Origin of the sequence: Pseudomonas palleroniana (genome assembly GCF_003031675.1) — a bacterium.
Taxonomy (GTDB): Bacteria; Pseudomonadota; Gammaproteobacteria; order Pseudomonadales; family Pseudomonadaceae; genus Aquipseudomonas; species Aquipseudomonas palleroniana.
In genome coordinates, this window is record NZ_PYWX01000034.1 from 115,344 (window position 1) to 173,014 (window position 57,671).

50 protein-coding genes, 2 tRNA genes and 2 pseudogenes (2 of these 54 cut by a window edge) are annotated in these 57,671 nt (G+C 60.7%); 16 read left to right on the forward strand and 38 right to left on the reverse strand.

Going from position 1 to position 57,671, the window contains the following annotated elements:
• Positions 1–573 carry the final stretch of an Hsp70 family protein gene (locus tag C9383_RS12860; protein ID WP_060755060.1) on the forward strand. Its footprint begins 696 nt before the window's first position, so only the last 573 of its 1,269 coding nucleotides appear in the window; its start codon lies off the left edge, out of view; it ends in the stop codon at positions 571–573.
• Between the two features lie 140 nt (positions 574–713).
• Here C9383_RS12860 and C9383_RS12865 read toward each other — a convergent pair whose 3' ends face one another.
• From C9383_RS12865 to C9383_RS12875, 3 genes are all read right to left on the reverse strand, one after another.
• Positions 714–1,727 carry an AI-2E family transporter gene (locus tag C9383_RS12865; RefSeq protein ID WP_090367095.1) on the reverse strand — a complete coding sequence of 338 codons (1,014 nt, stop codon included), beginning with the start codon at positions 1,725–1,727 and terminating at the stop codon, positions 714–716.
• A 110-nt stretch (positions 1,728–1,837) separates the two neighbouring features.
• Positions 1,838–2,137 carry a PsiF family protein gene (locus C9383_RS12870; RefSeq protein WP_060755062.1) on the reverse strand — a complete coding sequence of 100 codons (300 nt, stop codon included), beginning with the start codon at positions 2,135–2,137 and terminating at the stop codon, positions 1,838–1,840.
• Positions 2,138–2,208: 71 nt separating this feature from the next.
• Positions 2,209–2,997, reverse strand: coding sequence for an AraC family transcriptional regulator (locus tag C9383_RS12875; protein WP_090367096.1), 789 nt, complete (start codon positions 2,995–2,997; stop codon positions 2,209–2,211).
• 97 nt (positions 2,998–3,094) lie between these two features.
• Between C9383_RS12875 and C9383_RS12880 the strand changes: the two genes are divergently transcribed.
• A complete protein-coding gene (locus C9383_RS12880; protein WP_060755064.1) occupies positions 3,095–3,970 on the forward strand; it encodes a DMT family transporter in 876 nt (291 codons plus the stop codon).
• A 12-nt stretch (positions 3,971–3,982) separates the two neighbouring features.
• Here C9383_RS12880 and C9383_RS12885 read toward each other — a convergent pair whose 3' ends face one another.
• The gene (locus C9383_RS12885; protein ID WP_090367097.1) at positions 3,983–4,873 is read right to left on the reverse strand and encodes an esterase/lipase family protein; all 891 of its coding nucleotides are present in this window, start codon (positions 4,871–4,873) and stop codon (positions 3,983–3,985) included.
• Positions 4,874–5,044: 171 nt separating this feature from the next.
• Here C9383_RS12885 and C9383_RS12890 point away from each other — a divergent pair, with 171 nt between their 5' ends.
• On the forward strand, positions 5,045–5,575 hold the full coding sequence (locus tag C9383_RS12890) for a ferritin-like domain-containing protein (protein WP_060755068.1): 531 nt from the start codon (positions 5,045–5,047) through the stop codon (positions 5,573–5,575).
• 185 nt (positions 5,576–5,760) lie between these two features.
• On the opposite strand, the gene C9383_RS12895 is transcribed toward C9383_RS12890, so the two are convergent.
• Positions 5,761–7,830: an AsmA family protein gene (locus C9383_RS12895; protein ID WP_090367099.1), complete on the reverse strand. Its 2,070-nt coding sequence runs from the start codon at positions 7,828–7,830 to the stop codon at positions 5,761–5,763.
• Positions 7,831–8,186: 356 nt separating this feature from the next.
• On the opposite strand from C9383_RS12895, the gene C9383_RS12900 reads away from it, so the two are divergent.
• Together C9383_RS12900 and C9383_RS12905 are read left to right on the forward strand one after the other, a co-directional pair.
• A complete protein-coding gene (locus tag C9383_RS12900) occupies positions 8,187–8,558 on the forward strand; it encodes a hypothetical protein (RefSeq protein WP_060755070.1) in 372 nt (123 codons plus the stop codon).
• A gap of 152 nt (positions 8,559–8,710) precedes the next feature.
• Positions 8,711–9,343, forward strand: coding sequence for a TetR family transcriptional regulator (locus C9383_RS12905; protein WP_090367101.1), 633 nt, complete (start codon positions 8,711–8,713; stop codon positions 9,341–9,343).
• Positions 9,344–9,348: 5 nt separating this feature from the next.
• On the opposite strand, the gene C9383_RS12910 is transcribed toward C9383_RS12905, so the two are convergent.
• Positions 9,349–9,846, reverse strand: coding sequence for a C40 family peptidase (locus C9383_RS12910; RefSeq protein ID WP_090367103.1), 498 nt, complete (start codon positions 9,844–9,846; stop codon positions 9,349–9,351).
• Between the two features lie 277 nt (positions 9,847–10,123).
• On the opposite strand from C9383_RS12910, the gene ureE reads away from it, so the two are divergent.
• The 5 genes from ureE (at position 10,124) to C9383_RS12935 (ending at position 13,808) form a co-directional block, all read left to right on the forward strand.
• A complete protein-coding gene (gene ureE / locus C9383_RS12915) occupies positions 10,124–10,624 on the forward strand; it encodes an urease accessory protein UreE (protein ID WP_060755073.1) in 501 nt (166 codons plus the stop codon).
• Positions 10,621–11,295 carry an urease accessory protein UreF gene (locus C9383_RS12920; protein WP_090367105.1) on the forward strand — a complete coding sequence of 225 codons (675 nt, stop codon included), beginning with the start codon at positions 10,621–10,623 and terminating at the stop codon, positions 11,293–11,295. Before ureE ends, C9383_RS12920 begins: the two co-directional genes overlap by 4 nt.
• Before the next feature lie 24 nt (positions 11,296–11,319).
• Positions 11,320–11,934: an urease accessory protein UreG gene (gene ureG / locus C9383_RS12925; protein WP_003188109.1), complete on the forward strand. Its 615-nt coding sequence runs from the start codon at positions 11,320–11,322 to the stop codon at positions 11,932–11,934.
• A gap of 22 nt (positions 11,935–11,956) precedes the next feature.
• Positions 11,957–12,529, forward strand: coding sequence for a HupE/UreJ family protein (locus tag C9383_RS12930; protein WP_090367108.1), 573 nt, complete (start codon positions 11,957–11,959; stop codon positions 12,527–12,529).
• Positions 12,530–12,689: 160 nt separating this feature from the next.
• Positions 12,690–13,808, forward strand: a complete 1,119-nt coding sequence (locus tag C9383_RS12935; RefSeq protein WP_090367110.1) for an AGE family epimerase/isomerase — start codon at positions 12,690–12,692, stop codon at positions 13,806–13,808.
• Here the strand turns inward: C9383_RS12935 and C9383_RS12940 are convergent.
• From C9383_RS12940 to amaB, 9 genes are all read right to left on the reverse strand, one after another.
• The gene (locus C9383_RS12940; RefSeq protein WP_060755077.1) at positions 13,780–14,685 is read right to left on the reverse strand and encodes a cation diffusion facilitator family transporter; all 906 of its coding nucleotides are present in this window, start codon (positions 14,683–14,685) and stop codon (positions 13,780–13,782) included. The genes C9383_RS12935 and C9383_RS12940 overlap by 29 nt on opposite strands.
• Before the next feature lie 197 nt (positions 14,686–14,882).
• Positions 14,883–15,647, reverse strand: coding sequence for an SDR family oxidoreductase (locus C9383_RS12945; RefSeq protein WP_090367112.1), 765 nt, complete (start codon positions 15,645–15,647; stop codon positions 14,883–14,885).
• 783 nt (positions 15,648–16,430) lie between these two features.
• Positions 16,431–17,147, reverse strand: coding sequence for an ABC transporter ATP-binding protein (locus tag C9383_RS12955; protein ID WP_060755079.1), 717 nt, complete (start codon positions 17,145–17,147; stop codon positions 16,431–16,433).
• Positions 17,144–18,019 (reverse strand): ABC transporter ATP-binding protein, encoded by an 876-nt coding sequence (locus C9383_RS12960; protein ID WP_060755080.1) that lies wholly within the window; start codon positions 18,017–18,019, stop codon positions 17,144–17,146. Before C9383_RS12960 ends, C9383_RS12955 begins: the two co-directional genes overlap by 4 nt.
• Entirely contained in the window at positions 18,016–19,293 is a 1,278-nt protein-coding gene (livM, locus tag C9383_RS12965; protein WP_090367114.1) for a high-affinity branched-chain amino acid ABC transporter permease LivM, read from the reverse strand. Before livM ends, C9383_RS12960 begins: the two co-directional genes overlap by 4 nt.
• A gap of 2 nt (positions 19,294–19,295) precedes the next feature.
• Positions 19,296–20,210: an ABC transporter permease subunit gene (locus C9383_RS12970; protein WP_010213575.1), complete on the reverse strand. Its 915-nt coding sequence runs from the start codon at positions 20,208–20,210 to the stop codon at positions 19,296–19,298.
• A 201-nt stretch (positions 20,211–20,411) separates the two neighbouring features.
• Positions 20,412–21,545: a branched-chain amino acid ABC transporter substrate-binding protein gene (locus C9383_RS12975; RefSeq protein ID WP_060755213.1), complete on the reverse strand. Its 1,134-nt coding sequence runs from the start codon at positions 21,543–21,545 to the stop codon at positions 20,412–20,414.
• A gap of 374 nt (positions 21,546–21,919) precedes the next feature.
• The gene (gene amaA / locus C9383_RS12980) at positions 21,920–23,203 is read right to left on the reverse strand and encodes an L-pipecolate oxidase (RefSeq protein WP_090367116.1); all 1,284 of its coding nucleotides are present in this window, start codon (positions 23,201–23,203) and stop codon (positions 21,920–21,922) included.
• 172 nt (positions 23,204–23,375) lie between these two features.
• Positions 23,376–24,866 carry an L-piperidine-6-carboxylate dehydrogenase gene (gene amaB, locus C9383_RS12985; protein WP_090367118.1) on the reverse strand — a complete coding sequence of 497 codons (1,491 nt, stop codon included), beginning with the start codon at positions 24,864–24,866 and terminating at the stop codon, positions 23,376–23,378.
• A 154-nt stretch (positions 24,867–25,020) separates the two neighbouring features.
• On the opposite strand from amaB, the gene C9383_RS12990 reads away from it, so the two are divergent.
• The 3 genes from C9383_RS12990 (at position 25,021) to nadE (ending at position 28,165) form a co-directional block, all read left to right on the forward strand.
• On the forward strand, positions 25,021–25,911 hold the full coding sequence (locus C9383_RS12990) for a LysR family transcriptional regulator (protein WP_060755084.1): 891 nt from the start codon (positions 25,021–25,023) through the stop codon (positions 25,909–25,911).
• 208 nt (positions 25,912–26,119) lie between these two features.
• Positions 26,120–27,334 carry a nicotinate phosphoribosyltransferase gene (gene pncB, locus C9383_RS12995; RefSeq protein WP_060755085.1) on the forward strand — a complete coding sequence of 405 codons (1,215 nt, stop codon included), beginning with the start codon at positions 26,120–26,122 and terminating at the stop codon, positions 27,332–27,334.
• A gap of 3 nt (positions 27,335–27,337) precedes the next feature.
• The gene (nadE, locus tag C9383_RS13000) at positions 27,338–28,165 is read left to right on the forward strand and encodes an NAD(+) synthase (RefSeq protein WP_090367120.1); all 828 of its coding nucleotides are present in this window, start codon (positions 27,338–27,340) and stop codon (positions 28,163–28,165) included.
• Between the two features lie 121 nt (positions 28,166–28,286).
• Here nadE and azu read toward each other — a convergent pair whose 3' ends face one another.
• Positions 28,287–28,733, reverse strand: coding sequence for an azurin (azu, locus tag C9383_RS13005; RefSeq protein WP_060755087.1), 447 nt, complete (start codon positions 28,731–28,733; stop codon positions 28,287–28,289).
• Between the two features lie 332 nt (positions 28,734–29,065).
• On the opposite strand from azu, the gene C9383_RS13010 reads away from it, so the two are divergent.
• A complete protein-coding gene (locus C9383_RS13010) occupies positions 29,066–29,248 on the forward strand; it encodes a hypothetical protein (protein WP_090367122.1) in 183 nt (60 codons plus the stop codon).
• Between the two features lie 46 nt (positions 29,249–29,294).
• On the opposite strand, the gene C9383_RS13015 is transcribed toward C9383_RS13010, so the two are convergent.
• The 13 genes from C9383_RS13015 to rnr all read right to left on the reverse strand — a co-directional run bounded on the left by C9383_RS13015 (position 29,295) and on the right by rnr (position 47,608).
• Positions 29,295–30,185 carry a transglutaminase family protein gene (locus tag C9383_RS13015; protein WP_060755089.1) on the reverse strand — a complete coding sequence of 297 codons (891 nt, stop codon included), beginning with the start codon at positions 30,183–30,185 and terminating at the stop codon, positions 29,295–29,297.
• Entirely contained in the window at positions 30,185–32,671 is a 2,487-nt protein-coding gene (locus tag C9383_RS13020) for a circularly permuted type 2 ATP-grasp protein (protein WP_090367124.1), read from the reverse strand. Before C9383_RS13020 ends, C9383_RS13015 begins: the two co-directional genes overlap by 1 nt.
• 177 nt (positions 32,672–32,848) lie before the next feature.
• Positions 32,849–36,139, reverse strand: coding sequence for a transglutaminase family protein (locus tag C9383_RS13025; protein ID WP_090367126.1), 3,291 nt, complete (start codon positions 36,137–36,139; stop codon positions 32,849–32,851).
• Between the two features lie 187 nt (positions 36,140–36,326).
• Positions 36,327–36,776, reverse strand: a complete 450-nt coding sequence (locus C9383_RS13030) for a hypothetical protein (protein ID WP_090367128.1) — start codon at positions 36,774–36,776, stop codon at positions 36,327–36,329.
• On the reverse strand, positions 36,773–37,705 hold the full coding sequence (gene ssp4, locus C9383_RS13035; RefSeq protein WP_060755093.1) for an Ssp4 family T6SS effector: 933 nt from the start codon (positions 37,703–37,705) through the stop codon (positions 36,773–36,775). Before ssp4 ends, C9383_RS13030 begins: the two co-directional genes overlap by 4 nt.
• A 211-nt stretch (positions 37,706–37,916) precedes the next feature.
• Complete coding sequence (locus C9383_RS13040) at positions 37,917–40,220, reverse strand: YgiQ family radical SAM protein (RefSeq protein ID WP_060755094.1); 2,304 nt, start codon at positions 40,218–40,220, stop codon at positions 37,917–37,919.
• 110 nt (positions 40,221–40,330) lie between these two features.
• The gene (gene dnaB, locus C9383_RS13045) at positions 40,331–41,728 is read right to left on the reverse strand and encodes a replicative DNA helicase (RefSeq protein ID WP_060755095.1); all 1,398 of its coding nucleotides are present in this window, start codon (positions 41,726–41,728) and stop codon (positions 40,331–40,333) included.
• A 110-nt stretch (positions 41,729–41,838) separates the two neighbouring features.
• Positions 41,839–42,285 carry a 50S ribosomal protein L9 gene (gene rplI, locus C9383_RS13050; protein ID WP_003171376.1) on the reverse strand — a complete coding sequence of 149 codons (447 nt, stop codon included), beginning with the start codon at positions 42,283–42,285 and terminating at the stop codon, positions 41,839–41,841.
• 18 nt (positions 42,286–42,303) lie between these two features.
• Positions 42,304–43,197 (reverse strand): YybS family protein, encoded by an 894-nt coding sequence (locus tag C9383_RS13055; protein WP_060755096.1) that lies wholly within the window; start codon positions 43,195–43,197, stop codon positions 42,304–42,306.
• A gap of 36 nt (positions 43,198–43,233) precedes the next feature.
• Complete coding sequence (gene rpsR / locus C9383_RS13060) at positions 43,234–43,464, reverse strand: 30S ribosomal protein S18 (RefSeq protein WP_002551829.1); 231 nt, start codon at positions 43,462–43,464, stop codon at positions 43,234–43,236.
• Between the two features lie 28 nt (positions 43,465–43,492).
• A complete protein-coding gene (gene rpsF / locus C9383_RS13065; RefSeq protein WP_003236224.1) occupies positions 43,493–43,915 on the reverse strand; it encodes a 30S ribosomal protein S6 in 423 nt (140 codons plus the stop codon).
• A gap of 310 nt (positions 43,916–44,225) precedes the next feature.
• On the reverse strand, positions 44,226–44,981 hold the full coding sequence (rlmB, locus tag C9383_RS13070) for a 23S rRNA (guanosine(2251)-2'-O)-methyltransferase RlmB (RefSeq protein ID WP_090367130.1): 756 nt from the start codon (positions 44,979–44,981) through the stop codon (positions 44,226–44,228).
• Entirely contained in the window at positions 44,978–47,608 is a 2,631-nt protein-coding gene (gene rnr, locus C9383_RS13075; protein WP_090367132.1) for a ribonuclease R, read from the reverse strand. The genes rlmB and rnr overlap by 4 nt, the downstream gene beginning before the upstream one ends.
• Before the next feature lie 224 nt (positions 47,609–47,832).
• On the opposite strand from rnr, the gene C9383_RS13080 reads away from it, so the two are divergent.
• Positions 47,833–47,919: transfer RNA gene (locus C9383_RS13080), tRNA-Leu, on the forward strand.
• Positions 47,920–48,096: 177 nt separating this feature from the next.
• Positions 48,097–48,183 (forward strand) — tRNA-Leu (locus C9383_RS13085).
• 124 nt (positions 48,184–48,307) lie between these two features.
• Here C9383_RS13085 and C9383_RS28665 read toward each other — a convergent pair.
• The 9 genes and pseudogenes from C9383_RS28665 to miaA form a co-directional block, all read right to left on the reverse strand.
• Positions 48,308–48,823, reverse strand: a pseudogene (locus tag C9383_RS28665) (methyl-accepting chemotaxis protein); the annotation flags it as partial.
• 342 nt (positions 48,824–49,165) lie between these two features.
• A pseudogene (locus C9383_RS28670) lies at positions 49,166–50,269 on the reverse strand (HAMP domain-containing protein); the annotation flags it as partial.
• A gap of 112 nt (positions 50,270–50,381) precedes the next feature.
• Complete coding sequence (locus C9383_RS13095; protein ID WP_060755100.1) at positions 50,382–51,671, reverse strand: adenylosuccinate synthase; 1,290 nt, start codon at positions 51,669–51,671, stop codon at positions 50,382–50,384.
• Between the two features lie 54 nt (positions 51,672–51,725).
• Entirely contained in the window at positions 51,726–52,913 is a 1,188-nt protein-coding gene (locus C9383_RS13100) for an ATP phosphoribosyltransferase regulatory subunit (RefSeq protein ID WP_060755101.1), read from the reverse strand.
• A 293-nt stretch (positions 52,914–53,206) separates the two neighbouring features.
• Entirely contained in the window at positions 53,207–54,073 is an 867-nt protein-coding gene (gene hflC / locus C9383_RS13105; RefSeq protein ID WP_060755102.1) for a protease modulator HflC, read from the reverse strand.
• The gene (hflK, locus tag C9383_RS13110; protein ID WP_090367136.1) at positions 54,073–55,248 is read right to left on the reverse strand and encodes an FtsH protease activity modulator HflK; all 1,176 of its coding nucleotides are present in this window, start codon (positions 55,246–55,248) and stop codon (positions 54,073–54,075) included. The genes hflC and hflK overlap by 1 nt, the downstream gene beginning before the upstream one ends.
• A 96-nt stretch (positions 55,249–55,344) precedes the next feature.
• Positions 55,345–56,646: a ribosome rescue GTPase HflX gene (gene hflX, locus C9383_RS13115; RefSeq protein ID WP_090367139.1), complete on the reverse strand. Its 1,302-nt coding sequence runs from the start codon at positions 56,644–56,646 to the stop codon at positions 55,345–55,347.
• Between the two features lie 12 nt (positions 56,647–56,658).
• Positions 56,659–56,919, reverse strand: coding sequence for an RNA chaperone Hfq (gene hfq / locus C9383_RS13120; protein ID WP_003171355.1), 261 nt, complete (start codon positions 56,917–56,919; stop codon positions 56,659–56,661).
• Positions 56,920–57,013: 94 nt separating this feature from the next.
• On the reverse strand, positions 57,014–57,671 hold the 3' portion of the coding sequence (gene miaA, locus C9383_RS13125) for a tRNA (adenosine(37)-N6)-dimethylallyltransferase MiaA (protein WP_090367141.1). The gene runs 314 nt beyond the window's last position; only the last 658 of its 972 coding nucleotides appear in the window; its start codon lies beyond the right edge, outside the window — the gene reads right to left on this strand; it ends in the stop codon at positions 57,014–57,016.

A 57,671-nucleotide genomic window follows, 5' to 3' on the forward strand; every position in this document is an offset into this window, starting at 1 on the left:
GCCGGCATGATGCCGTTGTTCGGCTATGGCAGCCGCATGAAAAGCGGCGCCTATATGCCCACCAGCCATCACATGAACCTGGCGACCTGGCACACCATCAACTCGGTGTACTCGCAAAAATCCCAGCTGGCGCTGGGCAGCATGCGCTACGACATCGAAGACACCGGCGGCATCGACCGGCTGTTCAAGCTGATCGAACAGCGTGCCGGCCACTGGTTGGCGATGGAAGTGGAAGAGACCAAGATCCAGCTGACCCACGAAGAAAACCGCCATGTGCCACTGGACCGTATCGAAAAAGGCCTGAGCGTCGACCTCAGCCGTGCCTTGTTCGAGTCGTCCATCGACAGCCTGCTGGAGCGGGTGCGCGGTAGCGTGACGCAGTTGCTCAACGACGCCTGCGTAGGCGTCGAACAGGTGGACACGGTGTTCTTTACCGGCGGTTCCAGCGGTATTCCGGCACTGCGCCAGAGCATCTCGGCGATGCTGCCGAAGGCGCGGCATGTGGAAGGGAATATCTTCGGCAGTATCGGCAGTGGGCTGGCGATTGAAGCCAGCAAGCGGTACGGCTACTGAGTTTCAGCTGGAAGACCGTGGCGCCCTCATCGGGAACAAGCCCCCTCCCACACTTGAATGTGTACACTCGTCAAAGTGTGGGAGGGGCGGTGCGACGATTCGACTTGCTCCCGATGGGGCCGGCCCAGACAGCAAAAGCCTTAAACCATCCCCCCGAGCTTCAGCTCACTCTTGAGATACGCATAGTAAATCGGCCCCGCTACAACGCCCGGCAAGCCGAACGCCGCCTCGAATACCAACATCGCCAACAGCAGCTCCCATGATTTGGCGCTGATCTGCCCGCCCACAATGCGCGCGTTGAGAAAGTACTCGACCTTGTGGATCACGATCAGATACCCCAACGCCGCGACCGCCACCCAAATCGACAGCGACAACGCCACGATCGTGATCAGGGTGTTGGACAGCAGGTTGCCGATCACCGGCAGCAGGCCCAGCAGGAAGGTCAGCACGATCAGGGTCTTGGTCAACGGCAGGTGGATGCCGCACAAAGGCAGCACCACGGCCAGGAACACGGCGGTGAAGGCGGTGTTGAGCGCGGCGATCTTGATCTGGGCGAAGACGATGTTGCGAAACGCCTGGACCAGCAGGTGCAGACGGTCGAACAGCGCGGCGGCCAGGGGTTTGCGTTTGGTCAGGTCGGGCACGCGCTGCAAGGCGATGATCGCACCGAGCACCATACCGATCAGCAGGGTGACGAACATGTGGGCGGCATCTTTGCCCACCAGTTGCAGTTCGCTCAGGTGTTTGCTCAGCCAGTCGCCGATGGCCACGCGGAACTCGGCGGCGCTGGCGGGCAAGTAGGCATCGAGGAACGGCGGCAACTGGCCGCGTGCGCGGTCGACCACCCCCATGAATTTGTCGAGGGAAGCCCCGGGGTTTTCCGCTTCGTGGAGCAGGAAGCTGATGGCACCGGCGAAGATCAGCGTCAGAACGCTGACGATCAATGTGCCGAGCAAGGCCACCGCGAGCCAACGCGCACGTCGCCCTTCGATCAGCCGTTGCAATTGCGGGGTGAGCATATTGACCAGCTCATACACCAGCAAACCCGCCAGCAGGCTAGGCAGTAGTTTCAATGGCAGGACCAGCAGCAACCCGCCGAAAATGATGATGCAACTGACCAGCAACAATACGTGACGCTGAGAAAACGTTGGCATACAGCCTCAAAACGAACGACGTTAAAGGATGTTGCTGCCGGAACGAAGTCGCTCGCCCCGGCAGCAGAGGGCTGTGTGCGAGTGTCGCAGCCTTCTATGGCTTGGGGCTATTACTTCTTCAGGCAAGTGCTCATAAAAGTCTTGCGCGCATCGCCGGTCAAGGCCTGGGTTTTCGCCGTGGCATTGCAGTCTTTCATCTTTTGCTGCTGAGGGGTCAGGGTTTTCGCAGCCGGAGCCGGGGCGGCCTTGAGGCATGTGCTCATGAAGGCTTTGCGCTCATCGCCCTTGAGCGCCTTGGTGGTGGCATCGGCGTTACAGGTGGTCATTTTGTTTTGCTGAGCGGTCTCGGCAAAGCTCTGGGAACACAGCAACAAACCGATCATCAACAGCGGAACACGCAACATCTTCATGGAGTTTTCTCCCTGTTACCGTGCCGAAGGGGCACGGCCTACGAGCAGTGTAGCCAAAACCTGTTACATCTTCAGCGTCCGCGAATATTTGACCGACGGTACTGCTCCGGCGTGCAACCGGCGTGGCGCTGGAACATGGCGATGAAGGCCGACGCGGTGCTATAGCCGAGGTCAAAAGCGACGTGTTGCACACTGCGTTCGCTGTCCAGCGCCTCGATGGCGGCCAGGTAGCGCAAACGCTGGCGCCACTCACCGAAGCTCATGCCCAACTCCCGCACAAATTGCCGCGCCAGGGTGCGCTCGCTGACGTGCACGTGCTCGGCCCATTGTGCCAACGGCCGATTATCGCCGGGCTCGGCTTGCATGCCTTCCAACACACTCAACAGCCCGGGATGGCGTGCGTAAGGCAGAAAGCAATCGTGGATCGGTGCTTGCTTGAGCTGGTCGACCAGCACCTGGGCCAGGCGAATATCAGCGTCGGCCTGCGGGATATTGACGCCGCGCTGGGCGAAATCGCGCAGGATGGCCTTGAGGATGTCACTGATGGCCAGGGTGCACGGCTGCGCAGGGAGTTGCTCGCAGAGCTCCGGGGCCAGGCCCACCGAATGGTAGACGATCGCCTCGGCATTGTAGGAACTGTGCTCGGTATGCGGCGGCACCCACACCGCATACTGCGGGGGCGACATGAAGCGGCTGCCCGCCACCTCCATGCGCATGACGCCGCTGGCGGAATAATCCAGCGATCCCCAGAAGTGCTCGTGTGGGGTGCACTCGGTATCGGGGGCGAAATCGGAGTAACGGAAGTACACGGGGCTTGGCAGCTGGCGGAAATCCGCGAGGCGTACGGTATGTCTGGCCATGTTGTCTGGATACAAGGGTCGGTTGTCTGGTTTGCAGTATAAGCCGCTATCCAGACAGCGGATAATCGCGCCTCGTCAATACACCAGGTTTCTCTCGATGCAATACGCGTATCCCCTGCTGGCCATTTTTATCTGGGCCGGCAACACCGTTGTCAACAAACTGGCCGTGGGCTCGATTTTCCCGTCGGAGATCGGCTTTTATCGCTGGCTGCTGGCGGCACTGTTGTTCACCCCGTTCATGCTCAAGCCGGTGATTGCCCATTGGTCGAACATCCGCCCGAACCTGGGCAAGGTCTTTATCCTCGGCGTGCTCGGCATGGCCGTGTACCAGAGCCTGGCGTACTACGCAGCGTCCCTGACGAGCGCGACCAACATGGGCATCATCTTGTCGTTGATGCCGTTGATGGCACTGACCGCCGCGATCATCAGCCTCGGCCAGCGTCTCACCTTCGGCGCCCTTACCGGTGCGGTGCTGTCATTTGCCGGCGTGGTCGTGGTGGTGTCGGCCGGCAGCCTGGGCGCGCTGCTGCAACATGGGGTCAACCTGGGCGACGGCATGATGCTGGTGGCCACGCTCGCCTACGCGGTCTACAGCACCCTGTTGAAAAAATGGCAGTTGCGCCTGCCACCGCTGGTGTTGCTGTATCTGCAAGTGCTGGTGGCCGTGGTAGTGCTGTTTCCGCTGTTCCTGTTCTCGGCCAAGGCCGGCTTGGGCTGGGCGAATATTCCACTGGTGCTGTACGCCTGCTTGCTGGCTTCGATGCTTGCGCCGTTGGCCTGGATGCACTCGGTGAAGACCCTGGGCCCCAGCCGCACCACGCTGTTTTTCAACCTGCTGCCGTTGATCACGGCGCTGATCGCAGCGTTGGTATTGAAAGAAGAGTTGGCGCTGTATCACTTGGTGGGCGGTTTGCTGACGTTGGGTGGGGTGATTCTGTCGGAGCGCTGGACCACACCGGTCAGGGCGGCCTGAACTCATCACGCTTTAAACCCCGGCATCCTTCAAGCGCCGCGCATGCTCGACAAACAAGCGGATAGGCTCGGCGCCCTTGCCCACCAGGCCCATGGATTGGTTGACGATATCGAAGTGATCCAAGGCATAGTCGTCACCGATCACCACCCCCAGGTGCGAGCTGTAGCGCCCGACCATGCCGTCGCACTGGCCCTTTTCCCGCACAAAGCTGCGGGCGAACAAGCGGCAGCTTCGATGGCTCCCGTCGAACAGGTTGCGCCCCCGGTCGGTGATGCCCGGCTGCAAGGTGCCCGACCACGAGTAATAGCGCACACCGTTGACCTCCTCCGGGCCCTGCCCGCCCCATGCCTGGGGTAGCCCCTGTGGGTACTGGCGATTGAACAGCGTTACGCCCTCGCTAGTCAGTGACTGATGCGAGGCGCGCAGATCCGCCTTGAAGCGCGGCCCGCGATAGCCGGTCTCCAGCACGCCCATGCCCCAGGCGACCAGATGAAACAGCGAGCTGATGATGCGACCTTTTACACCCTCGGGCGGGTAATGGAGATGGAAATGGTCGGCCAGTTCCGAGCCGTGGTTGGGGCCGGCCACCGAGGTCACCGATGCCACCCATTCCGGGTGCTTGGCCGCTGCATAGCGAGCAGTGAGCGCGCCCTGGCTGTGGCCGATCAGGTTGACCTTGTCGGCGCCGGTCTCACGGCGAATGCGCTCGATGTGCACCAGCAATTGCTCGCCGCGCACCTCGCTGGAATCGAGTGGCGCGACTTGCACAGGAAAGACCTGCGCCCCGCCCGCCTGCAGCGCCGGGACTATGCCGTACCAGTATGGAAACCCGCCCAGGCGCACAAAGCCCAGCATGCCGGGGACCAATACCAGGGGGTAACGTGTGGCCAACGAATGCGACATGAGGCAAGTTTCCTCGAAACCCAATGCCTGCAGCCTAGCCCAGCCTCAAGTCCGACTTATGACGCTGTCGATAAATCCGATAAAACTTTTGCCCTTGCCTGGGACTCACAACTGGACGCGATCACGCCGGCAGAGCGTGGCGCAACACCGGATTAGTACCAGGAGATCGAGATGACCCAAGCAAATTTGACCGACGTCGCCACCCTGCGCAGCCGCGCCCGCCAGAACGTCGAAAACGGTGCCGTCACCGAAGGCTACGATGCCGACCGCGAAGAAATCATCCGCTTGCTCAACGCATCGTTGGCCACTGAATTGGTCTGCGTACTGCGCTACAAGCGTCACTACTTCATGGCCAGCGGCATCAAAGCCTCCGTTGCCGCCGATGAATTCCTTGAACACGCGACCCAGGAAGCCGAGCACGCCGACAAACTTGCCGAACGCATTGTGCAGCTGGGCGGTGAGCCGGAGTTCAACCCGGACCTGCTGACGAAAAACTCCCACGCCCAGTACGTGGCCGGCAACTCGCTGAAAGAGATGGTCTACGAAGACCTGGTGGCCGAGCGTATCGCAGTGGACAGCTACCGCGAAATCATCCAGTACATCGGCGATAAAGACCCGACCACCCGCCGCCTCTTCGAAGAAATCCTCGCCCAGGAAGAAGAGCATGCCGACGACATGGCCGACATTCTGGAAAGCCTGTAACCCGGCAACATGCATGGCCAATATGGGAGGGGGCTTGCCTTAATGCCAGTCAGCTAAGGCTTAACGCTGTCTCTGTGGGAGGGGGCTTGCTCCCGATGAGGGTGAATCAGTCGATATCGCAATTGACTGACTCACCGCCATCGGGAGCAAGCCCCCTCCCACATTTTGGATGGAGATTGGGTGCCTTAACCTTTTACGGTTTTCGGCGCCTTGCCTTCCTTCATCTGCTGCAGCAACGGCGCGCACTGGTTGGGTTCATCGCCACTCGGTGCGACCAACGCCAGCAACCCCGCAGCGGGCCCCGCGATCACACCCAGCGCCACCATCCCCGCCCCCCGCAAGGCCAGCGGAATGGCTTTTACCCCGGCGTTGGGCTTGATGAACGGCCCATTGACGTACAACGGTGAACGCAGGGAGAACAGGCGGAAGCCTTTCGATTCCGGCGTGATGGTCAGGTCCAACTGCTCCGTGGCCATATTCGCCGTGCCATCGATGTAGATGATGGCGTTCTCGGTATCGAACACAAATAGCCGCGTGGTCGCCAAGCCGGTCTTGATGCCGAAATCGGCCGCCGCGCAATTGATCTTCACTTCCTTGTCGCCGAACAAGCGACCCACCACGTAATTGCCCACGTTAAGCCCGGCGATCTCCATCAGGCCACGGCTGATGGCGCCATCGTTGATCAACATCTTCAAGTCGCCGTTGGAGGTGCCCAGCAGCGCCGCCACGGAGTTGCCGCGCCCGGCAATATCCGCGTCGCCGTTGAGTTCACCAAAGCTGGTTTTCATCGGTTCGAAGGTGGGGAACAACTGCTTGAGCTTGAAGTTGCGCGCGGTGAGTTTGGCGCGGCCTTCCATCGGTGTGGTGCGGCCGTTCAGGCGAATCTGCGCATCCAGCTTGCCGCCCGCCACGCCGAAACGCAGGGGTTCGAGGCTGAGCTGGCCGTCATTGAGCACCAGATGCGTATAGAGGTCGGTGAAGGGCAGCTCGGCACTGTGCACGATGCGTTTGCCGGTGAACTCCACGTCGGCATCCATATCGTGCCAGCGGTCGGTGCGGAACTCTTCCACCGGCAGGACCTTCGTTGCCGGCTGCTTGCTCGCGCCGCCACGGGCTTTCTGCTTGGCATTGGAGTCCGCGCCGATCAAGGGCGCGAGGTCGGCCATCAACAGTTGGTTGGAGAGCAAAGTGCCCGTGAGCTTTGGCCGTGGCTGGCTGGCTACATAGCCCAGGTCGCCGTGGATATCGCTGTTGCCGATCTTGCCGTTGAAGTTTTCGTAGCGAAAGGACGCGCCGCTGGCTTCATGCAGCTTGGCGATCAGGTGACCGTCGGTGGAATAGGCCGGGGAGTCCGGCAGGGTTACACCGGTCAACGGGTACAGGTTGCCCAAACTGCTGCCGGAGAGTTTCAGGCGCAGGTCGAGGGCGCCGAGGTTCAGCGGATCGGTGAGGGTGCCGGCCAGCGCTATACGGGTGTCGGCCACCTGCACCTGGGCCTGCAACGGGAATGGCTTGGCGGCGTCCTGCAACGCCAGCAGGCCGCCGATCTTGCCGGTGCCGTCGAGTTTCTGGCCGTGATACTGGCCTTTGACCTTGAGCCCGAACGCATAGTCCTGGGGCGCCGAGCCTTTTTCCAGGGCCTTCTTGGCATCGGCATCGCCGACGATCTCACCGAAAGGAATGGGTTTACCCAGCGGATCGATGATGACGTCCAGCTGGGTCTTGAGGGTTTGGTCGTCAAGGGTCACATGGCCTTTGTCGAAGCCGATGGCACCGATGTCCACCACCCAGCTCGAAGGTTCGGCATTCGGATCCTTGGGGTCGAACTTGAACGTCCAGTTGGCGCGGCCGTCAGCCAGGCGTTGCAAGTCGGCACTCGGCTCGGTGAGGTCGATACGCGGGATCACCACGCGCTGCACCAGCAACGCCAGGGGCGAAATACGCAACTCGACTTTCTTGAGCGTGACCATCTGCGGCTTTTTCGACCAGTCGGGGTTGCCCAGGGTCAGGTCTTCGGCGATCACATGAGGCCACGGTACCCAGGCGCGCCAACCGCCTTCATCGGGCTCACGCTGCCACACCACCGCGAGGTTGCCGTTGATGGCGAACGGGCGATGCAGTTCTTCGGAGACTTTGGCATTGAGGGGCGGCTTGATGCGGTTCCAGTCAAAGAATGCCAGGACCACTACCACCACGGCGATTAACAGAACGAAGCTGGCGCAGCTCCAAACCACAATTTTACGAGTGCGCGTCATTGCACAGGACTCCTGAATACGACTGGCAAGGCTGCTCCTTTGGAGCCGCTTATAAAGCTGTGACTGGCAAACCGCCTGGGGGTTTAACCGGTCTGCGGTTTTAGCCGCAAAAAGCTATTTTTCTGACCGAACAGACAATTTACATCATCAACAGCGCACCATTGTTACCCGTCTTCGTGTCGAAAATACCCACCACGGTGCAAAAGCGCGGGCTTGAGAGGCCCGCGCTAGAGCCTCTGCACGGAACAATCAATTCCGTTGATTATTACCATTGTGTTTATGAACTTTTATATCGACTTATCAAGAGTAGCATTAGCCCTGTACCCAATTTATCGCCCTCCCAAGGAGCAACTATCATGAAACGCCAAATACTCGCTACCGTACTGCTGTCCGTCCTGGCTTCCAGTGCTTTTGCCTTGCCAGCCGCCGAACAAGCGACTCCACAGAACAAAGCCCAAGCCGTGCAATCCAGCCAAACCCTGGCCCGCAGCGGTTCGCAAGAAGACGAAAATCGCGACTACGCCAAAGGCGCTGTGGCTGAAAATGGTTCGGAACACGCCAACAAACGCGCCTACACCGAAGGCGTTGCTGAAGGTGGCTATGATCGCCTGCAAGAGAAAGGTTTGGTAGAAGGCGGCGCAGAGCAAGCCAACAAACGTGCTTACACCGACGGCGTTGCTGAAGGTGGTGCAGACCGTCTGCAAGAACTGCATCAAGCACAGAGCTAAGCCCGTGGTGGCCCAGAAAAAAGCCCGATCAGCCGATCGGGCTTTTGCTTTTATATAGACCGCGTCACGCATTGTTCTCGCCAAGTTCGACGCCGGCAAAGCGCTTTTGCTAGAGTGCGTCGCTGTACTTGCCGACTTAAGCCCTCCCGCCCATGCTGCCCCGCGCCGAACAGAAGCAACAGACCCGCCTCGCCCTGATGGACGCAGCCCGCCATCTGATGGAGGGTGGCCGAGGGTTTGGCAGCCTGAGCCTGCGCGAAGTGGCCAAGAAGGCGGGGATCGTGCCTACCGGCTTCTACCGTCACTTTGCCGATATGGACCAGCTTGGCCTGGTGTTGGTGAGTGAAGTGGGCCAGACCTTCCGCGCCACGATTCGCCTGGTACGCCACAACGAATTCGTGATGGGCGGCATTATTGACGCCTCGGTACGTATCTTTCTGGACGTGGTGTCGGCCAATCGCTCACAGTTCCTGTTTCTGGCACGCGAGCAATACGGTGGTTGCCTGGCCGTGCGCCAAGCCATCGGCGCACTGCGCGAAGACATCACCCGCGACCTGGCGGCGGACCTCACCCTGATGCCCAAGCTGCAACACCTGGATGCCGAAGGCTTGCATGTGATGGCCGACTTGATCGTCAAGAGCGTCTTCGCCACCCTGCCCGACATCATTGACCCACCCGCCCATGCGTTGCCCGCACACCTCACGCCCCAGGCGAAAATCACCCAGCAATTGCGCTTTATCTTTATCGGCTTGAAGCACTGGCAAGGCCTGGGCAGCACCGAATGACGCCATCAGCCCGCTGAGTGAAAGCGCTTGGCCGTGGTGTAGTTCTTGTTCCAGTAGCGGTTGCTCAACGAGTCGATGCGGATGTTCTTGCCGGTGCGCGGCGAATGGATGAATTTACCCTCGCCTATATAAAGGCCGACATGGCTGACCTGACCGCGCCCATTGCCTTTGAAAAACACCGCGTCGCCAGGCTTGAGGGCGTTGCGTTTGATGGTTGGAGCCGAGGAGCGGTGCATCGCGGCCGTGGTGCGGGGGATCTGGATCTGGGCTTCGGTCTTGAACAGGTAGACCAGGAAACTGCTGCAATCGAAGCCCTGTTGCACTGACGTGCCGCCCCATTTGTACGGCGTGCCCAATAGTTCATGAGCGCGGTCGACGATATCGTCGATTGCCGTTTCCTTCAGCGAGGTACTGAAGCTGGGGTGGGGCTGCAACGAAGCCGAAGCCGATGAGATGACAAAAGACAGGCTGATGAGTACTAAACAACACAATGATCTAAACATGATGAACGTCGCAGTGGATTAAACACGACGCACAGCCTAATGATCATGTCGGTAACGTCTTGAACGGCAAATCCTGAGTACCTGTAGGACAAATCCGAAAACGCCCATGACGGGTGCGCCAAGCCTATCAACGCACCAAATTGGACCACTCTCAGAATATTCCGACGCCCTATTAGGTGGCGCCGCCGTACTTACCTACAGGCAATTCCTACTTCCCATCCAGGTTGGCAAGCCCCTTGCTCTAGCTGTTTCATCGCTCTTAGCCGGAAGCTTTCTGATGCTGGTGATCCACCGCCGAATCGCCCCCCAAGCCCTCTGGGCCGCCGAGTTGCTGCTGAATTTTGAAGCGCGCAGCAAAAGCCGCCTGCGCTGTTTCAGTGCCGACGGTGAAGACGTCGGCCTTTTCCTGGAGCGTGGCCAGCCCCCGTTGCACGATGGCGAATTCCTGCAGGCCGAAGACGGACGCGTCGTACGCGTGTGCGCCAGGCCTGAACAACTGCTGCACGTCACCTGCAGCAGTGCCTTTGAACTGACGCGGGCGGCTTACCACCTGGGCAACCGCCATGTGGCGCTGCAGGTCGGGGACGGCTGGTTGCGCCTGCTCGATGACTACGTGCTCAAGGCCATGCTCGAACAACTGGGGGCACAGACGCAAACCATCGAAGCGCCCTTTCAGCCGGAGCACGGTGCCTACGGCGGTGGCCACCACCACTCGCGCCATGGCGATGAGGATTTCAACTACCCGCCCAAGCTGCACCAGTTCGGCGTGCGCCCATGAACCCAGCCTGGGCCTTGCTGCGCCTGGCCAGTCCGCAATTGCCGATTGGCGGCTACAGCTATTCCCAGGGCCTGGAAATGGCCGTGGAAAATGGCCGTGTGAAGGATGCGGCCAGCGCCCAGCGATGGATCAGCGACCAGTTGCTGCTCAACCTCGCCCGCTTCGAAGCGCCGCTGCTGCTCGCCCATTGCAACGCCGCCGCCGCACAGGATTGGTCGCGCCTCACGCAGCTATGCGAAGAACATCGCGCCAGCCGTGAGACCCGCGAGCTGTATCAGGAAAGCCGCCAGATGGGCTATTCCCTGCAACAACTGCTCAACGGCCTGCCCGAGCTGGATGCCGCCGCCCGTACATTTCTTGAGCCGTGCGCCGAACCGCATCTGGCCCTGGGCTGGGCGCTGGCGGCACGCGCCTGGCACATCAGCCCCGACGACGCCCTCGCCGCCTGGCTGTGGAGCTGGCTGGAAAACCAATTGGCCGTGCTGATGAAAACCCTGCCCCTGGGGCAGCAGGCCGCTCAACGCCTGACCAGCGAACTGCTGCCGTTGCTGCAACAAGCCCAGCAGGATGCCACGCATATCGACCCCAACCACTTCGGCAGCGCCGCGTTCGGCCTGTCCCTGGCGTGTATGGCCCACGAACGCCAGTACAGCCGCCTGTTCCGTTCCTAGGAGCGGTTTATCTTGGAGAGACACATGAACACACAACCCCTGCGTGTCGGCATCGGTGGCCCGGTGGGCTCCGGCAAGACCGCGCTGACCCTGGCCCTGTGCCTCGCGCTGCGCGACCGCTACAACCTGGCGGTGGTCACCAACGATATCTATACCCGCGAAGACGCCGACTTCCTGGTACGCAACCAAGCCTTGGCGCCTGAGCGCATCATCGGCGTGGAAACCGGCGGCTGCCCGCACACGGCGATTCGTGAAGATGCCTCGATCAACCTCGAAGCGGTGGACCAGCTCAACCGTCGCTTTCCCGGCCTGGACCTGATCCTGGTGGAGTCCGGCGGCGACAACCTGTCGGCGACCTTCAGCCCGGAACTGTCGGACCTGACCATCTATGTCATCGATGTGTCCGCCGGCGACAAACTGCCGCGCAAAGGCGGGCCGGGCATCTGCAAATCCGACTTGCTGGTGATCAACAAGATCGACCTGGCGCCGCTGGTGGGCGCCTCGCTGGAACTGATGAACAGCGACACCCAGCGGATGCGCAACGGTAAACCCTTTGTGTTCAGCAACCAGAAAACCGGCGTCGGCCTGGATGACATCGTCGCCTTTATCGAGCGTCAGGGTTTGCTGACCGCCGCCTGATCATCCCTTTAAGGAGCCTTATATGAGCCTCAAGAAACTTTTCGCCGCCGCCAGCCTGCTGCTGGCCCCCGCCCTCGCCTTCGCCCACCCGGGCCATGGCGACAATGGCCTGGTGGCCGGCATCAGCCACCCACTGGGCGGTATCGACCATTTGCTGGCCATGGTTGCGGTCGGCTTGTGGGCGGCGCAGCAAACAGGCAATGCGCGCTGGGCACTGCCTTGTACCTTTGTCGGCACCATGCTGATCGGTGGCTTGCTGGGCTTCGAAGGACTGCAGTTGCCGGCATTGGAAAGCGGGATTGCCGCCTCGGTGCTGGCATTGGGCCTGGCCGTTGCCTTGGCGGTGCGGCCGCCATTGTTCGTGGCCGTGGGGGCGACGGCGCTGTTTGCGTTGTTCCATGGCGTGGCGCATGGCTTGGAACTGCCGGATATGTCCAGCCCTTGGGCGTATGCGGCAGGGTTCGTCGGTGCAACCGCTGCCCTGCACGCTGCCGGTTATGCGGTGGTGCGCTTCCTGCCGGCGGCGGCCGCGCCGTTGGTGCGAGTCGCCGGTGCGGCATCGGCGGCGACGGGGATGTGGCTGCTCGCCGGCTGAATATTGCAGTGCCTGTAAAGGCGCTATCGGGAGCAAGCCCCCTCCCACACTACCGCTAAGTGTGGGAGGGGGCTTGCTCCCGATAGCGGTAGACCGGACACCACAGAACCCAAGCCTGCTACCATGCGCGCCTACACCCCTGCCGTGACGACGCCAGCTGATGCCCATCGCTTCCCAACCCTCCTTGAATTCTGTGCTCGCGCACTTCCATGACCTGATCGTGCCACTCTGGCAAGGCCCGGGCTGGAATGCCGACCTGGCGCTGCCCTACGAGGCGCTGGACGCCGATCACCGGCCACTGCCCCCGCAACGCTACCGCGCCATGGCCTGCGCCCGGCAGTTGTACCTGTTCGCCAGCCTGATCGGCGAGCCGGGCGCCGCCTTTGCCCAAGAGCGTGCAGCGGCGCTGTTCCGCTCCCTTCAACGGCATTTCCATGACGCCGAGCACGGTGGCTGGTTCTACAGCATCGACCCGACCGGCCAGCCGCTGGACAAGCGCAAAGACCTGTACACCCACGCCTTCATCATCTTCGCCTGCGCCCACTACTGGGCCAAGGTGCGCGAGCCGTTGGTCGAATCCGTGCTGGACGCCGCCCTGTCAGTGGTCGCCGAACGTTTCGCTACCGGCGACGGCCTGTACGAAGCGGTCTTGGAGCGCAACTGGTCATCCCTCAAATCCGGCCCGTTGCAAAACCCGCTGATGCACCTCGCCGAAGGCTTCCTCGCGACGCTGGCGGTGCGTGAAGATGCAGTCACCCAAGATGCGCTGCTGGATTTGGCAGGTGCGCTGCACAAGCGCTTTATCGATCCTCAGCACGGCGTGATGATGGAAAAACCGCTGGGCGCTGTGGATAACTGGTTTGAGCCGGGGCACCAGTTCGAATGGTTCTTTTTGCTGGAGTCTTCACCCGTGCTGCGCGGCACGCCGCTGCATGCAGCGTTGTCGCGGGCATTTGCCTACGCCGAACTCAAGGGTGTGGATAAAGCCAGCGGCGCGGTCAGCGGCATGCTTGCCCTCGACGGCCATGTGCGCGACGGCACCCAACGGATCTGGGCCCAGGCCGAATACCTGCGGGCACTGACCCTGCGACCGGGCAGTGAGGCAGTGTTGCAACGCCAGTTGCTGGCGCTGCAACAACGCTTCCTGCATGACAAAGGCTGGCATGAATGCCTGGATGCCAAGGGCGACGTGAGCCGACGGGACATGCCGTCGACCACACCTTACCACTTGGCGACCTGCTACCAGGGCCTCATGCAATCCACTTGCGATCTGCGGTAAAGCTGATCGTCAGCCAGCGCGCCGCATCCGGCGTGCCGAGCCCTGTGGATATCTCTTCGCGCAGCCGATCCAGCGTCGCGATGTTATCCACCGGGTAATCCGCCGGCAGTACCACATGAATCTCGATAAACCGTGCACGCCCGTGCTTCTGTACGTAAGACACGTAGTCGTCGAAACCATGTCGGGCCTGCGCCGCGTCCATCACTTCGCGCACGGTGTCGTCCAACTGGTCCGGGGCGATCCCCAGCACCTCGCGCAGCGCCGGGCGCAGGATCTTCAAGGCCGGGGCCAGCATGCTCAGGGCCAGCAGGATCAGAATCAATGGGTCGACATACACCGCCCACTCGCCATAGCCCTGGGACTTGAGCAACAGGGCAGCGAGAAAGCTGATCAGCAAGCCCACCGACAGCATCGCGTCCACCAGCCAGCTGATGTTATCGAACTGGATCAGTGACGATTTCAGCCGGCGATTGCGATAGCGCACGTAAAAAAAGTAGGCGAACTCGACGACGGTAAACACCGCCGCATAGAGGATCACCAGCCCCAACTCGATCTCACGCCCGCCATTGATAATGCCGAACACACCGTTGAGAAACGCGTAGATGGCGATCAGCAGCAGGAAGCTGCCTTCGATCAGCAGCACCATCGGCTCCAGGTGCCAATAACCGAACTGGAAACGCTCGTTGCTTTTTTTCGCGATCAGCTTGGCCGTGATCAGCATCAACACCTTGATAGCGGTGGCGATCAGCGAGAAAAAGCCGTCGAATAAAATGGATTGGGCGCCAGAAATCACACCCGTGACAATCCCGGCGATCGCAACGGCGAACATCAGGATGGTCGATTGTTTGAGCAGTGCCTGCTCACCTCGGTTACTCACATTTCCTCCCGTCAAAACCTTTAAACCGCACAGTGCGGAGGGGTTTTCAGGGGTGGAGTGTACCTTATGTCGTGTTTTGGCCGATTTGACGCCATCGGGGGCAAGCCCCCTCCCACATTCGACTGAGTTTCAACTTTGAAATACGGTCAAGTGTGGGAGGGGGCTTGCTCCCGATAGCCGCGACACGGTCTGACGCCTTACTTGGCCCCGCGCTCAATCGCAAAACCCGCCCAGGTCTGGCTCACCGGCATCAGCTCCAGGCGGTTGATGTTCACATGCGCCGGCGTGTTCAACACCCAGAAAATGGTATCGGCAATGTCCTGCGGCTGGATCGGCTCGGCACCCGCATAGGTAGCGTCGTACCGTGCCTGGTCACCGCCGAAGCGCACCAGCGAGAACTCGCTCTCACACAGGCCCGGCTCGATGTTGGTCACACGCACGCCAGTGCCTTGCAGGTCGCAGCGCAGGTTCAGCGAAAACTGCTTCACGAATGCCTTGGAACCGCCATACACATGGCTGCCCGGGTACGGGTAATTACCGGCGATGGAGCCCAGGTTGATGATGCCGGCGCCACGCCCGTAGGCGATCAGGCGTGGCAACAGCAGGTTGGTGGTGGTCAACAGGCCTTTGATGTTGGTGTCGACCATGGTTTCCCAATCGTCGAGGTTGCACTTGGGCGCAGGATCGGTGCCCACGGCCAGGCCGGCGTTGTTGATCAGCCCGCGCAGCTTGGCGAACGACGGCGGCAGGTTGGCGATGGCGTCTTCCATGCCCTTGCGGTCCCGTACGTCCACCACCAGGCCATGTACTTCAGTCTGCTTGGAAAGCTCTTCGACCAGCGCGTTCAAGCGGTCGGCACGACGCCCCGTGAGCACCAGTTTCCAGCCGGCGTCGGCAAAACGACGGGCACAAGCTTCGCCAAAACCTGAAGTGGCGCCGGTAATAAACAGCGTGTCGGACATGGTGTTCTCCTTGCGGGCATCGGGGAAAAAGTTGCCAGCAGAATGCCCTTACCCCGACGTTGCAGCAACCATTAAGCAAACAACTTCACGCACAGATGATCACTTTTTAACCAGACCCAGCAAACCCTTACAAACCGTGGCCTGCAGCCATATGCACGCAGGTTATCCACAACTGCACCCACAGTCTTTGGGGGCAAGTAAAAAACCGCTCAGGCCGCTCAATACAAGGGCTCCAGGGAGTTTTAGAAAGTTTTTTGCTTGACCTGGGCCAAGGCGTATGTAGGCCCTGGTTGAAGGAAAAAGTTCGAGCGATGGCTCCAGGCCAGTCATTTCGGCCTCTGCGGCGGTCTTTCCAGAGTTTAATCACAGACTTATCCACAGGTTTGATCAACACAAAACGGTCATATACCTGTGTCTTTAAACAGGTTGACAAACCCCTTGGGCGGTCGCGAAAAAGTCCCTGATCAAAAAACAATCGACGCGCTGCAGGCCACGCCGTTAAAGGCTTTCAGCCAGCTACTCCCACGTTACCCACAGCCGGTTCCACAGCCGATGGGGACAAGTCAAAACTGTGACAAAACAGGGATTTGCGGCGGCTATATGTCGCGCTTTGGGAGGTGGCTGGATTTGTTTTCCACAATTTGGTCGAGTGCCTGTGGACACCTGATCGTTCCCACGCTCTGCGTGGGAATGCATCCGAAGACGCTCCGCGTCCAAAGCGTGACGCAGAGCGTCACAAGAGGCGCTCCCACGCGGAGCGTGGGAACGATCAGATGACGGGGATCAGTGCCCGCCCAGGTAGGCGTTGCGCACTTCCTCGTTCACCAACAGCTCTTTACCGGTACCTGTGAGGCGAATCTCCCCATTGACCATCACATAGGCCCGGTCCGACAGGCGCAACGCATGGTTGGCGTTCTGCTCCACCAGGAAGATGGTCATCCCGGTGGACGCCAGCTCGCGCAGGGTGGAGAAGATCTGCTTCACCACGATCGGCGCCAGGCCCAGGCTAGGCTCGTCCAGCAGCAACAGCTTGGGCCGGCTCATCAGGGCGCGGGCGATGGCGAGCATTTGCTGTTCGCCACCCGACATGGTCATGGCGCGCTGGTTACGGCGCTCCTTGAGTCGCGGGAACAGCTCGAACATGCGCTGCATATCTTCCTGCGCGTACTTGTCGCCAATCGGGATAGTGCCCATCAGCAAGTTTTCCTCGACGGTCATGTCGGGGAATACCCGCCGGCCTTCCGGCGACTGCGCGATGCCGTTGGAGGCAATGTAGTGCGAGGACTTGTGGGTAATGTCGACGCCGCTATAAAGAATCTGCCCCGACTCGGCCCGTGGCTGGCCGAAGATCGACATCAGCAGTGTGGATTTACCCGCACCGTTGGAGCCGATCAGGCTCACGGTTTCGCCTTCGTTGATGTGCAACGAGACTTTCTTGAGGGCCTGGATCGGGCCGTAGTAGACGTCCAGGTCCTTCATTTCGAGGATGGGTGCGCTCATGCCAGCTCCTCCTCGTCGGCGCCCAGGTAGGCGGCAATCACTTTCGGGTCGTTGCGGATCGCGTCCGGCCCCCCTTCGGCAATCACGTTACCGTGGTCGAGCACCACGATGTGGTCGGAAATGCTCATCACCATACCCATGTCGTGTTCGATCAGCACCACCGTGAGGTCGTGTTCGTCGCGCAGCAGGCGAATCATCGCGCTGAGGGCTTCGGTTTCCTGGGGGTTGAGGCCGGCTGCCGGTTCGTCCAGGCAGATGATCTGCGGCCGTGTGCACATGGCGCGGGCGATTTCCAGGCGGCGCTGCTGGCCATAGGAAAGTTCGCCGGCCAGGCGGTTGGCGCAGTCCACCAGGTCCACCACTTCAAGCCAGTAGAACGCATGGTCCAACGCGTCGCTTTCGGCCTTGCGGTAACCCTTGGTGTTGAGGATGCCAGCGAGCATGTTGCGGTTGACCCACATGTGCTGGGCCACCAGCAGGTTTTCCACCACCGACATTTCCTTGAACAGGCGAATGTTCTGGAAAGTCCGCGCCAAACCTGCGCGGTTCACCAGGTGGGTGCCACCGAACATCTTGTAGTACACCCGGCTGAAGAAGCTTTTCGGCGATACGAAGTCGACAGGCTGGAAGCGCTCGCCGAGCAACTGGATGACGTTGGTCTGCTTGCCACGCACGTTGAGTTCGATCTTGCCGCCGCTGGCTTTATAAAAGCCGGTGAGGCAGTTGAACACCGTGGTCTTGCCCGCACCATTGGGGCCGATCAGGGCGAAGATCGAGTTGCGTTCGACCTTGAGACTCACATCGCTCAAGGCCTTGATGCCACCGAAGTGCATCATCAGGTTTTCCACGGACAGCACGATTTCCTTGCTCATGGTGCGACCCCCTTGCGTGGCGTCACACCCGTGCGGCTGATCCGTATCAGGCCGCGTGGCCGCCAGATCATCATCACCACCATCAACACGCCAAACAGCAGCACGCGGTATTCGGAGAAGCTACGCAGCAGCTCCGGCGCGACCGTCAGCACGAACGCCGCGATGACCACGCCCACCGTCGAGCCCATGCCGCCCAAGACCACGATGGCCAGGATCAGCGCCGACTCGAAGAAGGTGAACGACGACGGGTTGACGAAGCCCTGGTAGCTGGCAAAGAACACCCCGGCCAAACCGGCCGTGGACGCACCGATGGTGAACGCCGAGAGCTTGACCAGTACGTGGTTCAGGCCCATGGAGCGGCAGGCGATCTCGTCTTCGCGCAAGGCTTCCCAGGCGCGACCGACCGGCATGCGGGTCAGGCGGTGCTTGATGTACAGCACGGCCAGCACCACCAGGAACAACACGATGTAGATGAACATGAACTTGATGTTGGCGTTGTAATCGATACCGAAAAACTCGTGGAACGGAACCCCGCCGTCCTTCGCCTTGCGGCCGAACTCCAGGCCAAGGAAGGTCGGTGATGGCACCGGCATGCCGTTCGGGCCACCGGTGAACGACAGCCAGTTGTTCAGCACCAGGCGGATGATTTCACCGAAGCCCAGGGTCACGATGGCCAGGTAATCGCCGTGCATTCGCAACACCGGGAAGCCGAGAATGCACCCCGCTAATGCCGCCGCGATAGCCGCCAGTGGCAGCACCGACCAGAAACCCAGCCCCAGGTATTGATAACCCAGCGCCAAGCCATAGGCACCGATGGCGTAGAACGCCACGTAACCCAGGTCGAGCAGACCGGCCAGGCCCACCACGATGTTGAGGCCCAGGCCCAGCAATACGTAGATCAGCCCGAGGATCACCACGGTCAGCAGGTACTTGTTGGCGAAGATCGGGAACACGATGGCAATCACGATCAGCGCCGGGATGATCCAGCGCAGCCGCGACTTGTAGTCCGGCGCCAGCACGTGCACGCCGGAACCACTGGTCTCGAAGCCCTGCAGAATCTTCAGGCCCTTGGAGGTTTGCAGGAACAGGCTCATGGCGAAGCGGCCGAGCATCACAATGGCGACCAGCAAGCCCACGCGAGCCGGTTCCAGGTTGAAGCTGTAGCCGTCGAGGACCACGCCGACGATGGGGCCGAACACAACCAGCGCAATCAGCCCGGCAAGGACCGTATCGACCACGCTTTTCTTGATATCGATAGATTTGGCAGCAGACATGTTTACACCTTCGCCACAAGTGGGCGACCAAGCAGGCCCTGAGGACGGAAAATCAGAATCACCACCAGCAGGGAGAAACTGAACACGTCTTTGTAGTCAGAGTTGATCAACCCCGAGAACAACGACTCGGAGATACCGAGGATGATCCCGCCCAGCATCGCCCCAGGCAGGGAGCCGATGCCGCCGAGTACCGCTGCGGTGAACGCCTTGATGCCGATGATGAAGCCGGCATAGAAGTCGAAGGTGCCGTAATTGAGCGTGATCAGCACGCCGGCCAGCGCGGCCATGGCGGCGCCGATGACGAACACGTAGGAGATCACCCGGTCGGTGTTGATGCCCAGGATCGAGGCCATCTTGCGGTCTTGCTGGGTGGCGCGGCACATGCGGCCGAGCTTGGTGTACTTGATCACATAGGTCAGCAGGGCCATGCCCGCGAAGGCGGCGACCAGGATGAAGACCTTGGTGTACGTGAGCTGGACGAACCCGCTGCCGATGTCGACACGCCAGGCCCCGGCCAGCAGGGTGGGAATACCTTGTTGCTTGGCGCCCTGGGCGATCTGCGCGTAGTTCTGCAGGATCAGGGAGATGCCGATAGCGCTGATCAGCGGTGCCAGGCGGGTGGAGTTACGCAGGGGTTTGTAGGCGACACGCTCGATGACCCAACCGTACACGCCGGTGACGACCACGGTGAAGATCAAGGTGCCGAGAATGAGCAGCGGAAAGGATTCGATGCCGAAGTAAGCCAGCAGTGCCAGACTGATCGCCGCGAGGTAAGCGGAAATCATATAAACCTCGCCGTGGGCGAAGTTGATCATGCCAATGATGCCATAGACCATTGTGTAGCCGATGGCGATCAGGCCATAGACCGACCCGAGGGTCAGGCCGTTGACCAGTTGCTGCAGGAAAATACCATCCATAACGCAATCTCACGCGGTGAGCACCTGCACACCGGTGGGTGTGCGGCACTTCTGGAGGAAAAGACAGATCTTGATGACAACACCACTCCCCTGTGCGAGGGGGCTTGCTCCCGATGACGGTGGATCAGGTTTGAACAGGCTGACTGACACACCTCGATCGGGAGCAAGCCCCCTCCCACATTGGAACTGTGGTGCTAATGCTTACTTCTGTTTTTCCAGCTGGTGGTATTTGCCGTCTTTATCCCACTGGTAAACCACGTAGTCGGAGACCTTCAGGTCGCCCTTGGCATCCCAGGCTTTTTCGCCCATGACGGTTTTCACCGGGTGAGCCTTGAGCCACTTGGCGGCGTCTTCGCCCTTGTTGGATTTCGCACCGTTGAAACCAGCGGCCAGGGCCTGGATCGAAGCGTAGGCGTACAGGGTGTAGCCTTCAGGCTCGTAACCGGCCTTACGGAACTCATCCACCACGGCCTTGCTGTCAGGCAGCAAGCGCGGATCGGCGCCGAATGTCATGAGTACGCCGTCTACGTACTGGTTGCCACCGGCTGTTTTCGCCAGTTCGTCGGTCACTACGCCGTCATCGGACATGAACTTGGCTTTGAGGCCCGCTTCACGAATCTGACGAACCAAAGGACCGGCTTCCGGGTGCAGGCCGCCGAAGTACACAACGTCGGCGTCCAGGGAGCGGATCTTGGTAACCAGGGCGCTGAAGTCTTTCTCGCCACGGGTCAGGCCCTCTTCCAGCACAGGCTTCACGCCGCGCTTGGTCAACTGGGCGGAGGTAGCGTCGGCCAGGCCCTTGCCGTAGGTGTCCTTGTCGTTGATGACTGCGACTTTCTTGCCCTTGAGCACGTCGACGATGTAGTCGCCGGCGACGATACCTTGCTGGTCGTCCCGCCCGCACATGCGGAACATGGCGCCCAGGCCGCGTTCGGTCACTTGTGGGTTGGTGGAGCCTGGGGTGATCGCGATGATGCCCGCTTCGTCGTAGACCTCGGAGGCCGGGATGGTGTTGGACGAGCAGAAGTGCCCGACCACGCCGATCACTTTATCCTGGTCCGCCAGGCGGTTGGCCACGGCCACGGCCTGCTTGGGTTCACAGGCGTCGTCACCGGCGACCAGCTTGATCTGTTCGCCGTTGATACCGCCCGCCTTGTTGATCACATCGGCCGCCGCTTGGGCACCCTTCATGTACTGCTCACCGAAAGCTGCGTTGGCACCCGTCATCGGGCCGGCCACGCCAATCTTCACATCAGCTTGAACAAACGTAGAAACACCCAGCGCCGCTGCGACGGCGAGAGCCAGGAAACCTTTCTTGTAAAACGTCTGGGACATGAGTGGTGCTCCGATATTTTTGATTTTTGGCACGACAACTTGCATTCAAACTTTCCACTGAAAGCCCAGAGCAAGGCGCGTGCCATTACGTTTTTATTCTTCAAAAAGACACGGTGTCATTGTTATCACGGGTGTTTCGCCGCCTTTCGCCAGGACGTGCAACCGTCTAGCGTCAGGAGGTGCAACCTTTCACCGCAAAAAGTACAACCCGAGCAGGTCGCACCTGCAACCAGACGGATAAACGACAGTTCCTACACCTGTAACAACGTGCGTAACGGAACTGCACATTTACAGTGCGCGATTGCTACGACTTGCACCAATACAGATTAGTAGCCGGCTAAGAAAATGCAGGCTTTTGACAGGTATCTCGCCGATCAGATCACGATCCGCAGGCACTGCCCCGCGTGATACAGCGAGAATCCGGCCTCATACAGGCAACTGCGCAGGCCCACCCCGACCAACGGCTGCATCGGCGCAAAAGGAATCGGCAACGCCTGGGGATCCTGGTGACATAAATAGTCGGCGAACGCCTTGCCGACCACGCTACCGGTGGTCACGCCACGCCCGTTATAACCCGTGACGGCCACCAGGCCCGGCGCAGGCTCGAACAGGCGCATCAAATGGTCCGGGGTGAAGGCAATACAGCCAGTCCAGGTGTATTCCCACTGCACCGATTTGAGGTACGGGAAGTAATGCTGCTGCACCCGATCGGCCCACGCCTTGAGGAACCACGCCGGCTTCTGATTGCCGTTGCCCAGGCTGCCGAGCAACAGGCGGCCGTCGGCGTCACGGCGGATACTGCTCAACACCTGGCGGGTGTCCCATGAACCTTGCCCACCGGGCAGAATCTGCTCGGCAGCGGCATCGGTCAGCGGCGCGGAGGCGACCTGATAGTAGTAGCCGGGGAAAAAATTGCGCCGCAGCTCAGTCCACTCACCTTCGGTGTAGGCATTGGAGGCGATCACCACCTGCGCGGCCTGCACAGAGCCCTGCGCGGTCTGCACCGACCAGTGTGAACCTTGGCGCTCGAGCTGGGTGACCGGGGAATGGTCGAACAACTGCCCACCCAGGCCAACCGCGGCATTCGCCAATCCGGTGGTATAGGCCATTGGATTCAAGGTACCAGCACGCCGATCCAGCAGCGCGGCGGCAATCTTGCGGGTGCCCGTAGCCTGCTCGCACGCCTGCCCGGTGAGCAGCTCAACCGGCGCGCCACGGCGCTTCCATTGTTCTTCACGACTGCGCAGATCCGCTTCGCCACGCGCGTTGTGCGCCATGTGCAAGGTGCCCTCGCGGCGCAATTGGCAATCGATGTTGTATTTGTCGACCAGGCTGAACACCAGGGACGGTGCTGCGCCCAGCATGCGGTTGAGCTGGCTGCCTACCGCTTCGCCGAAACCGGCTTCGATTTCGTCCGGAGGAATCCACAAACCGGCGTTGACCAGCCCGACGTTACGTCCCGAACCCCCATGGCCGGTGCGATGGGCTTCCAGCACGGCAACGCTCTTACCCTGTTCCAACAAATGAATGGCTGCCGACAAACCGGTGATCCCGGCGCCGATCACACACACATCCACCTTGACCTCGCCCTTGAGCGCGGCACGATCCGGCCGGCCGGGGGTGAGGTATTCCCATAAACATGTTTCGCGTAGTGCCATTGCCAGACTCCGATGAGACCCAACAAACAACAATTTTGATATGTAAATACACACAACTGTGGGAGGGGGCTTGCTCCCGATAGCGGTGTGTCAGTCAGCCTATTCCAACCTGATCCACCGCCATCGGGAGCAAGCCCCCTCCCACAGTTCTATCTCACTGCGACTTGAGGTATCAGTCGAAAGTGATGCCCTGGGCCAGCGGGAGCTCAAGCGAGTAGTTCACGGTGTTGGTCTGGCGACGCATATAGCCGCGCCACGCATCCGAACCCGACTCACGCCCGCCGCCGGTTTCTTTCTCACCGCCAAACGCGCCGCCGATTTCCGCGCCGCTCGGGCCGATGTTGACGTTGGCGATCCCGCAATCACTGCCCACCGCCGACATGAACTGTTCGGCTTCACGCACATCCGTGGTGAAGATGCACGACGACAACCCTTGCGGCACGGCGTTGTTCAGGCGCAGGGCCTCGTTGAAGTCGCTGTAGCCGATCACATACAGGATCGGCGCAAAGGTTTCGCTGCACACCACGTCGCTCTGCTCGGGCATTTCCACGATGGCAGGCGATACGTAATAGGCGTTGGGGAACTTGTCCTCCAACTGACGCTTGCCGCCGAACACCTTGCCGCCTTCGCTCAGGGCCTGCTCGAGCGCGTCCTGCATATTTTCAAAGCTGTGTTTATCAATCAGCGGGCCGATCAGGTTGCCTTCCAGCGGGTGGCCGATGCGCACTTTGGCATAGGCAGCCTTGAGGCGGATGACGATTTCTTCCTTGACCGACTCATGGGCGATCAGGCGGCGCAAGGTGGTGCAACGCTGGCCGGCGGTGCCGACCGCACTGAACAGGATGGCGCGCACGGCCATGTCCAGGTCGGCGCTCGGGCCGAGGATCATCGCGTTGTTGCCGCCCAGCTCGAGAATGCTGCGGGCAAAGCGTGCGGCGACTTTGGGCGCCACTTCGCGGCCCATGCGGGTGCTGCCGGTGGCGCTGATCAGGGCCACACGCGGGTCATCCACCAACGCGGCGCCCGCATCGCGGCCGCCGATGATGACTTGGCTCAGGTACGGCGGCGCATCGTTGAAATGCTTCAGGACGCGCTCGAACAGCGCCTGGCAGGCCAGGGCGGTGAGCGGGGTCTTTTCCGACGGTTTCCAGATCACCGCGTTACCGCACACCAACGCCAGGGCCGTGTTCCACGCCCACACCGCCACCGGGAAGTTGAACGCACTGATCACTCCGACCACGCCCAGCGGGTGCCAGGTTTCACGCATGTGGTGGCCGGGGCGCTCGGAGGCAATGGTCAAGCCGTACAGCTGGCGGGACAGGCCGACGGCGAAATCGCAGATGTCGATCATTTCCTGTACTTCACCCAAGCCTTCCTGGGTGATCTTGCCCGCTTCCCAGGACACCAGTTCGCCCAGGTCGGCCTTGTATTCGCGCAGCACGTCGCCGAACTGGCGCACCAGCTCGCCGCGACGCGGGGCCGGCACTTTGCGCCAGGCTTCGAATGCATGCTCGGCGCGACTGACCTGTTGCTCCACCTCGGCGGCACCTTCCCAATGCACGCTGCCGAGACGGCTGCCATCAATCGGCGAATGCACGGGTTGTTTACCCGACTGGTACAACGCCGGGTCTACCCCGAGGCGATCAAGCAATGCGGCAACCATGGGTCGCTCCTTCAATCTGCAGACAGAAAATTCGCGCCGCGCCCAGCACGGCAATCCAGAGCTTATTTGTAGCTGGCCCAAGACTTGCCAACAAACGACGATTAGGCGAGATATCATTCCGTTTATTCATGCAAAGCATCAGACGAGGCGTGCAGTGCTGAACAAAAGACATTTGCCTTCGATCACCGCCCTGCAGTGTTTCGAAGCCGCCACCCGCCATTTGAGCTTCACCCGCGCCGCCGAGGAGTTGAACCTCACGCAGAGCGCGGTGAGCAAGCAAGTGGCGCAACTGGAAGAACTGCTGCAACACCTGCTGTTCCGCCGAGTACGCCGCCGCCTGCAGATGACGCCGGCAGGGGATCTGTACCTGGTGGAAGTGCGCAAGATCCTCACGCAGGTGGAGATGTCCACCCATTACCTGCGCTCCTACGGCGGCGAGACCGAGGTATTGCGCGTGTCCACGCCGTACACCTTTGGCGCACGCTGGCTGGTGCCACGCCTCAAGGGCTGGCGTTTGCGTCACCCGCAAATCCACCTCGACCTGTGCAACGAGCAGGCCCCCGATGAACTGCTGCAAGGCAAGGCGGACATGGCCTTTTACTTCGGCCAGGGCTCACGCGCCGGCACCGAGAGCCTGAAGCTGTTCAGCGAGGAGTTGGTGCCGGTGTGCGCGCCGGAGAGCCTGCCGGCCAAACCGTTCAGTGATCCGACCCAACTGAGCGAGCTGGTACTGCTGCAAAACGCCTCACGCCCCCAAGGCTGGCACGACTGGTTCGCCAGCCAAGGCTACCAGACCGAACACAGCTACCACGGGCCGCGTTTCGACACCTTCTATATGTGCATTCGTGCGGCACAGGTGGGCTGTGGCGTGGCGCTGCTGCCGCGGTTTCTGGTGGAGGAAGAGCTGGCCGAGGGCAAGCTGGTGATTCCCTGGCAGCATGCGATGCCAAGCCAGGACGCGTATTACCTGGCTTATCCCGAGCACTCGGCAGAGGTGCCCAAGGTACGCGAATTCGTGAAATGGATGATGGAGCAAGTGGCTTAGTACCCGGGATACCGCAATCGGGAGCAAGCCCCCTCCCACACTTGGAATGCATTCCAACCTGTGGGAGGGGGCTTGCTCCCGATGAGGCCAGTCGTCACACCCGAAAAAATCACTGGCAAAACCCCATGGGTCTATGCGCCACTAGCGCCATTCCTTAATCGTGCGTAACGGCCGGCGCCCCTCGCCGACCCGTCTGGAGATTCCCATAATGAGCGAGAGTGTGTTTGCCGATCGCATCGTGCAGAACCTGCTCGACACCGACTTCTACAAGCTGACCATGATGCAGGCGGTGCTGCACAACTACCCCAACGTGGAAGTTGAATGGGAATTCCGTTGCCGTAACAGCGAAGACCTGCGCCCATACCTGGCGGAAATCCGCTACCAGATCGAGCGTCTCGCCGAACTGAGCCTGAGCGCTGACCAACTGAGTTTCCTGGAGCGCATCAGCTTCATGAAGCCGGACTTCCTGCGTTTTCTCGGGTTGTTCCGCTTCAACTTGCGTTACGTGCAAACCGGCATCGAGAATGGCGAGTTGTTCATCCGCCTGCGCGGGCCGTGGCTGCATGTGATCCTGTTTGAAGTGCCGATGCTGGCCATCGTCAGCGAAGTGCGTAACCGCTACCGCTACCAGACCGTGATCCTGGAACAGGCCCGCGAGCAGCTGTATCGCAAGTTCGACTGGCTCACCGACAACGCCAGCAGCGACGAGCTGTCGGAGTTGCAGGTGGCCGACTTCGGCACGCGTCGACGCTTCTCGTACCGGGTGCAGGAAGAAGTGGTCAATGTGCTCAAGCATGACTTCCCCGGGCGATTCGTCGGCACCAGCAACGTGCACCTGGCCCGCGAGCTGGGCATGAAACCCCTGGGCACCATGGCTCACGAGTGGATCATGGCGCATCAGCAACTCGGCCCGCGCCTGATCGACAGCCAGATCGCCGCGCTCGACTGCTGGGTCCGCGAATACCGTGGCCTGCTGGGTATTGCCCTGACCGATTGCATCACCACCGACGCGTTCCTCGGCGACTTCGATTTGTACTTCGCCAAGCTGTTCGACGGCCTGCGCCACGATTCCGGCGACCCCGTGCAGTGGGCCGAGAAAGCCATCGCCCACTACCACAAGCTCGGTATCGAGCCGATGAGCAAGACCCTGGTGTTCTCCGACAGCCTGACACTGCCCAAGGCCCTGGAGATATTCCGTGCGCTGCGCGGTCGGATCAATGTGAGCTTCGGCATCGGCACCAACCTGACCTGTGATATCCCAGGGGTTGAGCCGATGAGCATCGTGCTTAAAATGACGGCCTGCAATGGCCAGCCGGTGGCGAAGATCTCTGATGAGGCGGGCAAGACCCATTGCACCGACCCGAATTTCGTCGCCTATTTGCGTCACGTTTTCAAAGTACCTGCCCTATCCAGCAAGGAGTGAATCATGCAAGCCGTACAGCGTGAGATTGCGCAGCAGCTCAAGGTCCAAGCGCCGTTCAAAGACCCGGCCGCCCTTGAGGCCGAAGTGGCTCGCCGCGTGGCTTTTATCCAGGATTGCCTGCGCAATTCCGGGCTCAAGACGTTGGTGCTGGGCATCAGCGGCGGCGTCGACTCCCTGACCGCGGGCCTCCTGGCCCAGCGCGCGATGAAGGAGCTGCGCGCCACCACCGGTGACCAAGCCTACCGCTTTATCGCCGTGCGCCTGCCTTACGAAACCCAGTTCGACGAACACGATGCCCAGGCTTCGGTGGACTTTATCGAGCCGGACGAGCGCCACACCGTGAACATCGGCCCGGCAGTGAAATCCCTGGCCAATGAAGTGGCGGCGTTTGAAGGCAAGGCGGCAGTCTCCCGCGATTTCGTACTGGGCAACACCAAGGCGCGCATGCGCATGGTCGCGCAATACACCATCGCGGGGGCTACGGGTGGGCTGGTAATCGGCACTGACCATGCGGCGGAAGCGGTCATGGGCTTTTTCACCAAGTTCGGTGACGGGGCCTGTGACCTGGCACCGCTGAGCGGGCTGGTAAAGCATCAGGTGCGAGCGATTGCGCGGCACTTTGGCGCGCCGGAGTCGTTGGTGGAGAAGGTGCCGACGGCCGACCTGGAAGACCTGTCACCGGGCAAGCCGGACGAGGCGTCCCATGGCGTGACCTATGCCGAGATCGATGCGTTCCTGCACGGCGAGCCGGTACGTGAGGAAGCGTTCAAGATCATTTGCGATACGTATCGCAAGACCGAGCACAAGCGGGTGATGCCTTTTGCGCCTTGAGGCGAACTCGATAGTTTTGGGTTGATTTGCAGAATGTCATCGGGGGCAAGCCCCCTCCCACACTTGGAATGCATTCCTACCTGTGGAAGGGGGCTTGCCCCCGATGAACGATGACGCGGTCTTACTTGACGGTCACAGTGCCTTTCATCATCGAGATGTGGCCCGGGAACGAGCAGAAGAACGCATAGTCGGTACCCGCTGCCAGCTTCGACACATCGAAGGTCACCGAGTCTTTCTCGCCGGCACCGATGATCTTGGTGTGGGCGATGATGCGGGTGTCGCCGTCTTTCAGGTAGTTCTTGTCGAGACCGGCGGCCATGCCGTCGCTGGCGATACCTGGCATGTCGGCAGCGGAACTCAGCACCCAGTTATGGCCCATGACGTTTTTCGGCAAGCTGCCGGAGTGGGTCAGCTCGACGGTGAATGTCTTGCAGCTTTTGTCGATTTCAATGGCCTTGGTGTTAAAGGACATTTGATCAGTGGAGTCGACGGTGACCTTGCACTCTGCAGCAAGCAACTGGCCGCTCGCCAGAGTCAGCAGGGAAACAGCAACGAGTTTGGCAAACATGTGAATCTCCAAGGCAGGGTTTAAAAAACGCGGATTGCGACAAGGGTGCCTCAAGCAGGCAGGAATTCTTATGACCTGAATCAACAGATTGTATACAACTTTAGGCTATCAGCCGTATCAACACAATCTACCAGCCAAAGTACTACGACCTGTCTATGATCGGCCCATTACCCAACGGAGTCCGAGCCATGCACCTCAATCAACTGTTCAACGGCCTGTTCGCGGCCTACGCCTGCGGTAAGTGAAGGCCAAGCGCGCGGCTAAGCTGCTACCATGGCAGCCCAAGGCAGCCGAGCGCCGCCACCCTCACCTTCGACCCTAGAGGATCGCCCATGGCCAAACCTAATTACTCCTTCGCCAAACGTCAGAGAGACTTGGCCAAGGAGCGGAAGAAAGAGGAAAAACTGCAACGCAAGAAAGCCGCCGCAGAAGGAGAAGCGAACGCGCTGAACCATGATGTGGATGGTGAAGAGACGAACGACGAGGCTGAAACACCAAAGGATCCGGCGCAATAAATTGCTTTGTGGTGAGCAGGCCCGCCCGGCTCACCACAATCCAGGGTCATTGCAGCGGCATCACCGTCACCCGCACCTCCGGGTCATGGCTCCCCCCTCCCAGAATCACCCCTCGCAACGGCGATACATCCGAGAAATCCCGGCCCCAGGCCAGGGTGATGTGCTCCAGTGCCGGCTGCACGTTGTTCGTCGGATCGAAATCCACCCAGCCCGACACCGGGCAATACACCGAAACCCAGGCATGGGACGCGTCCGCGCCGATCAGTCGTGGTTGCCCGGGCGGTGGCTGGGTCAGCAGGTAGCCGCTGATGTAGCGCGCCGCCAGGCCCCGCGAGCGCAGGCAGGCGAGCATCAGGTGGGCAAAGTCCTGGCAGACGCCGCGGCGGCGCTCCAGCACTTCCACCAGGGGCGTGGCGACCTGGGTGGCTTCGGCATCGAACGTGAACTCACTGAAGATCTTCTCCATCAACGCTTGCGTCCCCAGCAGCAACGGCATGCCTGGGGGGAAACAGCTTTCGGAGAACTCAACGAAGGTTTTCTTCAAGTGCACGTAAGGCGATTCAAAGCGATAGCGGCAGGCTTCGATCAGTGGCGCCGACATCGGCTGGCTGCTGTAGGTCAGGCTGTCACGGGTCTGATCCCAGGCGGGTGACTGCTCAAAGTCCAGCGCCGGCCGCGCCAGCACCTCTACGGTCAGCCCGGCATTCACCAGCAGCTCGTCATGAGGCCGTTCGAACGCGAGACGGGTGATCGGGTTGCCGAACACGTCCAGCTCATCCCGCCGCGAAGACGGCTGCGGGCTGATATCCAGTTGCTGCGAACTGCAGCGCTGCCAGGCGCAGGGCCTGGGCCACAAGTGTGCCAATTGCTGAGCCAGGGACACCGGGCTGTCATAGTGGTAATGGGTATCATGGAAAATCTGGTAGCGCGCACTCATCACACCGACACCGTTTGTTGGCTGACATCATCCACATGGGCAAAGTGACGCAACGCCAGGCGATCCGACACCTGCCCACTCTCATCGGCCACCGCCTGCAGCAGGTCGGCCAGGCCATCCAATGCGGCGCGTACGCTGGACTCGCCGAACAGCGGGTTCTCCAGGCAGCCCAGGTCAAACCGCGTCAGGCGCTCCACCAGAGGCCCGAGGCCGGTTTCCCGTGGCACCCCGAAGTCATCGTTGAGACGGCGCAGGGTACGGCTCACCAATTTGAGCTGGAACAGCACGGCATGGGGGTTCTGCTCATCCAGCAGCAACAAGTCGAGCACCGGAATCAATTGCGGCACCGCCAGGTAGCGAGAGCGATAGGTGATGCTGCTGTTACCCAGCTCCAGCAACCATTCCAGCCCCGCCTGATCGAACACCGCAATACCGCGCAGGAACGCCGCGAGGCTGCTGCTCAGAAATTGCAGGCGCTCGATGCGCCGCCCCATCATCAAGAAGCGCCAGCCTTCGTCGCGGGTCATATCGTCCAGGGCAAACCCGGACAGCGCCGCCAGCGACATCACCAAACGGTTGAGGAAGTCCAGCAGCTCGCCAAAGTCCGGCACTTCGCTTTCCAACTCCAGCGCTTCGCGTTGCAGCTCCACCAACGCCTGCCAGTTTTCCCGCGACAACTTACCGCGCACCTGGGACGCCGCCCACTGCAAACGCTGCAGATTGGCGCGCAGGCTCGACGGCCAGTCATCGCCCAGCAAGGCCGCCAACAGGCGTTCAGGCAACTCGCCCTCCTCCGGCAACAAGTGCAGGCTGTCACCCAGCTCGACCGCCGCCTGCAACGCCTGCGGATCGTCACCGTCGACATAGCGCGCCAACACGATGCGCAGCCAGCGCGCGCTGTTATCACAGCGCTCGCAATAACGGCCAAACCAGAACAGGTTCTCCACCACCCGCGACGGCAGATAAGGATCGCGGCGCACCAGGTCATGCACACCGATCGCCCGCTGTGCGCGCCAATGCTCGCCCCCGGCGGCGCGTTCGCCGAGCACCCAGGTGTCTTTGCTCGCGCCACCGCGCTGCATCGACACCACTTCGGCATCCGCCTCGGCCGCCACGCGGGTCAGCCCGCCCGGCAGCACGCGATAACCTTCCTCACTCGCCACGGCGTAGACGCGCATGCCAATGGCGCGGTGTTGCAGGTGGTCATCCACGGTATGCCACACCGGAGCCTGGGACAGTTGCGCCAACTCCTGGGCGACATACGCATAGGGTCGCGCACGCATGCGTTCGGCCAGGGCCTCGCGTTGTTCGTCGTTCAAATCACGCCCGAAGACCGGGGTGAAACTTTGCGAAGGAAACGCCGGTTTGATCAACAGTTCCGGGAGTTTCTCCAAGGCTTTTGCGAGCACCGGCCCCTCGCCGCACCACCAGGTGGCGATGGACGGCAGGATCAATGCTTCGCCAAATAAAAACTCGTTGATCTTCGGCAAAAAGCCGAGCAGGCCCGGGGACTCCAACACACCGCTGCCCAACGCATTGGCCACCAATACGTTGCCCTGGCGCGCCGCATCCAGCAGGCCGGGCACGCCGAGGGCCGAGTCGGTGCGCAATTCCAGCGGGTCGCAGAAGTCGTCATCCAGCCGGCGCATGATGGCGTGCACCCGGCGCAGGCCGCTGAGGGTTTTGAGGAACACCGTGCTGTCACGCACGGTGAGATCACCGCCCTCCACCAGCGGGTAACCGAGCTGGCGAGCAAGGTAGAGATGTTCGAAATAACTTTCGTTGAAGCGCCCCGGCGTGAGCAACACAATCAGCGGCGGCTGGTCATCGCCAGGCGCCTGGCGAGCCAGGGTTTCCTGCAGGGTGCGGAAGAAACCGGTGAGGTGCTGCACTTGCAGATCGCGGTACAGGTCCGGGAACGCACGCGACACGATAGTGCGGTTTTCCAAGGCATAACCCGCACCCGACGGCGCCTGGGTGCGGTCGGCGGTGACCCACCAGCGGCCATCCGGCGTACGCGCCAGGTCCACCGCATACAGGTGCAGGAACGTCCCCTGCGGCGGCTGGATACCCTGGCACGGCCACAGGAAGTTGTTATGCCCGAACACCAACTCGGCCGGCAGCAAGCCTTCCTTGATCAAGCGTTGCGGGCCGTAGAGATCGGCCAGCACGGCATTGAGCAAGCGCGCACGCTGGGCGATCCCCGCAGCGAGGTGCTGCCATTCATCGGCAGCCAGCACATGGGGCAGCAGATCCAGTTCCCACGGGCGATCGGCGCCCTTGGGGTCGGCGTAGACGTTGTAGGTCACGCCGTTTTCCTGGATCTGCCGGGTCAACAGCGCCTGACGCTGGGCCAGTTGCGCAGGCGTACTGCGTTGCAAGTGGTCGAGCAGGCGCTGCCAATGGGCACGCACCGTGCCGCTGTCATCCAGCAGTTCGTGATAAGTGCCCGCAGTCAGCGGGTAACGGTCGAGCAAGTCGGACATGGAACGCTCGGCAGGGCAAAGGGGGTCAAAGTCACCGCAGTCTAATGTGGACAGGGTTTGTGTGGCGAGGGAGCTTGCTCACGCTGGGCTGCGTAGCGGCCCNTCCCGGGAGCGCTTCGCACTCCAGCGGGAGCAAGCTCCCTCGCCACACAAACGCCTTCTCATAGTTGATCCGCGTCAGTCATTTTTATTGGGAAAACGCCGCAAATCCAGGGTCATCGGTAACTCATCGTTGATGACCACCGGCGGTACAGGGAGCTTGCCCGGACTATGGCCAAGACGGAAAAACCGCGCCATGCGCCGGCTCTCGGCTTCGTTGGCGTTCACCGGCAAGCTGTCGTAATTACGCCCGCCCGGGTGGGCCACATGGTATTGGCAGCCGCCGAGGGAGCGTTGCATCCAGGTGTCGAGCAGGTCGAACACCAGCGGCGCATGCACCGGGATGGTCGGTTGCAGGCAGTTGGCCGGTTGCCAGGCGCGGTAACGCACGCCGGCGACAAATTCACCGACACGCCCGGTGGCTTGCAGGGGTACCGCAATACCGTTGCAGGTCAGCAGGTAGCGTTGCGGCGCCAACCCGGTGAGTTTCACTTGCAGGCGTTCCAGCGACGAATCCACATAGCGCACCGTACCGCCCGCCGCGCCCTCTTCGCCCAGCACGTGCCAGGGTTCGAGGGCCTGGCGCAGTTCCAGCTCGATGCCACCGACCGCGTAGTCGCCGACCTTGGGGAAACGAAACGCCAGATGCGCCGCAAACCATTCGGCACGCAGCGGATAACCGGCGGCATTCAGCTCGACGATCACATCGGCAAAGTCCTGCTCGATAAAGTGCGGCAACAGGAAACGGTCATGCAGCTCGGTACCCCAGCGCGCCAGTTTCGGCGGCGCATAAGGTTCGCGCCAGAAACGCGCAACCAAGGCGCGCAGCAGCAGTTGCTGGGTCAAGCTCATGCGCGCATGGGGCGGCATCTCAAAAGCGCGCAGCTCCAGCAGGCCCAGGCGGCCGGTGGCACCGTCGGGTGAGTAAAGTTTGTCGATGCAGAATTCCGCGCGGTGGGTGTTACCCGTCACGTCGATCAACAGGTTGCGCAGCAGGCGATCGACCAGCCACGGCGGGCACTCTTCGCCGGGCGCCGGCATTTGGGTGAAAGCGATTTCCAGCTCGTACAGCGCGTCGTTACGCGCCTCGTCGACCCGCGGCGCCTGGGAGGTCGGGCCGATAAACAACCCGGAAAACAGGTAGGACAGCGAAGGGTGGTTGTGCCAGTAGCTGATCAGGCTGCGCAGCAGATCCGGCCGGCGCAGGAACGGTGAGTCCTTGGGCGTTGCGCCGCCCATGACAAAGTGGTTACCGCCACCGGTGCCGGTGTGGCGCCCGTCGATCATGAACTTTTCGGTGGTCAGGCGGGTTTGTCGCGCCTCTTCGTAGAGGAATTCAGTGCGCTCCACCAGCTCGTCCCAGGTGGCGGACGGTTGCACGTTGACCTCGATCACACCCGGGTCCGGCGTGACGCGAAAGTTGCTCAGGCGCATGTCAAACGGCGGCTCGTAACCTTCCAGCAGTACGGGGCAATGCAACTCTTCGGCGGTGGCTTCGATGGCGGCCACCAGCTCCAGGTAATCCTCGACGCGCTCCAGCGGCGGCATGAACAGGTACAGGCGCCCGCCCCGCGCCTCAGCACACAGCGCGGTGCGGGTCAGCCAATCGGCGGACTCATCCACTGTGGGCACGCGCTCGTCGCCAGGCGCGGGCTCGTCGTGACTCTTCAGTTGCGCAGGTGTCGGCAGCTCCGGTTGATCCTGATTGGGGTCAACCGGATGCACGAAGGGATACTCCGCCGCGCTCACCCATGGCTGCGACGCCAATGGCAGGCGGTAGCCGAGCGGCGAATCCCCCGGCACCAGCCGACAGTGGTTATCGCGCAAGTACCAGCGCCCGCTCTGCCAACGATCATTGGCCGCCGTGCGCGCCAGCGGCAGCACATGGCCGATGACTTTATCCAGGCCCTGGCTGAAGACTTTGCGCAGGCGTTCGCGCTCCAGCTCATCGCTCAGTCGCGGGTCCTGGGCGGTGACGTTTTGCGGCAGCGCGCCCTCGCGCCACAGGTAGTAGAAGTTGTCTTCGAAGGCCGGGAACACGAAACGCGCAGGCAGCTTGAGGCGCTCGGCGACGCTGGCCAGGAAGCGCCCGGCCAGCGCGTCGTCGGCGCCGTAGTCCTGCTGTTCATCGGCGATCAGCGCAGGGTTGTGCCAGATCGGCACCCCGTCGCGGCGCCAGTAACAGTTGAGCGACCAGCGCGGCAGTTGCTCGCCGGGGTACCACTTGCCCTGCCCGAAGTGCACCAGCCCCGTCGGCGCGTAGTGCTTGCGCATGCGCTGGAACAGCTCGGCAGACAGGCGCCGCTTATTCGGCCCCAGCGCGGCGGTGTTCCACTCGGCACCGTCGGGGTCGTCGATAGAGACGAAGGTCGGCTCGCCGCCCATGGTCAGGCGCACGTCATCCTTGAGCAGGTCACTGTCGATCTGACGGCCCAGCGCCTGGATCGCCAACCACTGCTCTTCGGTGTAGGGCTTGGTCACCCGTGGCGCTTCCCAAATGCGCTCCACCGACATTTCATGGGTGAATTCGCACTCGCACGGTTCCACCAGCCCACTGATCGGCGCGGCAGAGGATGGGTCGGGACTACAAGCCAAAGGAATATGACCTTCACCGGCGAACAACCCGGAAGTGGCATCCAGGCCGATCCATCCTGCTCCGGGCAAATACACTTCGCACCACGCATGCAGGTCGGTGAAGTCCACGTCGGTGCCGGACGGGCCGTCGAGGGCTTTGACGTCGGCGGTCAGTTGGATCAGGTAGCCGGACACAAATCGTGCCGCCAGCCCGAGGTTGCGCAGCAATTGCACCAGCAGCCAGGCCGAGTCGCGGCACGAACCGGAAGCGTTTTCCAGGGTGAACTCCGGGGTTTGCACACCGGGCTCCATACGGATCAGGTAAGCGATATCGCTAGCCAACCGCTGATTGAGCGCCACCAGGAAGTCCACCGCCGGCAGCGGCGTACGGTCGATGCCGGCCAGGTAGGCGGCAAACGTCGGCGTCAGCGGCAGGGTTTCCAGGTACGGCGCCAACTCGCGCTGCTCGTCGGCGGCGTAGCTGAAAGGGATTTTTTCGGCATAGGGCTCAAGGAAAAAGTCGAACGGGTTGAACACTGCCATCTCGGCGACCAGGTCGACTTCGATACGCAGCTCGTCAGTTTTTTCCGGGAACACCAGCCGCGCCAGGTAATTGCCCTGGGGGTCTTGCTGCCAATTGATGAAATGCTGCTCGGGCAGCACTTTCAGCGCGTAGGACAGTATCCGCGTGCGGCTATGGGCCGCCGGACGCAAACGCACGATCTGCGGGCCGAGTTCTACCGCACGGTCGTAGCGGTAATGGGTGACGTGGTGCAACGCGACATGAATCGACACGGCGGCCTCCTGCGAGCCAGGGCATGGAAACAAAGCGCGCAAGACTTATGCCAGAGCAGCGGTCATTGCGCTTTATCGTAGGACCCGGTGCAGTACAGCACCAAAACGGCGCCCAGGTGAGTGCCGTGGTGCGAGGCTCGCACATAATTGTGGCGAACCTGCGAAGACAGGTGGCGAATCTACCCAGTCAATGGGTTTTGCGTTGGGCGATCATGGTTTCACGCAGGTGACGGACCTCGACCAGCTTCTGGCGCATTTCACGGTGGCGTTTGCTGTTGAGCAATAACAACCCCATCAGCGGGAAAAATACTCCCGAGCCGTAAGCCAGCGCATGAAGGTGATACTGAATCATCGGCAATACAAACAGCAGACAGCCGCCCAGGTAAACCGCCACCAGGCCAGTGGCCCAGGTGCGTCCGCGCGCAATCATGACGTTGCTGAATACGATCACGACTACCAGCAGCAGGATCAGCAGCCCGGAGTAGCTGGACTTGAGCGCCGGATCAGCGTCGCGCCAATAAGTCACCCCTGCCATGGACACAGCAGACGAACCGGAAAAGATCGCCATGAAGATCGTGCCCATGAAAACCGGAAAATAGCGGCGCAGGAAGGCCGCCCTGTCGGGAAAGCCGCTCATTCCGTCAGGTCCTCGTACAAGCCGATCGCCAGGGTACTGGCGGTGCCCACGTTACCGCTGCGATAGCTGCCCACGATCCCCAGCAGGCCGCCCAGTGCATCCTTCATCTGGGTGAGGGTGGCGTGACGAATTTCGGTGGACGTATAGCTCTTGGTCAATTTGCCCGCGCGCTGCTGCAACTTGAGCAACTTGGGCGTGAGGCTGGGATCGCGCAGGCTTAACAGCTCCTTGGTCAGCTTTTTACGCTCCTGACGGCTCAAGCCCTTGAGCAACTGGTACCAACTCTTGCCAAGCGCGGCGGCCTTGTTGGCCTTGAGCAGTTTCACGGTTGTGAGCGCGCCGGTCCCGATACCCACCAATGAGACCGCATCGAGCACGGGGGAAACGGCGTTGTACCACTCGGTATCGTCCAAGCGATCGTTAGCGTCGGGGTCAAGAATCTCGTTGTAGGTGCGCGCTACACCGAACCCACATTGCGCACTGCCGGCCAGCGCCGCCGTCACGCCAATGCCGACCACAAAAGCGCTGGCACCCGCCGTGAACGGCACAGCAACGCTACCGCTGAACACCACAATCCAGCCGATCACGGCGGCGCCGCAGGACAAGCCCATGTCGAACACCTCCTTCCTCAGGCGCTCTTCTCGCGGGTCGGTCTTCACCTGCTCGACAAACTGAGCTGGCGCGATGTACTTCTGCGCCTCACGGATAATGACGCGCTTGGGCTTGATGCTGCAGATGGGCTTGAATTCACGCAGGGTCACGACATTAAAGTCGGCGTCGATGTACACGACACCCGCGCCGACAATGCCGGGGTCGGCGTCAATGGCCGCAAACAGGCGCGGCAGGTTGATCTGGCTTTCGATGCGCTGGCGGGCCATGAACTGGGAGCGGTTGAAGTCCATGCCGATGCTGGCCAGGGGGTTGCCCATGGGTGTTCTTCCTTGAAAAGAGGGGGGTGACTGGACTGACGCTATCGGGGGCAAGCCCCCTCCCACCCTTTGATGTGTGAACCCGATCCAATGTGGGAGGGGGCTTGCCCCCGATGACGGTTCTATGGGCGACACCTTAACAAACAGGCTACCCAGCGACTAGAAAGCAAAACGCCAGCACGAGGCTGGCGTTTTGCGTTTCAGGCTGCGATCAACGCGGCACGACCGGCTTGCGGGCAGGCTTCTTGCCTTTGCCCTTGGCCGCATCGGTGCGCTCCTTGGCGGCTTGCTTGTTGCGCGCCTGGGCTGCGGCCTTGGCTTGCTCGCGCTTGTCCCATGGGTTGCTGCCGTCGCTGCCACGCGGTGGCAGGCCGGTGTGCTGGGTCAGGACCCTGGTGGTGGTGTCCTTGGCGACCTTGTGGCTGCCTGCCGGTGTCGAGTTCTTGCGACGGGCGCTCTGGTAGCTGTCGGTAGCCGGTTGATGCAGCGGGATCAGTTGGTCCTTGCCCGGCCCGATCAGGTCGGCACGGCCCATGCGGGTCAATGCCTCACGCAGCATCGGCCAGCCTTTCGGGTCGTGGTAACGCAGGAACGCCTTGTGCAGGCGGCGCTGCTCCTCGCTCTTGACGATGGTCACCGCGTCGCTCTTGTAGGTGACCTTGCGCAGCGGGTTCTTGCCCGAGTGGTACATCGCCGTCGCGGTGGCCATCGGTGACGGGTAGAACGCCTGCACCTGGTCGGCGCGGAAGCCGTTGCCCTTGAGCCACAGGGCCAGGTTCATCATGTCTTCATCGGTGGTGCCGGGGTGAGCCGCGATGAAGTAAGGAATCAGGTACTGCTCCTTGCCCGCTTCCTTGGTGTACTTCTCGAACATGCGCTTGAACTTGTCATAGCTGCCAATGCCCGGCTTCATCATCTGGTTGAGCGGACCTTCCTCGGTATGCTCCGGGGCGATCTTGAGGTAGCCACCGACGTGATGGGTGACCAACTCCTTGACGTACTCCGGCGACTCGACGGCCAGGTCGTAACGCAGGCCGGAGGCGATCAGGATCTTCTTCACACCCGGCAATGCACGGGCGCTGCGGTACAGCTGGATCAACGACGAATGGTCGGTGTTCAGGTTCGGGCAGATGCCCGGGAACACACACGATGGCTTGCGGCACGCAGATTCGATTTCCGGGCTCTTGCAGGCGATGCGGTACATGTTCGCGGTCGGGCCGCCGAGGTCGGAGATCACTCCGGTAAAGCCGGGAACCTTGTCGCGGATCTCTTCGATCTCGCGAATAATCGACTCTTCGGAGCGGTTCTGGATGATGCGACCTTCGTGCTCGGTGATCGAGCAGAACGTGCAGCCGCCGAAGCAGCCACGCATGATGTTCACCGAGAAACGGATCATGTCGTAGGCCGGGATTTTTTCCTTGCCATACGCCGGGTGCGGGATACGTGCGTAAGGCATGCCGAACACGTAGTCCATTTCTTCGGTGGTCATCGGGATGGGCGGCGGGTTGAACCACACGTCCACTTCACCGTGCTTCTGCACCAAGGCGCGGGCGTTGCCCGGGTTGGTCTCCAGGTGCAGCACGCGGTTGGCGTGGGCGTAGAGCACGGCGTCGTTGCGCACCTTTTCCACGGAGGGCAGGCGGATAACGGTCTTGTCGCGGGTCATCTTCGGGCTGGCCAGGATCTGCACGACCTTGGCCTCCGTCGGATCTTCAACCGGCCCCTTTTCCTGCTCGATGGCGCAGGCCTGGGTGTCCTGGGTGTTCACGTACGGGTTGATGATCTTGTCGATCTTGCCCGGACGGTCGATACGGGTGGAGTCCACTTCGTACCAGCCCGCCGGTGTATCACGGCGTATGAATGCGGTGCCGCGTACGTCGGTGATGTCTTCGATCTTGTGGCCCCACGACAGGCGCTGGGCAACCTCGACGATCGCCCGCTCGGCGTTGCCGTACAGCAGGATATCGGCGCTGGCGTCGATCAGGATCGAGTTGCGCACACGGTCCTGCCAGTAGTCGTAGTGGGCGATGCGGCGCAGGGAAGCCTCAATGCCGCCGAGCACGATCGGCACGTGCTTGTAGGCTTCCTTGCAACGCTGGCTGTACACCAGGCTTGCACGGTCCGGGCGCTTGCCGGCCATGCCGCCGGGGGTGTAGGCGTCGTCGGAGCGGATTTTCTTGTCGGCGGTGTAGCGGTTGATCATGGAGTCCATGTTGCCGGCCGCGACGCCGAAGAACAGGTTCGGCTCGCCGAGCTTCATGAAGTCATCTTTGGACTGCCAGTTCGGCTGGGCAATGATCCCGACGCGAAAGCCCTGGGACTCCAGCAGCCGGCCGATGATCGCCATGCCGAACGACGGATGGTCAACGTAGGCATCACCGGTGACGATGATGATGTCGCAGGAATCCCAGCCAAGCTGATCCATCTCCTCCCTGCTCATCGGCAGGAACGGCGCTGGACCGAAACACTCGGCCCAGTACTTGGGATAGTCAAATAACGGCTTGGCTGTTTGCATGACGGTGACCGGTGTTGAGATGAAAAAACTGCGATGAAAAATCGCGGGCGCGAAATATAGCACAAATTTTGACCAATTCCGACGATAACGGTCGGAATTGAGCAGATGGCTTATTCGTCGTCGTCGAAATTGTAGCTACCCGGCGCGAGGTTCTCGAAGCGAGTGTATTTGCCGATAAACGCCAGGCGGATAAATCCGATAGGACCGTTTCGCTGCTTGCCGATGATGATCTCGGCAATGCCCTTGTGCTCGGTTTCCGGGTGATACACCTCGTCGCGGTAGACGAACATGATCACGTCGGCGTCCTGCTCGATCGCTCCGGATTCGCGCAAGTCGGAGTTCACCGGACGCTTGTTGGGACGTTGCTCCAGGGAGCGGTTGAGCTGGGACAGCGCCACCACCGGGCAGTTGAACTCCTTGGCCAGGGCTTTCAAGGACCGAGAGATTTCAGAAATCTCGTTGGTACGGTTGTCGCCGCTGGAGCCTGGGATCTGCATCAACTGCAGGTAGTCGATCATGATCAGGGCGATGTCACCGTGTTCACGCACCAGGCGCCGCGTACGCGCACGCATCTCGGAGGGGCTGATGCCCGCGGTGTCGTCGATGAACAGCTTGCGATCGTTGAGCAGGTTGACCGCCGAGGTGAGGCGTGGCCAATCGTCATCTTCCAGCTGGCCGGAACGTACCTTGGTCTGGTCGATACGCCCCAGCGACGAGAGCATCCGCATAACCAGCGATTCGCCTGGCATCTCCAGGGAATACACCAGGACGGTCTTGTCGCTGCGCAACACGGCGTTTTCCACCAGGTTCATCGCAAAGGTGGTCTTGCCCATGGATGGACGGCCGGCGACGATGATCAAGTCGGCCGGTTGCAGGCCGCTGGTTTTCTCGTCGAGGTCGGTGTAGCCGGTGGAAATACCGGTAATGGCGGCATCGGTATTGAACAGGGTGTCGATGCGATCGATAGCCTTGGTCAACAGCTCGTTGACGCCTACCGGGCCGCCGGTCTTGGGGCGCGCCTCTGCAATCTGGAAGATCTGGCGCTCGGCCTCATCGAGAATCTCTTCGGCGGTGCGCCCTTCGGGGTTGAACGCACTGTCGGCGATTTCGGTGCTGATACCGATCAATTGACGCAGAGTGGCCCGCTGGCGAACGATCTGGGCATAGGCCTTGATGTTGGCGACGGACGGCGTATTTTTCGCCAGTTCACCCAGGTAACCGAGGCCGCCGACCTGGGAGGTCTGGCCTTCCTTGTCGAGTTGTTCGGCCAGGGTCACCACGTCGATCGGCGAGTTCTGGTCGGCCAGTTTGGCGATGGCGCGGAAGATCAAGCGGTGGTCATGCCGATAGAAATCACCGTCCGAGACTTGATCCAGCACGCGCTCCCAGGCGTTGTTGTCCAGCATCAAGCCACCGAGCACAGCCTGTTCGGCCTCGATGGAATGCGGCGGCACCTTCAGGGCAGCGGTTTGCAGATCGTATTGCTCAGGAGCTGAAATATCGTTCATGGCCACTTGGAATTGGGGGTCTGTAGAAAAACAAAAGGCACGACCTGTAAACAGGATCGTGCCCGATGTTAACCGCCCGGCACACGAGGTGCCAGCCAGTTAGGTGCGACTTAAGCTGCTACCACGACAACGCGTACGGTGGCTTCAACTTCAGCGTGCAGGTGCACGGCTACGTCGAATTCGCCTACGTTGCGGATGGTGCCGTTCGGCAGACGAACTTCGCTCTTCTGCACTTCAACGCCCGAGGCGGTCAGTGCATCAGCGATGTCGTGGGTGCCGATCGAACCGAACAGCTTGCCTTCGTCACCGGCGGTGGCAGTGATAGTCACTTCCAGCTCAGCCAGTTGGGCAGCGCGAGTTTCAGCCGAAGCTTTTTTGTCTGCTGCTGCTTTTTCCAGCTCAGCACGACGCTCTTCAAACGCAGCCAGGTTGGCAGCGGTTGCAGCGGTGGCTTTGCCGTATGGCAGCAGGTAGTTACGACCGTAGCCGGCCTTAACGTTCACTTTGTCGCCCAGGTTGCCCAGGTTGGCGACTTTTTCCAGAAGGATCAGTTGCATGTGAAAATCCTCTAACTTTTAACCTTCACCGTTCGCGTTATCGGCGTCTTTCGGCGCCAGACGACCGCGAAAATCAATCAGGCCGTCGACAATGGCCAAAACCACGAGTAACGGATAGATCAGCTGCATGAACAGCAACAGCGTGACGTACAACCCCACCAGCCAGAACCTGGCCAGGCGCTTTCGCGCAACCAGCCCATGAATCAGGGCCAGTCCGGCAAACACCAGCGGTACGCTGCAAATCGGCGCCAGCAAGGCCATCTGAGGACCGAAGTTCGGCCCGACAACCATGCACGCCAGCAGCAACATCGCCGGCCCCGTCGGGATTCTGATACTGCGAAATTCGCGACCAAAACCACCCGGGTTGTACAACAACGCCTGCCAGTAACGCCCAAGAATCAGGCTCATAACGCTGACAACCTGCAACAATGCCGCAATCAGGCCGGTCAGGACCGGGGCAATCAGTGACACAAACCGCGCTCGCTCATCTACCGACAATTGCTGGTAGATATCCCCGAGGGCCAGCGGCAGGATCTTGACGATCTCTTGTGCCAGCGCCTCGATCTGTGGGCGGAAAGCCGCGCCAAGCATCACCGAGTACACCAAACCCAATGCCACGCTGACCAGCAGCGTACGGACCCAGGACTCACTTGCGCGCAAAACCAACGCAAGGCTCGATGACCCCAGCAGTACCAGAAGTACCCGTGGATCACCCAATTGCAGCCACCAGATCAAGGCCGGCAACAATCCCAGGGCAAGAACGCCAACGGCGTCCTTCAAACCGCGCCGCAGGAGCACAAGGCAGCCTGCAGCAGCACCCAACCAATAAAACAACGGCAATGCCGCAAAGCCAGCCACTACCAGAGTGGCCTGCACACGGCCGCGCATGATGAACTCAGCTAAGGCGCGCATGCATTCAATCCCTTACTACTTGTCGACTGCCCGGTCTCAGCGGCCGTGGCTGTCGGTGTAGGCCAGCAGGGCCAGGAAGCGGGCGCGCTTGATAGCGGTGGCCAGCTGACGCTGATAACGAGCTTTGGTACCGGTGATGCGGCTTGGAACGATTTTGCCGGTCTCGGATACGTAGGCTTTCAGAGTGTTGAGATCTTTGTAATCGATCTCTTTCACGTCTTCAGCGGTGAAGCGGCAGAATTTACGACGACGGAAGAAACGTGCCATTTGATAGGCTCCTTAAAAGGTCCGTGGATTACTCGTCAGCGTTATCGCTGTTGTCGCTGTCATCACTGTCAGCGCTATCAGCGCCTTCGTGCTCAGGACGGTCGCGACGCTCACGGCGCTCACTGCGGTTTTCTTCAGCCTTGAGCATCTCGGATTGGCCGGTAACGGCTTCTTCGCGACGGATGACCAGGTTACGGATCACTGCATCGTTGTAGCGGAAGTTGTCTTCCAGCTCGGCCAGGGCCTTGCCGGTGCACTCAACGTTCAGCATCACGTAGTGAGCCTTGTGAACATTGTTGATTGCGTAGGCCAGTTGACGACGGCCCCAATCTTCCAGACGGTGGATTTTGCCGCCGTCTTCTTCGATCAGCTTGGTGTAACGCTCAACCATGCCGCCGACTTGCTCGCTTTGATCCGGGTGGACCAAAAAGATGATTTCGTAATGACGCATGAATGCTCCTTACGGGTTGTAGCCTGCCGCTCAAAAACGGTCAGACAAGGAGTGAATGACACTTATGGATCTTGCCGCACGGAGGCACATCGGTGCCTGCCAGGAAGGCAAGGGGCGCAATTGTAGAGAAGGGGGAGAAAGCGCGCAAGGTGATTGGTGATTATTTGAACAATCTTCCATACACCCCAGAATAACTGTGGGAGGGGGCTTGCTCCCGATGACAGAGTATCAGTCACTGCATCTGGCGACTGTCACACCGCTATCGGGAGCAAGCCCCCTCCCACAGTTTGGATGCAGGCCCGGCTCGAGATTACTTCTTGGCTTTAGCCTTCGCGCCACGCTGACGCTGGGCCTCGAACAGGCACACACCTGTCGCGACCGACACGTTAAGACTGCTGACGCTACCGGCCATCGGCAAATGCACCAGGTAATCGCAATGCTCACGGGTCAGGCGGCGCATGCCCTTGCCTTCGGCGCCCATGATCAAGATGGTCGGGCCGGTGAGGTCCTGGTCATAAATACTGACCTCGGCCTCCCCTGCCGTACCCACCACCCACAGGCCACGCTGCTGGAGTTTTTCCAGGGTACGCGCCAGGTTGGTCACGGCCACCAGCGGAATCACTTCCGCCGCGCCACAGGCGACTTTACGCACGACCGGCGTCAAGGTAGCCGACTTGTCCTTAGGCACGATCACCGCCAGCGCACCGGCGGCATCTGCCGAGCGCAGGCAAGCGCCGAGGTTGTGCGGGTCGGTCACGCCGTCCAGCACCAGCAGCAGCGGCGCACCTTCAGTGCGGTCGAGCAGTTCATCCAGCATCGCTTCGCCCCAGACCTGGCTCGGACTGACGTCCGCGACCACACCCTGGTGCACACCTTCCACCCACGCGTCCATCTCACGACGCTCAGCCTGGCCGATGGCGACGCGGTTTTCGTTGGCCAGCTCGACCAGCGTTTGCACACGCGGCTCACTGCGGCCTTCGGCCAGCCACACTTGTTTGACGCGCTTGGGATGGTGACGCAGCAGTGCTTCTACGGCGTGCACGCCGTAGATTTTTTCCAGACTCATGACTTGGCCTTAGGTTTGCGCGACCCACTGCTTTTTGCAGGAGCCGAACCCGTTTTGGACGGGCCTTTACGATGTTTACTGGTCTTGCTCGACGAGCTTTCCGGCCCGCGCGACTTACCGCCCGACGCCGGTTTACCACCGCTTTTGGCTTCGTTGAGCAACTGCTGCTTCAACTCGCGACTCTTGCGCACCTCAGCGTTTTTAGCCGCGGCATCGCTTGGGCGGTAGGCTTCGGAGACCTTGTCCTTGCTGGAAGAACGACGGCCGGCCTTGGCGGGCTCAGGCTCGGCGGCTTTCGCAGGAGCACTTTTGCCTTTGGAGGCTGGCGCCGGGGTATCACCCCCACGTTTTTTGCGACTGCCCGGTGATTCGGCGGGCTTGTCAGACATGCCGAAGTCGATCTTGCGCTCGTCGAGGTCGACGCGCATGACCTGCACTTCCACGGTGTCGCCCAGACGGAAACTGCGACCGGTACGCTCACCCGCCAGGCGGTGATGCACAGGATCGAAGTGATAGTAGTCACCCGGCAAGGCAGTCACGTGCACCAGGCCCTCGACATAGATGTCGGTCAGCTCGACGAACAAACCAAAACCGGTCACGGCCGTGATCACGCCAGGGAACGACTCGCCCACGCGATCCTTCATGAACTCGCACTTGAGCCAGTTCACCACGTCGCGGGTCGCTTCATCGGCACGACGCTCGCTCATGGAGCACTGCTCGCCCAACTGTTCCAGGGCCGCTTCGTCGTACGGATAGATGCGCGCCTTCGGAATGGTCATCGCACCGGCGCGCTTGACGTGCGGGGTGTTCTGCTTGGAGTGGATCACGCTGCGGATCGCCCGGTGCGTCAGCAGGTCCGGGTAACGGCGGATCGGCGAGGTGAAGTGGGTGTACGCCTCGTAATTCAGACCGAAGTGCCCCTGGTTGTCGGCGCTGTACACCGCCTGACTCAGCGAGCGCAGCATGACGGTCTGGATCACATGGTAATCCGGACGATCTTTGATGCCGGCCAGCAAAGCCTGGTAATCCTTCGGCGTCGGGCCGTCCTTGCCTTTATGCAGGGACAGGCCTAGCTCACCGAGGAACGCGCGCAGTTTTTCCAGACGCTCAGGTGGCGGGCCATCGTGCACACGGTACAACGCAGGGATTTCATGCTTTTTCAGGAATTCGGCGGTGGCCACGTTGGCCGCCAGCATGCATTCCTCGATCAGCTTGTGCGCATCGTTACGCGTGGTCGGGGTGATCGCGGCGATCTTGCGCTCGGAACCGAAGACAATCCGGGTTTCCTGGGTTTCAAAATCGATCGCGCCACGGGTATGACGTGCGCCCAGCAACACCTTGTACAGCGCATACAGCTGCTTGAGGTGCGGCACCACGCCAGCGTATTCGGTACGCAAAGCCTTGGCTTCGCTGGTCTTCGGTGTTTCCAGGATGGTGCTGACCTTGTTGTAGGTCAGGCGCGCCTGGGAATGGATCACCGCTTCGTAGAACTGGTAATCGGTCATTTCGCCGGTTTTCGAGATAGTCATCTCGCACACCATGGCCAAACGGTCGACTTTCGGATTCAGCGAGCACAGGCCGTTGGACAGCTGCTCAGGCAGCATCGGGATCACGCGCTCGGGGAAGTACACCGAGTTGCCGCGCACCTGGGCTTCATTGTCCAGCGCCGAGCCGATCTTCACATAGCTGGATACGTCGGCAATCGCCACGTACAACTTCCAGCCGCCGGAGAACAGACGCAGCTTGCCGGGCTTGGCTTCGCAGTAGACCGCATCGTCGAAGTCGCGGGCATCTTCGCCGTCGATGGTGACGAACGGCAGATGGCGCAGATCGATGCGTTTCTCTTTGTCCTTTTCTTCCACTTCAGGCTTGAGCTTGCCGGCTTCCTTGAGCACAGCCTCAGGCCAGACGTGAGGAATATCGTAGGTACGCAGCGCGACATCGATTTCCATGCCCGGCGCCATGTAGTTGCCGACCACTTCAACGATATCGCCCTGCGGCTGGAAGCGCGCCGTTGGCCAGTGGGTGATTTTCACCTCGACGAACTGACCGACCTTGGCGGCGCCATTGCGGCCCGGGGTAATCAGCACTTCCTGCTGAACCTTCGGGTTGTCCGGTACAACGAAGCCGATACCGCCTTCTTCGAAATAACGGCCGACGATGGACTCGTGGGCACGCGATACGACCTCGACGATCACGCCTTCACGGCGACCGCGACGGTCCAGCCCGGACACGCGCGCCAGGGCACGGTCGCCATCGAATACCAGACGCATTTGCGCCGGGCTCATGAACAGGTCGTCGCTGCCGTCATCCGGGATCAGAAAGCCGAAACCGTCACGGTGGCCGGCAATACGGCCCAGGATCAGGTCGAGCTTGTCCACCGGCGCGTAAGTACCACGGCGGGTGTAGATCAGTTGTGCGTCGCGTTCCATGGCACGCAGGCGGCGGCGCAACGCTTCGAGTTGGTCTTCGGTGGTCAGACCGAACTCTTCAACCAATTGCTCGCGGCTAGCAGGCGAACCCCGATCGGCGAGATGCGCCAGGATCAGTTCGCGGCTAGGAATAGGGTTTTCATATTTTTCCGCTTCACGAGCGGCCTCGGGATCGAGGGACTGCCAATCGGCCATTAGAGAGTTTTCACCTTGTCTATATGAGGGTTAGTTTGGCATACGCGTATTGAAACGGGAAATTTCAGGTTTCAACAAGCGTTTAAAAGCCTTTTGCAGCCCCTGACGGCTACCTTGCACGACCATTGGCGAAATTTTCCAGGTTTTTTTCATCGCAGGGGTTTACAGCCAAAAAATCGCTCCGTATAGTGCGCGCCATCGACGACGGCAACGTTATTGATGCTGCCCAGGTGGTGAAATTGGTAGACACGCCAGCTTCAGGTGCTGGTGATCGCAAGGTCGTGGAAGTTCGAGTCTTCTCCTGGGCACCAATTTCAAACTCAAGGTTGAACCTTGAGTCTCCAAAAACCCGCGAAAGCGGGTTTTTGCGTTTCAGGCCTTTGATTTTTAACGGGAATATTGATTTATATTTTTGTTATCAGGGGTTTACAGATCAAAAAGCCCTCCGTATAGTTCGCTCCATCAACAGCGCAAGCGCTGCTGATAATGCCCAGGTGGTGAAATTGGTAGACACGCCAGCTTCAGGTGCTGGTGACCTTACGGTCGTGGAAGTTCGAGTCTTCTCCTGGGCACCAAATTCAGATCAAACCCGCGAAAGCGGGTTTTTTCGTTTCTGACGTTCGAAAACATTCCCAACAGCTCATTCTCCAGTGCCGGGGTGCCAGCATCTGCGCTGACGCCCCGGATGCACCTGAGCCACTAGGCCCGGAACTGCCCCAGGCTCGCCTTCAATTGCGCCGCCAGCCCGTCCAGCACCTTGCCGCTGGCGGTGGTTTCTACCACTGCCTGCGCGGCGCGCTCCGCCTGCGCATGGATCACCTCGACCCGCCCCCGTACCGCATGAGCACCCTGGGCCTGGTGCTCGGCCGCACGTGTCGCCAAACCGATCGCCGCATGCACCTGCTCAACCGACACCTGTACGGTCTGCTGCAAGCGCACACTGTCGCGCAACACCAGCAGCCCTTCGCTGGCCTGGCGCCCGGCCTTGCCGATGGTTTCCACCGCCTCACGCGCACCCTGCTGCAACGCCACGATATGAGCCTGGATGTCACCGGTGGAGCTTTGGGTTTTACTGGCCAATGCCCGCACCTCATCTGCCACGACCGCAAAGCCGCGCCCGGTCTCTCCGGCCCGCGCCGCCTCGATTGCGGCGTTGAGCGCCAACAGGTTGGTCTGCTCGGCAATCCCGTGGATCACCGTCAACACCACTTCGATCTGTTCACTCTGCTGCGCCAATCGCTCGATCACCTGGGAGCCGGCCTGCACTTGCCCCGCCAAGGCCTCGATCAAGTTGCCGACTTGCGCGGAAGTCCGCGAGTTTTCATCCGTGGCCTGACGAATATCCACCACCTGCTGCAACGCTGCCTGCATCGCATGGCTTTCGGCCTGAGCCTCGTCCGCCATCTGCGACAGCGCGCGCAAGCTCTCGGCCACTTCGTCGCGCTGCAAACCAGCCGCCGCATCAGCACCGGCATTGCGCTGGGTCATGGCCCCGATTTCCACGCCGGTTCGCTGAGCCACATCGCCCGCCTCGCGCACAATCGGCTGCAACTTGTCGACAAAGCGATTGACCGCCGAGGCCATGGCGCCGATTTCGTCCTGGCTATTGATTTGCACACGCTTGGTAAGATCCCCCTCGCCCGCCGCCAAGTCATCCATGGCCGCAATCAGCAACTTCAAGCGATTGACCACACGACGCCCCAGCACGATAGCGATCAGCAGCAACACGCCGAAACCAACCAGTGCCAAGCCCATGCCGATGCGCCAGCGCAAGGTGCCGGCGGCGTCCTGTACAACGCTGGCGGTGTTGGCGCTCATCTGGGTGGCCGTGGCTTGCGCGGATTGCAAGCGGGCCCCCATGGCGGCAGCGCTATCAGCCGCCGCCCCTTTGAGACTGTCGCCCACCAACTGGTCGCCACTGGCGATCAGGGCTGCGAAGCGCTTATCCAGCGCAGCCAGATCCGCCTCCACTGCGGCGGTGGAAACCCCCATGCGCACCTTGCCGATTTCCACGCCATTGGGGCTGATGGACGCTTCGACATAGAACACTGACGGATCATCTTTCGCCGCATCCAGCACTTTATCCAGCGCGCGCTCACCCTTGCCCTTTTCCAGCAGCGCCTGGTTGATCGGGTTTTCGCGATTGAGGTAGCGGGTCAAATGCTCGCCCGCCGCGTCGTCATAGACCACGAACAGTACGTTGGGATTGCGCTGGGCACGCCGGGCGAACTCCGACAGGGTCGGCACGTCACTGTCCCACATGGCGCGGGGCGCCACTGAGGCCAGCAGTTGCGCCATGTCATTGGCGGAATCCTTCAGGTCTTTTTCCAGAGTCGCACGCAGCTGCTTCTGCTCTTCCTGCAGTCGGGTTGAAAGCCCCACTGTCAGGCGCTGACGGGTATTGGTCGACAAGCTGTCCAGGCTGGACGTGACTTCCTTACCGGCCTGGGCCAACTCGCCAGACAGCTTCTGGCTATCGACCCCCAGCCGATTGCCCAAATCAGCCTCAAGCGCAGTGACGGTGCTCCGCGTCAGAGCGACGGCCACCAGCACTTGCACCAAAAGAGCGATACCAAGAGTAACGAACACCGGCCGCAACAGACGGCTTTGTAACAATGAGAGAACGGCAGACATCGAGAATCCCTCCACCCTGGGTGCCATTAATCTGATGGCGCCGCGAAAGGAAGAAGCAAAGCAAGGGCCGTGCCGTTCGCCCGTCACAAACGACAAAGGGCTCCCGAAGGAGCCCTTTGCTTTTTACATCAACAGCTTATTAAGCGAACGGATGACGCAGAACGATGGTTTCGTTGCGGTCAGGGCCCGTCGAAATAATGTCGATCGGTGCGCCAATCAGCTCTTCCACGCGCTTGATGTAAGCGCGGGCATTGGCCGGCAGCTCTTCCAGGGTCTTGGCACCCACGGTCGATTCGCTCCAGCCCGGCACTTCTTCGTACACCGGCTGCAGGCCCACATAGCTGTCGGCGTCAGTCGGGGCAACGCTATTGCCATCTGCATCTTTGTAGCCAACGCAGATATTGATGGTTTCCAGACCATCGAGTACGTCCAGCTTGGTCAGGCAGATGCCCGAGATGCTGTTCACGTCGATAGCGCGACGCAGGATAACGGCATCGAACCAGCCGCAACGACGGGCACGCCCGGTGGTCGCACCGAACTCGTGACCTTGCTTGGCCAGGTGTGCACCGACTTCGTCGAACAGCTCAGTCGGGAACGGACCCGAACCGACACGCGTGGTGTAGGCCTTGGTGATGCCCAGGATGTAGTCCAGGAACATAGGCCCCACGCCCGAACCCGTTGCAACGCCACCTGCGGTGGTGTTGGAACTGGTCACGTACGGATAGGTACCGTGGTCGATGTCCAGCAGCGAACCCTGGGCGCCTTCGAACATGATGTCTTTACCGGCGCGACGCAGCTCGTGCAGCTCGGCAGTCACGTCCAGCATCAACGGCTTGAGCAGCTCGGCGTATTCCTTGCACTCAGCCAGGGTCTTGTCGAACTCGATCGCCGGCTCTTTGTAGTAACCCACCAGCATGAAGTTGTGGTAATCCACCAGCTCACGCAGCTTGTCTTCAAAGCGCGGCATGTTGAGCAGGTCGCCCACACGCAGGCCACGGCGTGCGACCTTGTCTTCATAGGCCGGGCCGATACCGCGACCGGTGGTACCGATCTTCAGCTCGCCACGCGCCTTTTCACGGGCCTGGTCCAACGCAACATGGAAGGACAGGATCAGCGGGCAGGACGGGCTGATACGCAGGCGCTCGCGCACCGGTACGCCTTTTTCTTCCAGCTTGGTGATCTCACGCAGCAAGGCGTCAGGTGCAACCACCACACCGTTGCCGATCAGGCACTGCACGCCTTCGCGCAGGACGCCCGACGGGATCAGGTGCAAGACGGTTTTTTCGCCATCGATGACCAGAGTGTGGCCAGCGTTGTGGCCACCTTGGTAGCGCACTACGGCGGCAGCATGTTCGGTCAGCAGATCAACGATCTTGCCTTTGCCCTCATCACCCCACTGGGTGCCCAGGACTACGACATTCTTACCCATAACACTTGTCCTCATTCGCGCAAACTTGGTGCCGGCAATAGCCGGCAGGAAAACTCAAGAAGCCAGTGGCGATACTTGCCAAAGCCCGTTCTGCAGAATCAATTGCCGGTCACAGTCCGCTTCACGGGCGGCGGCCAATGGCTGCCCAGGCAACGCCTGGACGACACGCTGACCCTCACCGCGCAACTGGCAAACCTGCTGCCAGAGTGCTGCGTCCGTACTGTCGGGCATCCAGATGCCACCAGACGGCAGCTCGACCTCAGCACGCCCCAGGGTCACCAGGGTTTTCAAATCGGTGGAAAAGCCAGTCGCCGGGCGGGCTCGACCGAAGTCGGCGCCAATGTCGTCATAACGACCGCCCTGGGCGATGGCCTGGCCAACACCCGGGACAAATACGGCGAACACTACACCGGTGTGGTAGTGGTAGCCGCGCAATTCACCCAGGTCGAAGTACAGCGGCAACTGCGGGAAGCGCGCCGACAACTGCTCGGCAATTGCCAGCACGTCGTCCAGTGCAGCCAGTACGGGCGCCGGCGCATTGGCCAGGCGCTCACGCGCAGCCACCAGCACTTCACGGCCACCGCACAGGTTCACCAGCGCACGCAGCATGTCGGCCAGGTCGGCAGGCACGCCAGCGGTCAGGGCAATGACTTCATCGATAGCCTTGCGTTGCAGGGCATCGAACAACTGTTGTTCCACTTCACCGGACAAACCGGCCGCACGGGCCAGGCCACGGTAGATACCGACATGCCCCAGGTCCATGTGGACATCCGGCACATCAGCCAGTTGCAGCATGGCCAGCATCAAGCTGATCACTTCAACGTCGCTGCTTGGGCTGGCATCGCCGTACAACTCGGCACCCAGCTGGATCGGGCTGCGGGAAGACGACAAGGCACGAGGCTGCGCATGCAGCACGCTACCGGCGTAACACAGACGGCTCGGGCCTTCGCGACGCAGGGTGTGCGCATCGATACGCGCCACTTGCGGCGTGATGTCGGCACGGAAACCCATTTGCCGGCCTGATTGCGGGTCGATGACCTTGAAGGTGCGCAAATCCAGGTCCTGGCCCGCGCCGGTCAGCAGGGATTCCAGGTACTCGATATGAGGGGTGACGACAAACTCGTAACCCCAGCTCTGGAACAGATCCAACACCTGGCGACGCGCTACTTCAATGCGCGCAGCTTCCGGTGGCAGTACTTCTTCGATGCCATCTGGCAGCAGCCAGCGGTCTACCGTTGCCATTACGCCATTCCCCTATGATCCGGGCGGCCAGCCCTCGGCCGAGCCTTGAGTGAAGCAGAAAATACCCGCCGCCTGCATAAACCACGCGCAAGAGCGACGTGACGATCGGCCTGCCAGCGGCCTCGTCGGGCACTTTCCTCGAAAAACCTGTCACGCCTGCCGAATCAAACATGCAGACGCAAAAAAGCCGGGAATTTCCCGGCTGCCGCATCATACACCCGTTTTCTGAAAGGATCACCCCGCCAGGCGTTTTAGCCGCCCGACGGAGTAAGTCCTACACAGCAACGCGCTGATTACTTGGCTTTTTCCAGGTAGCGGAAGAACTCGCTACTTGGGTCCAGCACCATGACGTCGGTTTTGTTTGCGAAGCTTTCACGGTAGGCACGCAGGCTACGGTAGAACGCGTAGAACTCCTGGTCCTGCCCATAGGCCTTGGCGTAGATCGCCGCGGCTTGAGCGTCGCCATCACCACGGGCCTCTTCAGACTCGCGATAGGCTTCCGCCAACAGTACACGGCGCTGACGGTCGGCATCCGCACGGATACCTTCGGCCAACTCGTTACCCTTGGCACGGTGCTCGCGGGCTTCACGCTCACGCTCGGTGCTCATGCGCTCGAACACGCTGCGGTTCACTTCCTTCGGCAGATCGATGGCCTTGACCCGAACATCGATCACTTCAATGCCCAGCTCTTTTTCCGCCATCGTGTTCAACGAGCGCGTGATATCAGCCATCAGCGCATCACGTTCACCGGACACCACCTCGTGCAGGGTGCGCTTACCAAACTGGTCACGCAGGCCCGATTCCAGGCGGCGCGACAAACGCTCGTCGGCAATCTGCTTGAGGCCGGAGGTCGCAGTGTAGAAACGCTCGGCATCCTTGACGCGCCACTTGGCATAGGCGTCAACCATCACGGCTTTCTTTTCCAGGGTCAGGAAGCGTTGCGTCGGTGCATCCAGGGTCATCAGGCGGGCGTCGAACTTGCGCACCTGGTTGACGTAAGGAACCTTCACATGCAGGCCTGGCTGGACGTCCGCCTGCACCACGCGACCGAATTGCAGCAACACCGCACGCTCGGTCTGAGACACGATGTAGAAGCAGTTCCAGGCAGCGATGACCACGACGACGCCCACAATCAGGGCGGTCAGCGATTTATTGCTCATCAACGACTCTCCCTGGTACGTGTTTGCTGTTGCAGCAAGTCAGCGGCCGAACGGGCGCTCGCTTCGTTGGCAGCAGCCGTCGAACCGGTAGACGGCGCGTTGGTGCCGCTACGGCCACCTTCGATCATCTTGTCCAGCGGCAGGTACAACAGGTTGTTCTGCCCACCTTTGTTGCCGGTCACGAGAACCTTGCTGGTGTTGCTGAAGACTTCCTGCATGGTGTCCAGGTACAAACGCTCACGCGTGACTTCCGGAGCCTTGCGGTACTCGGCAACCAGCTTGGTAAAGCGATCTGCCTCACCCTTGGCGCGGGAAACCACTTCGTCACGGTAACCGTTGGCATCCTCAAGGATACGCTGGGCCTGACCACGGGCTTCCGGCACGACGCCGTTGGCATAGGTTTCAGCCTGGTTGCGCGAACGCTGCTCGTCTTCACGGGCGCGGATCACGTCGTCAAAGGCTTCCTGCACTTCACGCGGTGCCGCTGCGCTCTGCACGTTCACCTGAGTGACGGTGATACCGGTGCGATAGGTATCGAGGAACCGTTGCAGGCGCTCCTTGATTTCGCTGGCCATCAACTCACGCCCTTCGGTCAGCACCTGGTCCATCGCAGTGGACCCCACCACATGGCGCAGGGCGCTTTCGGTTGCGTGCTGCAGGCTGATCTCAGGCTGGTCGACGTTCAGCACGAAGTCCTGCAGGTTGCTGATCTTGTACTGCACGGTCAGCGGCACTTCGACGATGTTCTCGTCTTCGGTCAGCATCTGGCCCTGCTTGGTGTAGGCACGCTCACGCGTGACGTTCTCCATGTACTTCTTGTCGATCGGCGGGAAGTAGATATTCAGGCCCGGCCCTACCGTCTCGTAGTACTTGCCGAAGCGCAGCACGACGGCCTGCTCCTGCTCGTCGACTACGTAGACCGCGCTGTACAGCCATACGGCCGCCAGCACGACAAGACCCAGGCCCAGCAGGCCATAGCCGCCACCCTTGCTTGTGCGACCGCCGTCGTCACCACCACTTTTTTTCCCACCACCGAACAACCCATTCAGGCTTTCCTGCAGCTTTCGGAAGGCCTCGTCGAGATCCGGCGGCCCCTTGCGGTCGCCATTATTGCGGCGCTTACCACCCCAAGGATCCTGATTATTCGAGTTGCCACCCGGCTCATTCCAAGCCATAGCGCTCTCCATCTGATAAAGCAAAGACGCGCCCACGGCGCGCCGACCAATGCTACAGAATGCCTGCTACTGCGACACAACCGCTTTCTCAGGCTTTTATTGCAAAGTGTGTTGTTCGATGAACTCCGCCGGTACGACGCCTTCACGGCTGACCAGCCGATTCAGTTCCGAGCGCGGCAATCGAACGGCCAGCAAGCTGACACCTTCGTCGTCATGTTCTTCTTTCTGTACTGCGCCCAACTCGAAAAACTGTGCACGCAGTCGAGCAAAACGCTGCGGCAAGCGCAAGGTGCCGATAAACAAATCGCTGCCCAACAGCTCGGCAATAGCTTGTTCGAGTAATTCCAAACCACTGCCATCACGCGCTGACAGCCATACCCGCTGGGGTTTGCCGTTCTCATCGCGTTGAATTTGTGGCTCTACGCCTTCAAGCAAATCGAGTTTGTTATAGACCTCGAGGATCGGCAAGTCCTGTGCACCAATCTCGCCCAGCACCAACATCACCTGCTCAATCTGCAACATGCGATCCGGTTCGGCCGCATCGATCACGTGCAACAGCAGATCCGAGTTGCTCGACTCTTCGAGCGTAGACCGAAACGCTTCGACCAGCTTGTGGGGCAAGTGACGAATAAAGCCCACCGTATCCGCCAGGACAATCGGCCCCAGATCATCCAGGTCCAGACGGCGCAAGGTCGGGTCGAGGGTGGCGAACAGTTGGTCGGCCGCGTACACGTCGGACTTCGTCACGTTATTGAACAGCGTGGATTTACCGGCGTTGGTGTAGCCCACCAGGGAAACGGTAGGAATATCCGCACGGGAACGGCCACGGCGTGACTGTTCGCGCTGGCTACGCACTTTTTCCAGGCGGCCCTTGATCTGACGCAGGCGAACCCGCAACAGGCGTCGGTCGGTTTCAAGCTGGGTTTCACCCGGGCCGCGCATACCGATACCACCACCCTGGCGCTCAAGGTGAGTCCAGCCGCGAACCAGCCGGGTGCTCATGTGGTCAAGCTGGGCCAGTTCAACCTGGAGCTTGCCTTCATGGGTACGGGCGCGCTGGGCAAAGATATCGAGAATCAGACCGGTACGGTCGATCACGCGACACTCGAAGACACGTTCGAGGTTACGTTCCTGACTGGGTGTGAGGACGTGATTGAAGATCACCAGATCGGCTTCTTCGGCGTGCACCAGGTCGCGCAGTTCCTCGACCTTGCCGCTGCCAATCAGGAATTTGGCGGTTGGCCGATGACGCGGCACGTTAAAAAACGCAACGGTCTCGGCGCCGGCCGAATTTGCCAACTCCTGAAACTCCTGCGGATCTTCGCGCGCCTCAGGGTCCTGTCCATCCAAGTGAACGAGGATGACTCGCTCACCACCACCGTGGCGCTCAAAGAACAAAGGAGACTCCTATCAGGCGTTACCTGGCTCAGCGTCAGCTGCATCGTCACCTGCTGCGCTAGGCAGACGGATTGGACGAACTGGAACAACTGTCGAGATAGCGTGCTTGTAGACCATCTGGCTGACGGTGTTCTTCAGCAGGATCACGAACTGGTCGAACGATTCGATCGTACCTTGCAGTTTGATACCGTTCACCAGGTAGATGGAAACCCCCACTTTCTCTTTACGTAAAGTATTCAAGTAAGGGTCTTGTAGCGAATGCCCTTTTGACATGTGTCGCACTCCTATAAGGATCAATAATAAAAAAGCGGAAAATAGATAGCTTATGGCCGTCAAACCCACAAGGATAGACGGCAATTGCAAGGACTCAGCTCAATATGGAGACCGTTCCCAAGTATTTCAAGGCGCGTGACAGATTGTCGCTGTCCAGGCTGTCCAACCAGTGCAAATCGCTCCAGCTGCGCAGCCAGGTGAACTGGCGTTTGGCCAATTGGCGCGTGGCAATGATGCCGCGCTCCTGCATTTCGGCCCACGTCAGCTTGCCATCCAGGTGATCCCAGACTTGGCGATAGCCTACAGCACGTATGGAAGGTAGCCCGGGATGCAGGTCACCTCTTGAACGCAGTGCTACGACCTCGTCCACAAACCCCTGTTCCAACATAATTGTGAATCTTTGTGCAATTCGTTCATGCAGCACCTGGCGATTTGCTGGAGCAATCGCCAGATTCGCCACAGTATAGGGCAATTGTGACTGTCCAGATGCGTCTGCATCAGCACTTTGCGCAGTTTGTTTCAGCCTGTGTTCAGTCATGGTCTGGCCGCTCACACGCCAGACTTCCAGGGCGCGTGTGAGGCGCTGGGGGTCATTGGGGTGAATGCGCGCGGCAGAGACCGGGTCGACCGCCGCCAACTGATCGTGCAGCGCTTGCCAACCAAGGCGTGCAGCCTCCTCTTCAATCTCGGCGCGCACCTGGGCATCAGCCGGCGGCATATCCGCCAGGCCTTCCTGCAAAGCCTTGTAGTAG

Coding starts and splice junctions, on each gene's coding strand:
- C9383_RS12865 (WP_090367095.1), bottom strand. CDS start 1,727: ATGCCAACGTTTTCTCAGCGTCACGTATTGTTGCTGGTCAGTTGCATC.
- C9383_RS12870 (WP_060755062.1), bottom strand. CDS start 2,137: ATGAAGATGTTGCGTGTTCCGCTGTTGATGATCGGTTTGTTGCTGTGT.
- C9383_RS12875 (WP_090367096.1), bottom strand. CDS start 2,997: ATGGCCAGACATACCGTACGCCTCGCGGATTTCCGCCAGCTGCCAAGC.
- C9383_RS12880 (WP_060755064.1), top strand. CDS start 3,095: ATGCAATACGCGTATCCCCTGCTGGCCATTTTTATCTGGGCCGGCAAC.
- C9383_RS12885 (WP_090367097.1), bottom strand. CDS start 4,873: ATGTCGCATTCGTTGGCCACACGTTACCCCCTGGTATTGGTCCCCGGC.
- C9383_RS12890 (WP_060755068.1), top strand. CDS start 5,045: ATGACCCAAGCAAATTTGACCGACGTCGCCACCCTGCGCAGCCGCGCC.
- C9383_RS12895 (WP_090367099.1), bottom strand. CDS start 7,830: ATGACGCGCACTCGTAAAATTGTGGTTTGGAGCTGCGCCAGCTTCGTT.
- C9383_RS12900 (WP_060755070.1), top strand. CDS start 8,187: ATGAAACGCCAAATACTCGCTACCGTACTGCTGTCCGTCCTGGCTTCC.
- C9383_RS12905 (WP_090367101.1), top strand. CDS start 8,711: ATGCTGCCCCGCGCCGAACAGAAGCAACAGACCCGCCTCGCCCTGATG.
- C9383_RS12910 (WP_090367103.1), bottom strand. CDS start 9,846: ATGTTTAGATCATTGTGTTGTTTAGTACTCATCAGCCTGTCTTTTGTC.
- ureE (WP_060755073.1), top strand. CDS start 10,124: ATGCTGGTGATCCACCGCCGAATCGCCCCCCAAGCCCTCTGGGCCGCC.
- C9383_RS12920 (WP_090367105.1), top strand. CDS start 10,621: ATGAACCCAGCCTGGGCCTTGCTGCGCCTGGCCAGTCCGCAATTGCCG.
- ureG (WP_003188109.1), top strand. CDS start 11,320: ATGAACACACAACCCCTGCGTGTCGGCATCGGTGGCCCGGTGGGCTCC.
- C9383_RS12930 (WP_090367108.1), top strand. CDS start 11,957: ATGAGCCTCAAGAAACTTTTCGCCGCCGCCAGCCTGCTGCTGGCCCCC.
- C9383_RS12935 (WP_090367110.1), top strand. CDS start 12,690: ATGCCCATCGCTTCCCAACCCTCCTTGAATTCTGTGCTCGCGCACTTC.
- C9383_RS12945 (WP_090367112.1), bottom strand. CDS start 15,647: ATGTCCGACACGCTGTTTATTACCGGCGCCACTTCAGGTTTTGGCGAA.
- C9383_RS12955 (WP_060755079.1), bottom strand. CDS start 17,147: ATGAGCGCACCCATCCTCGAAATGAAGGACCTGGACGTCTACTACGGC.
- C9383_RS12960 (WP_060755080.1), bottom strand. CDS start 18,019: ATGAGCAAGGAAATCGTGCTGTCCGTGGAAAACCTGATGATGCACTTC.
- livM (WP_090367114.1), bottom strand. CDS start 19,293: ATGTCTGCTGCCAAATCTATCGATATCAAGAAAAGCGTGGTCGATACG.
- C9383_RS12970 (WP_010213575.1), bottom strand. CDS start 20,210: ATGGATGGTATTTTCCTGCAGCAACTGGTCAACGGCCTGACCCTCGGG.
- C9383_RS12975 (WP_060755213.1), bottom strand. CDS start 21,545: ATGTCCCAGACGTTTTACAAGAAAGGTTTCCTGGCTCTCGCCGTCGCA.
- amaA (WP_090367116.1), bottom strand. CDS start 23,203: ATGGCACTACGCGAAACATGTTTATGGGAATACCTCACCCCCGGCCGG.
- amaB (WP_090367118.1), bottom strand. CDS start 24,866: ATGGTTGCCGCATTGCTTGATCGCCTCGGGGTAGACCCGGCGTTGTAC.
- pncB (WP_060755085.1), top strand. CDS start 26,120: ATGAGCGAGAGTGTGTTTGCCGATCGCATCGTGCAGAACCTGCTCGAC.
- nadE (WP_090367120.1), top strand. CDS start 27,338: ATGCAAGCCGTACAGCGTGAGATTGCGCAGCAGCTCAAGGTCCAAGCG.
- azu (WP_060755087.1), bottom strand. CDS start 28,733: ATGTTTGCCAAACTCGTTGCTGTTTCCCTGCTGACTCTGGCGAGCGGC.
- C9383_RS13010 (WP_090367122.1), top strand. CDS start 29,066: ATGGCCAAACCTAATTACTCCTTCGCCAAACGTCAGAGAGACTTGGCC.
- C9383_RS13015 (WP_060755089.1), bottom strand. CDS start 30,185: ATGAGTGCGCGCTACCAGATTTTCCATGATACCCATTACCACTATGAC.
- C9383_RS13020 (WP_090367124.1), bottom strand. CDS start 32,671: ATGTCCGACTTGCTCGACCGTTACCCGCTGACTGCGGGCACTTATCAC.
- C9383_RS13030 (WP_090367128.1), bottom strand. CDS start 36,776: ATGAGCGGCTTTCCCGACAGGGCGGCCTTCCTGCGCCGCTATTTTCCG.
- ssp4 (WP_060755093.1), bottom strand. CDS start 37,705: ATGGGCAACCCCCTGGCCAGCATCGGCATGGACTTCAACCGCTCCCAG.
- C9383_RS13040 (WP_060755094.1), bottom strand. CDS start 40,220: ATGCAAACAGCCAAGCCGTTATTTGACTATCCCAAGTACTGGGCCGAG.
- dnaB (WP_060755095.1), bottom strand. CDS start 41,728: ATGAACGATATTTCAGCTCCTGAGCAATACGATCTGCAAACCGCTGCC.
- rplI (WP_003171376.1), bottom strand. CDS start 42,285: ATGCAACTGATCCTTCTGGAAAAAGTCGCCAACCTGGGCAACCTGGGC.
- C9383_RS13055 (WP_060755096.1), bottom strand. CDS start 43,197: ATGCGCGCCTTAGCTGAGTTCATCATGCGCGGCCGTGTGCAGGCCACT.
- rpsR (WP_002551829.1), bottom strand. CDS start 43,464: ATGGCACGTTTCTTCCGTCGTCGTAAATTCTGCCGCTTCACCGCTGAA.
- rpsF (WP_003236224.1), bottom strand. CDS start 43,915: ATGCGTCATTACGAAATCATCTTTTTGGTCCACCCGGATCAAAGCGAG.
- rlmB (WP_090367130.1), bottom strand. CDS start 44,981: ATGAGTCTGGAAAAAATCTACGGCGTGCACGCCGTAGAAGCACTGCTG.
- rnr (WP_090367132.1), bottom strand. CDS start 47,608: ATGGCCGATTGGCAGTCCCTCGATCCCGAGGCCGCTCGTGAAGCGGAA.
- C9383_RS13095 (WP_060755100.1), bottom strand. CDS start 51,671: ATGGGTAAGAATGTCGTAGTCCTGGGCACCCAGTGGGGTGATGAGGGC.
- C9383_RS13100 (WP_060755101.1), bottom strand. CDS start 52,913: ATGGCAACGGTAGACCGCTGGCTGCTGCCAGATGGCATCGAAGAAGTA.
- hflC (WP_060755102.1), bottom strand. CDS start 54,073: ATGAGCAATAAATCGCTGACCGCCCTGATTGTGGGCGTCGTCGTGGTC.
- hflK (WP_090367136.1), bottom strand. CDS start 55,248: ATGGCTTGGAATGAGCCGGGTGGCAACTCGAATAATCAGGATCCTTGG.
- hfq (WP_003171355.1), bottom strand. CDS start 56,919: ATGTCAAAAGGGCATTCGCTACAAGACCCTTACTTGAATACTTTACGT.